Genomic DNA, 57,671 nt, shown 5'->3' with positions numbered 1-57,671 from the left:
GCAGCGACCACAATTCCGTACATTTTTCTGTTCAAATCCGTACAGACAGACTAACTAAGCTGATCTATGACATTGATTTATAGATAGTTAAAATGGTTGGCATAATGATTGGCTTTTACAAGAGAGTAAAACTCTGATTACCTGTAACCTGCTTGCCATGCTCAAAAACTTCCTCATTATCGCTTTTCGCAACTTGCTCAAAAACAAAGTCTATGTGGCCATCAATATAGTTGGGCTGGGACTGGCACTTGCGTGTTGTATCGTGGCTTATCTCAATACCAAGTACAATATTGACTTTGATAAAAACCATGCACAGATAGATCACATCTATAAAATCCATAGCATCCGCGAAAATCAGGGCGACCTCCATGAATACGGACGTATACCCATGCCTATGGCGCCGGCTATACGCAATGACCTATCGGGTGCCTCACGGGTGTTTCGATTTGAAAGTCATGTGTTTTCTGCACGTGATGTCAACATGGACAAAATCTTCAATACAAGCGTATGCTATGCGGAGCCAGGCTTTATGGAGTCCTTTACATTTCCAGCTGTATCCGGTGATCCTTTGGCTTATCAACAACTGGAAAATGCGGTAGTTACCAAAGAATATGCCAATAAGTTTTATGGTGATGAAGACCCGATAGGGAAGGTATTGACGGTATTTGATGATACTGGGATGAGCTTCAATTTCACCATAGGTGGAGTAGTGGAGAAAGCACCACAAAACTCTTCTGTGCACTTTGAGGTACTGGTCAGCTTCGAAAATCGCTTTAGGATGTACGATGACAATGTAAAAGGGAACTGGGAAGCATTCGCTCAAAACACCTTTTTGTACTTTGATCAGCCTGAGCAAGCGGATGCTTTTGAAGGTTTATTGGATAAGTATATCCCAATTCAAAATGCAGCACGACAGGATTTTATTGTCAGTTCTTTTGTGCTTTCTCCAATGAACAATCACGCCCACATTTCGAATGACATTCGGTGGGACAACTTGCGTGACGCCATGCCTACAGCAGCAGTGCTTACCCCTCAGGTAATGGCACTACTCATACTGCTGGTAGCGTGCTTCAATTTTACCAATACCGCCATTGCCAATAGCAACAGAAGACTCAAAGAAATTGGGATACGAAAGGTGCTGGGCGGCAGCAGAAGACAGCTGATTCAGCAGTTTATGACCGAAAATCTGGCCGTGTGTTTTCTTGCCCTGATCACTTCTATAGGCATTGCACTTTACCTGGTACCTATGTACAGTGCTATGTGGGAAGGCATGGAGCTTCAGTTGGAGTTGATGGAAGACTTTACTTTTTACATGTTTTTGGCAGGCTTGCTCATCTTTACTACGATGCTGGCCGGTCTATATCCATCACTGTATATCAGTAAATACCGGCCTGTCAACATTCTTAGGGGAAGTATGAGTATTGGCGGAGCAGGTAAACTCACCCGGTTTTTATTAGCCACTCAGTACACCTTTACGGTGATTGCATTGTTTGCTAGTGTGGCTTTTATACAAAATGCGCGGTATCAGGACACGCTGGATCTGGGCTATGAACGGAATCAGGTCATCGGTGTGAGTTTGCTCAATGATACACAGTATCAAAAGATTCTTGCTGCCATGGAGGCCAACCCGGCTATTGAGTCAGTGGCCAGTGCCAAAAATCACATCGGCCGAGGTAATTATGGTGGCCTGCTCAAAAATGGTGATCAGGAGGTGAACGTTGATATGCTGGATGTAGGGATCAACTATATAGAAACTATGGGGCTGGAAGTGGTGCAGGGCAGACCCTTTCAAAAGGAATTGGAAGCTTCGGACAGTCGAAACTCCATAGTGGTCAATGAAAAGTTGGTGGAGGCGTTTGACTGGGTAGACCCTATTGGCCAACGACTGGTCGTGGATGACAGCACTACGCTCACGGTAGTAGGAGTGGTTAAAAATTTCTATATGTATGGATTTTGGGCACCGTTGGAGCCAGTAGGCATCCGCCTAAAAAGCCTGAAATTCGAGGATGATGGCACTTATAGCTTTATGGTAGCCCGCACCAATATTTCGAATGTAAAAGAAGTCTACAGCTACCTGGAGGAGTCCTGGAATGCTAAAATTCCCACCAAAACCTTTGCTGGCTTTTATCAGGACGATTTACTGCGCAATGCTCGGGAAGTGAACAACAACATTCTAACTATTTTCGGCTTCCTGGGCATCGTAGCATTTATCCTGTCCAGTTTAGGGCTGTTTACTTTGGTGTCCATCAACCTCATACGCAGAACTAAAGAAATAGGTGTTCGAAAAGTGCTGGGAGGTGGTTTGGGTCACATTGTATTTCTCATCAGCAGAGGGTATGCCATATTACTCGTCATAGCTTCTGTAGTGGGCGTCACCATGGGATATTACCTCATCGACGGGTTAATTGCTTCCATTTTTAGAAACTACAAAGACATGGATGTATTTACATTCCTTATTCCAGCCATTGTGATTATATCTATCTCACTGACTATAGCTGGGCTACGGACATTAAAAGCAGCCATGGTCAACCCGGTACAGTCACTACGGTATGAATAACAGTTAGTTTTCTGCTGATTTAGATCTGCTCAGGCGTATTTGTTCACTGTCCCATTGCTGGTCACTGTCCACTATACCTCTGCGCAGATCTTCTTCGAGCAGCTTTTCCTGCTGCTCGATTTCCTGGCGGACCTTGAAAATAAAATCCTCTCCAGTTCGTGGCGAATCAGCCAGCCGGCGTAAACTATCTTCATCGTATTTAATGAAATTTTGCGCCTGTCGATAGACGGTGTATTTTCTAAAACCCATATGATGCAGCACATCAGATGCCATGCGTACGGAGGTTTCCAAGGTTTCGCGGTAGACATTTGTAATGCCCAGGTTTAACAGTTCGGATGCATCTATTCTGTTTTTAGCACGCATCATGAGTTTCAAGTGGGGGTATTTGTCTTTGAGCACCCTGGCGAGCTCTACAGATACGTCTGGGTTGTCTATGGCACAAATGACCACTTCAGCCTCTTCGATCCCCGCAGATTCCAAAAGTTCCAGTCTGGTAGCATCGCCATAGTACACTTCAAACCCCATTTTTCGGAGTAAGTCCACTCGGTTGGAGTCCTGATCCAAAATGGTGGCTTCTATACCGTAGGATCGCAAAAACCTACCTACCGAACCCCCAAAATGGCCAAAACCGATCAATATGACCCGATGAGTTTTAGCGATGTGATCAGCAGTACGCTCAGCAGAGCGTTTTGTGCCTATACGGGGTATGATAAACCGCTCGTTGATGATGCCAAGAATAGGTGCCAGCGTCATGCTCAGAGCGGTTACTACCAGCATCATGTCCAGATATGTTCGGTCTAAAATGCTGAGTTGGAATGCAAAGGAAAGTAAGACAAAGGCAAATTCACCTACTTGAGCCAGACTCACGCTGAGAAGAATTTTTTGGTCTAGCTTCATTTTAAACAAGCTGCCGACAATAAACAGTACGATTGCTTTGAGCACGATTACACCCAGTACCAATCCGGTAATCATTAGTGGGTTGTCGCCGATCACGATAAAGTTGATAGAAGCTCCTACAGCCATAAAAAACAATCCCAGCAATAGTCCTTTAAATGGCTCCAGGTTGCTTTCGAGCTCGTGTTTAAATTCGCTGGTAGCGAGGACGACTCCTCCTAGAAATGCGCCAAGTGCTGGACTGAGCCCTACCAGCTCCATGACCAAAGACAACCCCAGCACTATCAGAAGGGCCGACGCGGAAAGTAGCTCCCGTAGACGTGTTTTGGCTACCAATCTCAACATCGGTACAAACAAATAACGACCTGCGAGTATGACGAGTACCACCGAAAGGATTACTGCCAGCGTTTGCACACCCAGAGGCAGATCTTCTAGCAAATAAACGTGCAGCTCATCACCATGTCCTGAATCCACGTGAGTATTTCCAGAAGATAGCAAGGGTATAATGGCCAACATGGGAATCACTATGATATCTTGAAAAAGCAGAATGGAAAACGAGGAATTGCCAAACGAGGTATCCATCAGCCCTTTTTCTTTCAATGTTTGGAGTACAATGGCCGTAGACGACAAAACCACGGACATGCCTATAACGAGCGAGACCTTGGAGTCAAAGCCGAGTGTAATAAACAGCAGGTATGCTAAACTTAATGTAAGTGCCAGCTGTGCACCACCCATTCCAGCTATGGCTTTGCGCATTTTCCAAAAACTTCTTGGCTCTATCTCCAATCCAATCAGAAACAGCATAATCACCACCCCGAACTCTGCAAAATGAAGAATATCCTCACCTTCTTCACCCACAAAACCCAATACATATGGACCAATCACAATTCCGGCGATCAGATATCCTAGCACCGAGCTCAACCCAAAGCGCTTGGCGATAGGCACGCAGATAATGGCACCCGCTAAAAATATAATGGCTTGAAACAGGATACTTCCACTCATGATGATGTAGTGTTTTTAAGAGCTGGTAAATCGTTCATAAAACGGGATGAGTTAGACAAGTCTACCTCGCCGTTTTTTAACAGGGTCAGTATTTTATTGAATTTTTCTGCATAAGTATCCAGGTCTACTTCTGATAGCTGGTAGGTGCCCATTACCGCAAATGGAGGTAGATAGTCCATTCCACATAGCCTGGCAGTTTGTTCGAACGGGCGCAAAAACTCATTCACTGAGTAGTTGTTGTTTCCCTGGGCACAATAAACCTCAGGTGTTCCTCCGGTGGTAATTACACTCAGTACCTGTTTGCCCTGTAGTGCATTCCCTTTTGGACCATAAGCCCAGTTGTATTCCAATACCACGTCTATCCACTGTTTCATCAATGGAGGGCAACTGTACCAGTAAAAGGGGTGATGCCAAATGATGACATCATGGTTAGTCAGTAGGTTTTTTTCCAGTACCACATCGATGTTAAAGTCCGGATATTGCTGATACAAGTCATGAAAAGTGACCTCTTCATGGTGTTTGATTTGCTCCACAAGTCTGCGATTGACTCTGGATCGTTCATATTTCGGATGTGCAAAAAGCACCAGTACTTTAGCCATAGGAATCTTTGTATGCTCGCTAAAATACGATGCAATCACTATTTGGTTAAGTAAATCTGCTGATTGCTGCTTAAAATGTCGTGCATACCAATGCACAACGTCGGATGCTTTTAGGACAAAATAAATCTGCTATCAACAGGACACTTTTGTACACGGTTTACGTAGATGAGCAAAACACTATTTCTAATCTATGGAAGCTCTACATCTGGCCTTTAAAGCCCACCACATCGCAGACAAGCTGGATGTGGCCAAATACAAACAGACGTACCCTGATTGTCTGATTGCTACGGGTACTCGCGAGCTCTATTATCAGTTTGAAATGAACCGATATGCATACATCGTGAGCTACGGCGCTGTGGTACTAGCGGGATTTGATGACGAAGAGGAATTTCTCAAAAAGCTCAAACCCTTTGCTACAGAGCTGCATCAGCATCCGTCAAAAGATGATCTCGAAGTAATTTACGCAAGCGAAGATCAATCTTTGAGCCTCAGCTTCGATACACTTTCGTTAGGGAGGCTGGACGTACCCACGAATAAGCTGGTGATGATGCACCTGGCCCAAACGGTGGCTTTGGCGCATTACAATACGCAAAGTCAGGCGCTCTTGAGCGAATTAAAGACTTACACGCTTTATATGCAGAAGTATGGTAAAGTAAAACTCGGTCATAAAAAGGCACTCCAATTCATCGGCAAAAGTCTAACAGCCAAAAACAACATAGCGGAAAATCTCTACATACTGGATAGCCCTAAGGTAGCCTGGGAAGATGAATACCTCGACAAGTTACACGCCACGCTAGCGCATCATTTTGAGTTGGTGCCCCGATACCGGGAAATAGACAATACGTTGAAAATCATCGAGGACAACCTGGCTATTTACATTTCTTATAACCATCACCGGGAAAGTAGTCGACTGGAGTGGATCATTATCATCCTGATAGTCATCGAAGTGATAGACACCTTTTGGAGCAAGCTTTAAAGTCTGACAGAAAGCCTAGTTTTGTCGGATATGGACATGCTCAAGCGAAGTTTGGATCATTTATATCACGACGAACTACTTCCATTGATACAAGATGCATTTGAAGAATGTAGCTACGATCATGGCAGGCATTTGATCAATTTATCCAATGAAAATGGAAGTGAAATAGGCTATGTGAGATTGCCTCTTCACCTGCAGGTAACTGACGACCTGCAGGTGGTAGACCATGAAGCCATGTCCTTGTATCTCGCCGTTGAATCGGGGAATGCCGCTATCTGCCTAATGGATGGCACAGAGCTAGAATATCACACTACCTTTTCGGCCTACATGACCCGCAAAAAGCAGGGCTTTAGCCAAATCAAATACCTCAACAAAAAAGGGAAATCCCGTGCTGGATCAAGGGTGCGCCTGGCTGAAACCGTCACCTTTTTTGAGAATATCAACACCACCATGGTAGAGCTTATGGAAGACTATGCCATCGATCGGTTGGGGCTGTCTTGCAGCACTTCGTTGATCCCTTATCTGTTTCAATCCAAAGTCCCTTTTCCAGTAGATAAAAAGGACTCCATGCTTTACAAAATCCCCCTTCACATCCCGCAATCCAATTTCACTAATCTCAAAGCAGCTATCGACGAGCTATCGGTGCCTACAGTTTTTTACAAAGCGGAGAATGAGTCTTCGGTACAGGAAGCTTTTTCTTTTTGAGCACGCCATTTAAAGTGTTCGCTTATTTGCTCAGCTTGTTCACTGCCAATAGAAGAGGACAGGAAGGAGGTCTTTGCCCTCCCTTGCGGAAGGAGTTGAGCACTTTAACGGACTGTTGTGCCAGCTGTCTGCGCACTTTTCTCCGCTCACCTTTCACTCTGGCTATTTTTAGGTTGTCGTAGTTGGTGGTATGATGCCTCATCCAGGCAATGACCGCTTTGCCGGCTCGGTCTTCTATTGGTATTTGACTGGTGCGGGCCACGGTACCACTTCCTATCGGTATGGCATGTTCGGTGACCAACTCAGCCAGCGTTTTCTGCAAGCCTTCATAGCAGGTAGGGAAGTTTAGGTAATTCGTTACCGCTTCTGTAAATTCCTGTCGGTAAGCCTCTTGCTTTCGCGCACGAGATTTTGCAGCGGAGGCCTGTTTTTTGGCATAGTCTGGAGCTGACCGCATGGCGTCCACAGCTTCTTTGGCCTGAGTGATGTGATGGGTAGGTGCCCAAATGCCTTTAGACATGGTGCGTCTGCCTTTTTTGATCTGTACCCGCCAGCATTCGCCCATAGCTGTTACTTTTCTGGTCACAGCGGCATCACCCGCCGGCAAAAAGCTCCATCCAGCAGGAGGCTTTTCATGAATGCCGTATTCGTTGGTGATGTATCCGGCAGGCCCCTGGCTGACTACTCGAATGTTGCTCATAGACTGAAATCTGAAACGGTCCGCAATTTGTAAAGATCTTACCAAAATAGCAGTAGGAAATGGCAAGACGTGTGCATTCCTTGCAAAAAGATGTCCATCTTTGAACTCTACTTTTGAAAGACACAGAAGCTTATGTTTGACGGTGCCGATTTTCCTAAATCCCTCGATGAAGACGTTTTTGATGCCTGGCTCGAAGAAGGACGATCCAAAAAGATCAGTTACAACTTTATGCTGGTCGTTTGGAATGAGTTTGACGGTAAGTACTTACCAGTATACGCTGAAGATCGCTCCGCCTTCACTGAGTATGAGCAATATGGAGCTTCTAATAGCCATGAATCTCTCGTGGCAGTTTATGATTTGTTTTCTGAGTCTAGAGTGCATGTCTAAGACACTGCGTTGGTAGGTGGACACCTTACTGGCTGTAGATGACTTTAATTATTTGATTAATTATCAGTAACTTATAGGAAGTGAATTTTCTTTCTGAACCATAGTCAGAACGTGCTCCATGGTACAACCTAAATACATTTGGCAATTTCACTATACCATGTTTAGGGTAACATGTGTAGTATGAAAGGCGAAAGGTGTCCTATGGTGTCACAAAGAAAATTCAGATAATTATGACGAACAGATCATACCGCCATGAAAACTTTCACTACCATCCTATTGGCTAGTCTGCTTGCTTACAGTGTAAAGGCACAGACTACAGTTACGCTCAACCCCGCTAAAGACAACACGCTTTTTGCCGAAAGTGGCAGCAAATCCAATGGGCAAGGTTATTTATTCGCTGGTATTACCAACACTGCCAAGTCTGGAAACATCCGTCGGGCCTTGTTACAATTTGATTTGTCCTCGATTCCTACCGATGCTACCATTACCAGTGCATCCTTGACGCTAAATGTCAATAAAGCAAGCAAAGCCTCCGCGGGCCAAACCTTTTCGCTACACCGCCTTACTAAAGATTGGGGAGAGGGTACCTCCGATGCCACTGGTGCAGAAGGTGGAGGAGCCACAGCCATTGCACCAGATGCAACATGGACAGATGCGATGCTTGGTACTTCGAGTTGGACAAATGCCGGTGGAGACTATGAAAGCACTGCGTCAGCCTCCTTGGCTATGTCTTCAGGCACGGGCAATCAGACTTTTAGTTCCAGTTCTGGTTTGATTGCTGATATTCAGGCCTGGCTAGATGGAAGTAGCTCGAACTTTGGGTGGATACTTATAGGCGAGGAGTCTGCCACCAGTGCAAGAAGGTTTGGGAGCAAGGAGCAGGGTACTGCGCCAGTATTGTCTATAACCTATGAGGCGCCACTTACTTGGACGGGTAGTAGTTCCACCGATTGGAATACAGCGTCTAATTGGTCATCGGGTACAGTGCCTGGTGAGACCGATGATGTGATTATTCCTGATGTCTCGGGTGCCTCTGGAAATTTCCCCGTGGTAACAGGTGATTTTTCCATCCACGATCTTGAAATAGCTGCTAGTGCCAGTCTTACGGTGAGTTCTGGGGTGTCATTCGCTATCATGGGCGCTGTAAGCGGCACTGGTATGGGTATTGTAGAGCAAGCCATGATGGGAGGGAACGGGACCAAAAACTCTGGTGGCTACAATATCCTGAGTAGTCCTTTTTCGAATGCGACAATTGGTTCTTTAGGGAGTCCCAATCTGGTGTATACGTTTGATGGTGCCAACTATGTAAACATCACTTCAAGTACCTCAACGCCACTGACACCAGGTGCCGGCTATTTTGTAGCTTATGATAAGACAAGTCCTACACTTTCGCTCCAAGGTAAATTCAATCATGGGAGTGTTTCCTATTCCCTTTCAGGAAGTTCTGAGTTTCATTTGGTGGGCAATCCCTATGCGGCGGCTATTAGTCGCACGGATTTTTTGGCGGCCAATTCTACAGATCATATCGATGGTGCACTCTACTTTTGGGATGATGGTGGTAGTAACAATGGCGCTGTACGTGCCGGAGTGTACGTTTCAGTAGATGCTGCTGGCAACACCACCAATGGTTCCTTCGACGGAAACATTCGGTCTATGCAGGGCTTTTATGTCTTCACAGGGACCAATAATAACCCGACGGTGCAATTTACCCCCGCCATGCAGCAAGCAACTGCCGGAGTAAATAGTGATGGCGGCTATTACCGCCAAAGCAGTCAACAGGTGCGGATAGCCGTAACTGATGGCAAAATAGTGGATGAACTTCTGCTGAACTTTTCAACGGAAGCAAGCTTCGAAAATGAAGCGGGCCTGGATGTTCACAAGCTCCTAAACCCTCAGTTGTCTTTCTACAGCATATTCAACGAAGAAAAGTGGGCCATTCAGGCCTTGCCACTTGAACCTATGGTTTTAGATCTGGGGATTGAGGCAGAACCAGCTGCTAGTCTGTCGATTAAAATGAAAACCAATACCACAGGTTTTCCTATTTACCTGGTAGATCAAGTAACCCAGACTTATCACTTGTTGGCCGATCATTCTTTTGAATTACCCTCCGGTCAGCACAATGAACGATTTGCTCTTAGTATTGGTAGTTCACCTTTACAGGCTGAAAGTGATAGACCAATCACTGTGCATGCACATAGCAATCAGCTAAAAATCATGGCTGATTATCAGGGGTCTGTCGGTGCTGCTGTTTACAGCCTTGACGGAAAAGAGGTGGTTAAGAAAAACATATGGTTTGTTGATAGCCAGGCGCTTATGGACGTACGCTTATCTAAAAATCAGCTTTATATCTTGAAAATAGCAGGGCAAACCATCAAGTTTTTGATGCTGTAGGCTAGGACAGCACCTCCTTGATTTGCTCAAAATGGATTTCTTTAAAATTCTTAATCACTTTATCTGCCTGACTGTAGTCTTGATTTTTTGAATGCACGCTATCAAAAGCCACACAGTAAATGCCTGCACCTTTGGCTGCAGCTATGCCATTGGTAGCATCCTCTATCACAATACACTCTTCCGTTCCAAATCCGGTAGCTTCAGCAGCTTTGATGAAAATTTCCGGGTGTGGCTTAGAAGCTTCAAGGTCCGCTCCACTGAGCTTAGCTTTGAAATACTTGTTTAGGTCGAAGCGTTTGAAGATACGCTCGATGCTCGCCATAGTGGCAGAAGACCCCAACACCAGCGTAAGCCCATTTTGATAGTAGTCTTCGATGAGTTCACGTACTCCGGCAATCAGATCAAAATCCTTATCATTATCAAAAATTACATCGTAATGCCTTCGCTTGATGGCCGCCAGTTCTTCGGGTGAGTGTGAGAGGCTAAAGGTTTCTTTTAGCTGTTTGCAGACGTTGATCGTAGATTTGCCAGTGAGAGAGTCGTACAGTTCCTCAGAAACATCAACCCCCACTTCATCAAACATCTGGTAATAGGCACGGTAGTGTAGCGGTTCGCTATCGATGATCACACCGTCCATATCAAATATCACAGCTTTTAGCATTTGTCTTTTTTATTGCGAATATAGCATTCCATTTTTTGATCCATTGCTGACAAGGTGGCCTAAACAAAGATTTACTGAGTTTTTCAAAATTTGTGGTGCATCACATAATAATAAGCCAATCCGAGGGTTGTCCCTTTATAGTCATGTCAACACCCAACTCGAATTAAACGCCAATAACCATGAGACAAGCAATTCTAAACCAAAATGAAACAGCTTATCATCCTGTTTTTACTTTTAACCATCACAACGGCTAGCTACACACAAAGCGGAAACGCAGCTTTAAAAAACACCACACCGGTAAGCCGCGAAATGGGAGCCGTAGACGGCTACCTGTTGCATTTACCACCTGGCTATCATCAAAACCCTCAAAAACGATATCCCCTTATTGTTTACCTGCACGGTACTGGAGAGCGTGGCAATGGATCTTCAGACTTGTACAAGATTGCGAAAGTAGGATGTCCTTCCCGACGAGCTGAAGAGCAGGGGAGTCTCTGCTTTACGGTGGATGGAAAGGAGCATTGCTTTATAGTCATCAGTCCGCAACTGCGCCCGCAGAACAACTGGACAGCCAACAATCAGGAGCGTTTTTGGCAACATATACTGGAAGAAGCTGATTATCGCATTGACTACAGCCGGGTATACCTGACCGGACACTCGCTAGGAGGCAATGGCACCTGGGAAGCCGCCTATGCTGATCAAAACGAGCCCAATCGCTTTGCCGCCATTGCGCCTCTTTCTTATTGGACCAACAAATCAAGGCTGTGTAGAGTCGCCGACCGTGAAATCCCGGTTTGGGCATTTTGCGGCACCCAAGACGGCAGATTCATTGGCCATAGCCGCAGCGCTATCAAAACCCTCCGAGAATGCCCACGCAACCCCAATGTGGAAATCAAGTTTACAGAGGTGAAGGGGGCCGGACATAGCATTACCGGGCCTACCTACCGTACGAATCACTCCATGTACAATCCTAATTTGTACGAATGGCTGCTGACCAAGGTCAAAGGATCCAATTCGACGCATGCTTCTGCTCCAGCACCACCCAATCAACTGTCAGCTAATGCTAAAGGACCCAACACCATCGCTTTGACCTGGACAGATCGGTCTGCTGATGAAGAGGGATTCAAGGTATTTCGATCTACAGTTTCTGGAAATGACTTTGAGCACATTATGACCTTAAGCACCAACAAGTCAAGCTTTCAAGATCAGGATCTCAAGGCATCTACGAAGTACTATTACAAATTACAGGCATTCAATACTGAGGGTACCTCGCCGTATACGCAGCAGGTTTCAGCTACCACAGAAGGCACGACTCAGATGGAAAATTCCATTTCCTGGACGGAAATTATTGGAGCAGATTTAAAGTATGGTCAGCTACTCAAAACCGCCGCTTATGGATGGGGAAATAGCGGGGCAGTTTCAGAAGAAACGATTCCATACGGATCAGATGGCTGGGTTTCGATGCGTATCGAAGATCCTGATAAGGCTGACCTTGCCTTTGGACTTTCTTCAGAAAATATAAACAACAATCCAACAAGTATTGATTTTGGCTTTGAGCTGTCTCGACACAATCGTGCCTTCTGGATCCGTGAAAAAGGGGATCGGCGCTATATGGGTTCCTTTTCCATGGGCGATGTATTCAAAATAGAGCGTAAGGCCTCAGTGATCTATTACTACCAATCCGGACAATTGATTGCTACGAGTAATCAGCAGTCGAAATCTGCGCTCATGGCGGATGTGGCACTGCTACACACTGGCGTCACGCTTTTCGATGGCAAAATGGGTGCAGACTCTAAAGGCAATCCGGCCCAATATGTGAATTGGGTGGAAGTAAAGGGTGCGAAAGTGGAGAGCACTCGGCTGGTTAAAACTGCAAAATACGGATGGGGAAATGCCGGTGCAGCCACAGCCAGCAATATCCCAGCACATGCCGATGGTTGGCTGCAAATGACCATTGGTGATGCCAGCAAAGCCAATCTGGCCATAGGCCTGTCGCCATATAACCCAGACGATCACCCCGAAACGGTGGCGTATGGCTTTGAGCTTTCTCAGTATAACAATGCTTATTGGAAAAGGGAGGGCAGCCAGCGAACTTACCTGGGCAGTTTTGACACAGGCGATGTGCTACGCGTGGAGCGCAAAGGCCATGAAATGCGCTATTTGCGAAATGGAAACATCATAGCTCGGTCTTCCATCTCTAATGCCCCGGAGCTCGTAGGAGATGTAAGTCTTTTGCACACAGGTGCATGTGCTGAGGCGGTAAAATTGTACACAGATTCGGAGAATACTCAAGCACGCCAGGAGGCAACAAAACCTGCTGCTGTGGACCGTACGATTAATTTATACCCCAATCCAATCGGTGCAGCTGGTAGTCTTCATATAGTAATAGAAGGCTATGAGTCGGAAGGTAAGCTGATGGTCTATGACATGAGCGGAAAGCTAGTTGTACAACAGGCTCTTACTGGCGGTCAAAATCGTTTGGATTTCAGTCACTTGCAGCAGTCGATGTATGCATACCGACTAATGATCAATGGGCAATCAGTGAAAAATGGGGTGCTAAGGAGGTGATGATAGTTGAAAAAGACCTCTCAATCTTTATTGAAGAGGTCTTTTACCATTTCCTTTGAGATCCCCATGCGTAACCCAATTTTAAATCCGCTCCAGTCAATTTTTCTTTCTGGGATGTCTCCAAAATCACCGTTTTTGTCTTCTTTTCTTTTAATATCTGAGCCGAGCATGGAGAAATCAAATTGAGCAATCATAGATATTCTCGGCTTCCGCACTAATTCGTATTCGATTCCCCCAATAAGAGTTCCGTTATAGGCATCATAGTAATCCCGATAAGTACCTGATAACTCTTCAAAAATCAACAAACGTTGTTCTATTAAAAAAGACGAATAAGTAACCCCAAGGCTGTAAATAAAATAAGTTCTTTTCATGGTAAGGTCAACTTGGCCTGAAAGGCCGAAAGTGTATCCCTGGAGTAACATATCCGTAGTAAAGTAACCTGTTCTATCCTCGTAGTAACTTCGTCCGCCTGTAGACTGATACATAAACCAGGGGCCAATCATTCCTCTCCGAGATTTTAAACGAATAGAAGCATCAAATGCCAAATAAGGAGGGAATGATTCGGTCTTTTCAGATCCCACGAAAATTCCATTAAAATCCTCTTGAAGATTACGAATGTCCTTTAAGTGGAAATTAGCGCCATAAACACCCAAATTGAAATCAATATCTTGTCCAAGTAGGGTTAATGATAAAGCCATCAATATAGTAATGAACACAGGTTTCATGTTTATTCTTATTAAAGGTTGAATTTGATGGCTTTGCCTTTCCGGTCAAATAAATGGTTTTGCAGATATCTAACTTTTGAGGAATCCCACACCTTAAATGTCTGTACTGTGTCTCCTTCAAAGTTCATTACAAATGAAAGCTCATTCCGGCTATGGTAACCTTTAATTAAGATAATCCTTCGTTCGTTCGAGGGTATGTCATAGCCAAGTGGTATTAATCCATATTTACTGATTGATTCCCCATAATGGTTTAATTTAAATAAAGGAGAAATTTCCTGAGTGTTTAAATCATAATGATTTATGGTCGTATCTGTAAAATGAAGAAGCTCAGAGTTGTTGATAAAATGACCACTAGCGAAATGGTTACTGAGTGTCAAATAGTCTTCAAAATAGCCACCGTTATTTTTATACATTTTACCTTCACGAAATAGGTGTTCACCATTAGGAGACATGTGCACGGCTTGCCCGTATAATCCCGTTTGCCAGTTTTCCATTATTAATTTTTCGTTATTGATATCGTAAATGATACTTTCTCTACTGCCGAGCAATACCATGCCATTATTTGAGAAAACACTATGATGTCGATGATGTAGAGGTTTATAATATCCAAATGCAGACAAGTCTATCTGATTTTTAATAGAGAGGTCAGAAACAGCTATGTCGTATAGCATCCCAGAGGCTGCATCCACTGAGATGAGACGATCACCAGTGGATGTAATTGCATATTGACCATAATCACTGGTGTTATTTGGAACCGGATATTGCAAAGTGTCCAATACCTCCATGCTGTTTTCATCAACCTTATAAAGATAATGTGTTCGATCGTTCAGCTTTCTTAGGATAAAGCTTCGTGAGGCTTCAGAGTAGACTACTTCATCGAATTCTGGAATGGATCTGCCTAAAGAATTTTCGTTGAAGAAAAGAAAAGAATGATCTGAAGTATTCACTTTTATCATCGAACTGACAGTTTTTCCAAAAATTGGTTCATCTGTCAGATGAATGTGCTGGTATGCTGTGTCCAGTTTACTGTAGGTCTTATCTTCAATATTAGTGATAATATTATAACTGGTGATGAACTTGTATAATTGTGGTTGACGCATCTTGACAGCTATGGTGCTATCACTATTTGGGTAGATGATAAATGGATCATCCAATCTGAAGTCCATTGAGGAACCTTTTGTTTTCAACCGTTCATAAGTGAAAGTACTTAAACTGAAGGAAATTTCACCGTTAAGAAAGTAGGGGTAAGACACTTGAGTTTCACTCGGCTCTATCCTCATTGACGGGTAGTTAATATTCGGATTACTAGGGTCGATTGCCCGCAACAAGAAATAGTCAAAATTTAATAATTCTGGCCTTTCCCAACTCACGATTAATTCACCGTCCTTAACAGCTACTGAAGAGATATTAACCGTGTCTGGTGTAGTATCCACAAAAAGCTCCCATTGTAAGCTATAGGTATTAGTCACTCCGGCTCTTCCAGCCAGTTCATTTCCATAGAATTCTATCTTAGGATTGATTTCAAGCGTGTGAGGTCCTTCTTCAAGCGAAAACGGGTCAATTTCAAATCTGATCTTTTTACTGAAATGTTCTGGATTTACAGTAGCTATCTCTTCACCATCAACTGAAACGGTGGCATCATTATATCGGAGATTGTAGTCAGATTTATTATGGAAGTTGAAAGTAAAAACTGTTGTCTTATAAATGGTGTACTCTCGTGAATCCGAGGATAATTCTACCTCAAAATCTCTATCTGTTGGGGGCTCAGTCTCTGGTCCTTTGATTTCATCAAAATCAAAAGTGCAAGAAGTTAGGGAGATAATAAGTAGAATGGTCAGGTGTTGAACTGCAAACCAGTTCTTCTTAAGGAGGTTCTTCATTAATCTTAGTTGGGCAATAAAATATTAATCAAAAGTAACGCATTTTGATCAACCCAATGCTGTCAGGGCTTTGTTCATAGCTAAAAATCCCTCAGATTTGGCTTTCATGTCAGATTTCAAGCAAAGGATACTTCAGCTGTGTGGAGCTACTGCAGTGCAGGATAATGAGCAAGTGCAAGAGCTCTGGAGTGGGTATGGCCAGATTGTGCGGTATCACCTCCAGGGAGGAACCACTGCTTCTGTAATTGCCAAGCACATTCAGTTTCCCAATACCGTAAACCATCCCAGAGGGTGGCATACCTCCATTTCGCATGAGCGGAAACTCCAATCGTATCGCGTGGAAAGTCACTGGTATCAGCACTATGCTAAACACGTTGCTACAAACTGTAAAGTGCCTAACCTGTTGCATGTTGAAGATACCTCGGACGGTTTGTTGCTGGTGCTGGAAGACCTCAATGCCTCTGGATTTACGTTGCGTCATACACCGCCGACCGTCAAACTAGATACCGCAAAATCCTGCCTTAGCTGGTTGGCATGTTTTCATGCACAGCATCTCCACAAGGCACCTGAGGGCTTGTGGCCCAAGGGCACCTACTGGCACCTGGAAACGCGTCCTGATGAATGGAATGCCATGACGAATGAATCGCTAAAAGCTGCTGCTAAGGCCATCGATGAGCGTCTGAGTGCGAGTAGGTTTCAGACCATCGTGCACGGTGATGCCAAGTTGGCCAATTTTTGTTTTTCCCCCACGGGAGCAGTAGCCGCAGTAGATTTTCAATACGTAGGAGGTGGCTGCGGTATGAAAGATGTGGCGTACTTCATCAGCAGCTGCTATTCAGGGGTGGAGTGTGAAAAACTGGCTCCCAGGCTCTTAAACCATTACTTTGAGCAGCTGGAAGTAGCAGTGGATAATACCATTGATTTTAAGCTGCTTAAAAAAGAATGGTTAGCGCTGTATCCGTTTGCCTGGGCAGATTTTTGCCGATTTTTAGACGGCTGGAGTCCTGGGCATTGGAAAGTACATGCCTACAGCAAACGCATGACACAAACTGCACTTAAAGCATTGACACAATGACACTTACTGAACCAGAGCTACAGCACCTATGCCAGGTTGCCATATCTGCAGCAGAAAAGGCCGGGAACTATATCCAGTCGCAGTTTGACCAACACTACGAAAAGCAACGCAAAACCGGAGGTGATTCACTGGCATCACAGGTAGTCACAGCGGTAGATATTGAGGCTCAGGATATTACACTGGATCACCTCAATCCAACCAGAGATACCTACGACCTTGGGCTGCTCACCGAGGAGCTAGCTGATGACCATTCGAGATTGACAAAGGAGTATTTCTGGTGCATCGATCCCATGGATGGCACTTTGCCATTTACCGAAAGGCGCACAGGCTATGCCGTCTCTATAGCCCTGATTAGCAAAGCAGGCGACCCGGTGGTGGGTGTAGTAATGGTGCCGGATCTGGGGCTCTGTTACCATGCCATCAAAGGATCTGGTGTCTTTTGTAATGGTGATGAACTTGATAAGCCTCAATCAGATGACAAAACGCTTCATTTTTTCATGGACCAAAGCTTTTTGGCAGAACCGTACTTTAAAGATGTACAGGAAAAGGTAAGTGCATCCGCACAAAAGCTTGGTCTACAAGGGGTGAAGTATATTCATGATTTCGGTGGTGTGCGCAATGCCCTGGGTGTGCTGCAGTCCAAACATGGGTGCTATGTAAAGTATCCTAAAAAGCGCAAGGGTTGTGGCAGTATCTGGGACTATGCAGCCACTCGGCTAATGGGAGAGGAGTTGGGCTGTGTAGTGAGTAATGCACAAGGTGAGCGCCTACACCTCAATAATGAGAACACCACCTTTATGAACACTACCGGAATACTCTATGCCACAGACCCGGCATTGGCCAGGGAGCTACTGCAGATCGGTAGAATCGTGGTTGGATAAGTGTAAGACAGCTTTCGAACGCACGAAACAGGCCAAATGACAGAAAATATTGAAATTATTTAGTGAAAACTATAAAATAACGTTGCCTATCTAAAGAATGTAGTACATTTGCGGTAGCTCGTAAAAGTTAATGAGCGCTTCAGTAGTTCCTCAGACGTGCTGTATTCACGGTAAGTCTACAATTCGTTTCTAATAGTTTCTTTCCAAAGAATTCCATTTTTAAACGTATGAGTTAGGCCGGTCCAACGAAAGTTGGTACTGCTTATTGGTTGATTATTGAAGATGTTAAGCAATGGTCCGCTTTGGCGAAACATTGTCTCACTGCTTTAGACAGCAATGATTATTAAGAATATCAATTAAATAAGTAGTACAATGCAAGAAGGAACTGTAAAGTTTTTCAACAAAGAAAAAGGGTACGGATTTATCACCCCAAGTGATTCAGGAAAAGATGTTTTCGTTCACATGAGCGGCTTGATCCACGAGATCATGGAAAATGACAAGGTGTCATTTGAAGTAGAAGAAGGAAAGAAGGGCTTGAATGCCGTAAACGTAGAGCGCATCGACTAAGATCGCATAATACAATCTATAATTATAATACAATGCAAGAAGGAAAAGTTAAATTTTTCAACACCGAAAAAGGATACGGATTCATTACTCCATCCAATTCGAGTCAAGACATATTTGTACATGCCAATGGACTGATCGATGAGATCAGAGAAAATGACATGGTACAATTTGATACTGAAGAAGGCAGAAAAGGTCTTAACGCTATCAACGTAGAGTTGATCAACGACTAATTCTCGTCAAAGGCCAGTTCGCTGGCACTTACAAAAGGGTGATTTTGCGCAAGCAAGGTCACCCTTTTTTTATGCAACAGACATGAGACTTAAGACTTAAGACATAAGACAATAGACAAGTATGAATAGGCAATAGGCAAATGGGGAAGCAGTCATCGTGCCCGCCTGCCACGCCGATAGGTGGGCCTGCCGGAGTTTACGTAGGCATGGAGCCCGTCGAAGGATAAGACACTTTTGTGATGGGTCTTGGCGAATAGGGAGGGTGGGAAGTGCACGACCCGTATGCGATTAATTTGGCGTCATTCCTGTATTTTTATACGATCTGCCACCTGGTCGATTGAATATTTAAACTGTACTAGCCATTGTATTTGAATCTGATGAAATTAATCTATTGTCAATTATGAGTCAACGAATTCAATTGGGAGTCACATCGCTGGCGATCTTACTCACCCTCACGGCATGCGAAAGTCCAAAAACGAAGAAATTAGAGCAAGAGCTCACCAATGCACAAGTGACAATCGATAGCCTTACAATCGAACTTGACAAGGCCAAGAAACAAATTCAGGAATGGAAGTCATTGGCCGAATTTCAGAATGCATTAAGACTTAAGTCCAAAGATTCAGTTGCAGACAGAAGACGATAGAAAATGGGCAGAATTCAATAGGCAATAAACAATGTACAATAGGCAATGCTAAGTAGACAAAAGACATGAGACAGAAGAAAATAGAAAATAGACAAAAGATACATCAAAAGGGTCATCGTGCCCGTCTGCCGGAGTTTACGTAGGCATGGAGCCTGCCCGCCTGCCGGAGTGAACGCACGCACGATCGAAGTTTAAGATGAAATCTTCCAGAATCAAAGCGAGAAATCAGAATTCAATAGGCAGTAGGCAACGAGCAATAGCGGGTGCACTTGCAGCGTGACATACTTGCTAACCAAGGGTTATTGAACTCCATTAAATTCTCTGTAGTTTTAACGAAAAACTAAACAAGTTCATCAAGCTCATCATTTCTAAAAATACACTATTCCATGGCTTTAGATGTAATCCAGGCAGCAGATACGATCAATGAGTTAGAAAACTTTTTGGACCGCAAACGGCCAGCTGAGCACATACGGGATCAGCTGGATATAGCTTACAAAATCGACAATCAAAGCATCATCATACATGAGGTGAGGCCTGCTTTTGAAGACCCAGATCGAACCATTGAACCACCAATAGCGAAGGCTACCTGGGTGCATACCCGCAACGAATGGAAAGTCTTTTGGATGCGAGGCAATCTCAAATGGAGTAGCTACCAAGCAAAACCCACTGTAAAATCAATTAAAGATTTTATAAAGCTTGTAGAAGAGGATAGTCATTATTGCTTCTGGGGTTAGGAGCTATCAATAGACAGCCTCATTAGGCAAACTCCAATAGGAAATGCTTAATAGACTGTAGAAGACATTAATCAAAGAGCAATAGGCAAAGATGAGATTAAAAGGGTCATCGTGCTTGCCTGCCACGCCGATAGACGAGTCCGCCTCCGGCGTGACAGGCCTACCGGAGTGTACATAGGCACGATCAAAGTTTTAGACAAAATGATCACACATCTCTTTTGAGTAGGCAGTAGCAAATCCATCGAGCATAAAAGGGCAATAAATACATTAGGCTTCCATGTTGGTCTTGGGACCAACATGCTTGCTTTTTATAATTTAATATTGGTAATTACCCCAAAATTTTGATTGCCTGGGATTCGGTAAGTGCCTTGTAGACCAAAAATATAGGCTTCTAGCAACTATCATTCACCACATATACCCCAATTGGGGTATGCGTGAGACTTGGGTTTTCTCTACCTTTCGTATTCTAATTACTAACCTAATACGAACAAGCTATGAGAAAATCACTCATCACCTACTGGGGTGTGGGCATATGTATGCTAGCAGCCTGTAAGACCACTACCAAACAAGCTCCTCAAGAGGAGTTGGAAACTGCCTCACCTTCTGAGCTATCGATCAGCTACAAGGTGCCTGGAGACCTTGCATCACCTGATGCTACTATTGAAGAGTTGGCCACCTTTGCGTGGAACGAGTTTTTTGCCCTGAATTGGCGAGCAGAATGGGCTGCGCAGGCAAGTTCACCTGCCAGCAGTCGCTCACGAGGATTGCCAGATACCAGTTGGGATTTTGCTACAAGTGGAGCGGCCCCCGATCTGGCCGTTTGGGAAACGTACATCCACCGCACGGAGCTCCGACCTGCAGACAGTAACCGCTATAAGGTCAACCTCAATACAGGAAAACCGGACTACACCTTTATAGATCCTATCAATACCAATGGAATCGAACTCTCAGACTACTGGGTAAACCTGGATGAAGACAATGAGATTGGTTCGTGCTATCTGTATGCCTACAGCGAAAACCAAGTGCTCTACATGGCCAAGTCTAACCTGACAGAGTACAACTACGTGCGTGATAAGTTTCCAGATGATGCATTGCTTTTTAAAGCAGTAAATAATGGTCAGGACCTGGAATACCTGAAAAAAGTCTCTCAGGGACAATCTTGCAATAGCGATACAGCCAGTAATGTGGTGTGCCTGCCATGTGGCGAATACGGAGGGCAAGAAGGTGCCATAGAAATCAAAACCGCCTGGAGGAAACTCACCGCGGCAGATGATCCCACTCGCTTCTTTACTCGCAAGGCAGTGTACTACACCTATATGGATAAAGACGGTGAGGCTACAGCCCAGACAGATGAGTTTGGCCTCATAGGGCTACACATCATTCACAAAACGAAAAACTACCCGGCCTTTGTCTTTGCTTCGTGGGAGCAGGTAGATGTGCGTCAGGCGCAAATGCAAACCATCGGGCAAGATGTGCCTCAAAAGATCATTAATGGAGATACGATCAACGACCCCAATGTGGATCCGCACCGCCCAGAGCCGGTAATAGACCGGGAGATCCCTTCCGAAATTCAAACAGTAAATGCTGCGGCCAAAGCGCTGATCACCAGTCAAAACGCAGCTTCTGTGTGGCAATATTACCAACTCATTGGTGTGCAGGGCAAACCGATTAACTATGAGGATCGGGCGACAGATCCCAATTATTTCATGGCCAATTATGTGATCGAATCGGATAGTACGCTCACCTTTTTTCACGGCTCATTTGGAATACCTTTCGACGAGTCCATCCAAAATGTAGTCTACAATGGCGCTACCTATAATATGGGCGGATGCCAGGGGTGTCATGGCCAGGCCCAATTGAAAGGTTCGGATTTTAGCTTCCTGCTGGACTTTGGAGCCGGAAAGCCCGTAGACCGACCAGATCCTTACCTGGCATTTGATGTGGCGCTGGATAGCGTAGGGTATGAACCTACACAGCTTATACAGATGATCAAAGCATACAGCAAGCGTAACTAATTGTTTTGCGACTATTGTTTAGGTTAGGACAGGGGTACCGGTCCGTAGTGAGTGTATTGGCACTGGTACTCCTTCCTAAATGCTCTTTGTGTGTATTCGCTATTGGTTCGGCCATATCTGTGTGTGGCCTGGACCGTGCTACTACTCCCACATGGGAATATGCCCTAATACTGGCGCTATGCCTGTTGCCTCTATGGCAACTGCGGCGTGACTGTGCAGGCAAAATTCACCTCATGGCTATAGCACTATGTGTGCTCGGCACGGGAGTTATACTGCTGAGTTTTAGTGGCAACACCTTTAGTGCCACGGGCTATTATGTAGGCATAAGCCTGCTGTCTGGTGGTCAGCTGGTGGCCGGTTCTATGTGGCGAATACCTCGCAAAGCACAACCCCATTGTAAGTCGCTCTTCAGGAACTAAAACCAATCCTTTAATGGCTAAGAAAAAACAACGGAGCAGGTATGAGCAGGTAAGGCTCATACTGGAAAAAGCTCAGGGCAAAGACTGCCCAGACTATGACGGCTATCACCGCTTTTGGGACCGTCCTTATGAGGAGTTTATCTCCATGAAACTCTATGGTATACCCATGTTTGTATTGGGTGAAAACCCAAATGAGCAGCCACCGTCTCACAGCTGCTGCCACAGCAGTGCTCAGCCGGTAGCAAAGTCCACAACAGCCGCTACTACTACCGGAGATCCGGAAGCTTCAGGACTGATACGAGGACTCAAAGGTAAATTTCCTTTTGATGGCACTCAGTTTCCCAAACTGCTATGGTCTGCGGAGCGAGAGGTGTCGGCACCAGACATACAGCTCATCGCCGACTGGATCGCAGATGGCTGCCCACAGGAAGACACTACCGATTCGCTCGACCAGGTAGAGCGCCAGCAGCTAGCTACTGGCAAAGCCACGTTTGGCGTATGCACTGCCACTACGAACCAGAAGCGACGCTCTAACGGACACCTGGCGCAGCGAAAAAACGTGGAAGAGCTCAGTGAATCAGAGCTAAACTGCTACCGTGATGCACTCAGGATTGTAAAATCAAGACCAGAGCAGGACCGCAGATCGTTTGCATACTGGGGCCGGGTGCATGGCAATTCTTGCCAGCATGGCTGGGAGAAGTTTCTGCCCTGGCATAGGTGCCAGATGTATGAGATGGAGCAGCTACTCATGGACGAAGACGAAAGCGTGGCGCTGCACTACTGGCAGTGGTCCAATAAACACTATCTGGATCCCGATACGGGCGACTACTTCATCCCCGAGGCATATCAGCTATGGATTACAGAAGAGGCTATCAGCAAGCTGGAGGCGCGTGATTTTCCCTCCGACTTGGCAGACGTGCTACGCAAGCACACAGACAAACCCTTCCAGACACTGGATGACCTCTGTTATGCGGCTTTTTATCCATCTAAAAAGCTCGACTACTACGCGGTAATCAAACCATGGAAGCAGCAGTTTTACGACCTCCTGGAGGACATCAACCCGCTCTGGTATCCCTACCGGTACCCGATGAAAACTAACTATGACCCAAAGCGTTACCCTACGCCACTTCGCACACTTCGGGACTTTCATCACCATTATCCTACCAGAACAGATATCGAGCAGATACTCGCCACCAGGTCTTTTCAGCAATTTGGTGGTGGTGATGCGTACAATGAATCCTTTGGTGTGCTGGACATGGATCCGCACAATACCATCCATATCTGGTCAGGAGGATACAACCCCAACTACGACCCCAATGACCCTCTGGAGCCTAAATACGGAGATATGCTCAATAACCTGACGGCTGGTTTTGACCCGATCTTCTACGCGCACCATGCCAATGTGGACCGAATGTGGTACAAGTGGCAGGTGAAGCATCCCGGGCTTACTCCAGACGGTGGAAACAGCGTGTTGGTACCTTTCAACTATTTGGTGGGAGAGACCTACAACATCCATCGGTTTGGCTACGAATATGTTCGCTCTGGTCATTACATGCAGGGTAATAAGGAGCTAGGCATCAGGAAGTTAAAGACTGACAAAGTGAATGTCTCTCATACTGCACTGGAGCATCACGAAAAGGCCGAGGTAAAGCTCATCAATGTTACACAGCCTAACCAATCATTGTTTGTAAAAGTCTTTTTGAACCTGGACAGTCCAGAGCCTGGAGACCGTGACAAGCACCCGGATCACTATGTGGGCAGCTTCGTTTTATTCGGGCATGGGCAGTGTATAGGCAGTAGCGGGCATTGCGACCCTCCGGGCCGCCGCAGGGTAGGTGATGTACGTGAGCGTCATCACAACACACCGTGGAATTACCGGCTGGATGCCACGCAGTGTGTCTCCAAACTTATAGAGCAAGGTGAAAAAGACTTTCATGTGAACCTACTGGTGCAAGACACGGATGGTGAAGCGCTCACCGACCTGCTCCGTATGGAAGCACTTTCTCTTGATTTTATCGACTAAATCCGTTCCTCATGGCAAAAAAGACACAAAAGAAAGGAAAGCGTATAGGTATCGTGCTTTACCCGACGTTTGATTCACTCGATGTTATTGGAGCACATCAGGTGTTTCACTACGCATGCCGGTACCATTCCGACTCAGAAGTATTGCTTTTGGGCCCAGACCCTAAAGACCTCCAACACGACAAACTGAAACCCTATCTGGCGGCTGCCAAAAAGGGGGAGGTGGTAAGTGGAGAGCAGGTGAAAATAGCTCAGGACATCACCTATCAGGATTACTTAAATGATAAGAAAGGCCGCTACCAACTGGACCTGATCTATGTGCCCGGCGCTATGGATACGAGCTGTCCGCTGTATTATAGTCAAAAGATGGCTGATAATCCATTTTTCAAGGTTTTGGAAAAGGCCCGCCAGGAAGCGGAAATTATTGCTTCGGTATGCACGGGGGCACTACTGCTCGGTACGGCAGGTCTACTGGCCGGCCGAAAAGCCACTACTCACTGGATGACTGCCACACTACTGGCCCAGTTTCCACAGGTGACCCTGGCGGCCGGCTATCCGCGCTACGTCGTGGATCAGAACATCTTTACCGGTGGCGGTATCTCGTCTACTATAGACGAAGCACTGGCGATCGTCACCGCCCTGTTTGACCAGCAGACCGCCGAGAAGGTGCAGCTGATGATGCAGTACCACCCAGATCCGCCTGTGAAAGGGGGTGATCCGGCACATGCCAAACCAGAAATTATCTATGAAGTAAGTCGTCACGAGACGCCTTATACTCCCGGGTTTTCCGCCGCGGGAGATGTATTTCTTTATTACCTAAAACACCACGAAATCCCATCATGAACACTACATATAAAATACATCCTGCCATAGGCATAGCCCGGGTAGGCAATAGCCCTGACGAATTTTATTTATCACCAGAAGCGCTCGCTGAACTACCCATAGCCTGCACAGCCAATGGCACTCCGCTTCGAAAGGGCAAAGACAAAAGTTATGAGCGAGTTACTGCTTTTAAGGACGCGCAGCAGCGCATCAAAAAACAGGCCGCCCGATTTACCATCTACGTGTATGATGAGCAAAATCCAAAAGGCCGCCCTATCCAACCCGGAGATGAAGTGATAGGGGTAGGCAGCAAAGGCAAACTCGTGGATATAGAATGGACGGTATGGCTGGCCAACAAGAAAGCCTCCTGGTATCAGTTTGATCAGCTGGAGGGCGAGCACGGCTACCAACCAGACCATCCGCTGCGCAATGCCCACATTACCGACCCGGATGAGCGCACCAAATTACTGATCATCGATCCGGGGCCACAGTCCATCAACTGCACCCAAAAGCGTGAAGCGGAATTTGCCAAAGGAAAAAACCCAAACTACGCGCAGACTTTTCCGCCACCATTACAGCCTCAGAGCATCGATACGCTGGGCAAGATCATGACCAATGATCAAAATGAGCTCATCGTAATCGGCGGCAATGGCCACTCGGGCAGCTACCTCTCTGGCCCGGGAGAACCCAAAATAGAAGCCTATGCCAATAATGACGGGTGGTTTGATGACACCAGCGATGGTCCTGTGTATGCGAAGCTAATCTTTGCTGACGAGCGCGACAACCAATATCGGTATGCAGCGGTGGAAGACCCCAGCTGGGTAGTGGTGGGCTATCCTCGCTATGTGCCTCAGATTGCGGATATGATCACACTGGAAGACCTGCTCACTGACGTAAACATCCAGCACTTTGGTACCAACCAGTACCTGTACGGCGAGGCGCCCTTCGATGGCTCGAAAACCGTGGATACGGCCAAAAACCTGGAAGACTGGCGCATCAACCCTCGGAAGCAGTGGAACGATGACTATTACCCATATTTCTACCGGGATGTGTGGCCCATCTTGCAGCGCCCCAATCAGATGCAATGGGTGAGCAACATAGTGATGGCCTCTAACTTACCACACTACGCCGGGCCGAGGGGCACTTTTGACGAAAGTATCCTGAGTGTGCCTCCCAAAACTGAAGCGGACCCTGAGCTTCGTAAACGCAATGATATGTACCGCAAGCGCATCTACAACATGCTGCGGCAGCGAGAGGAGCGCAACATTTTTCGCAATACGAAAAACCCCAAAAGCCAAAACTACAACTACTTACTCATGCCACTGCTGGCAGGGGACAATCCCATATCCAACACCATACCTTCCAAGTTTTTGGTGCTTACCGAAACGCAACTCTTTATCCTCAAACAGTGGGCCGAGGGTAAGTTTATCAATGAAAAGCTGGAGCACATCACGCCGGAGCCCAAACCTGAAAGCGAGCAGCTGGATGGGGGTGTGATCAGCAATATCATTGGTGGGGCTTTTTGTCCGGGAGGTGAAGTGTCGTGGATCATGCGCAATCCCGCCATTTACAGTAAGCCGTTCCGGATCAAGGCCGATCCTCGTTTTATCCCCGGTATGGACAATAGCACCGCGGGCACCACGCCAGGAGTGGAGGCGTATTACCACCCCGACAGCCTAAGCCTGGGAGCGGACTATGCCGAGGGGTTGCAGCCGGGAGACATCACACGAATGAGTGCCTTGCCCTGGCAGGCTGACTTCAATGAGTGTAGCTCGCAGGATGTCAATGTGACCTTTCAGGAGTGGAATAAAATCAACCCTGATGATCCTAAAGACCCTTTTCTGCAAAAGTACCAGGAAACCTTTACGGTATTGTGGTGGCCTTCGCACCGGCCCATGCAGGTCTTTAAAGTAGTGAAAGACCAAAACGGCAATCCGCTAATGAATGGCTCCAACCCGGTGGTGAACCAGGTAAACTGGGCGAGAGGCATACCTCAAACTTATGAGGGTGACTTAAAAATGGTTTCCTACTGGAGTGAGTTGGGCTTTGTGCTCCAGCAGGGGGCTAGCTACCTGGAGCAGGAGCGAAATTTTGATGACACCATTTCCGACCAGTACGCTGGTCCCGTTTCTAACACTAAAAAAGTAAAAAAATGAATGAGCTATTACTAGGCAACTGGTCATACCGGAGCCTTCTCAACAATCCCGACCTGTCGGTAGCCTTTAACGACCTACAGTTTGGTAAGGGAACCATTCGCATCGACGAATCCCCAGTCAATGAATTCAAAGGCCTGATTTATGGCCCTGGTTGGTCGCTGGACCTCAAAGGCTCGGTAAACTACGGCAGCCCGTTTGAGCTGCGCTTTCAGGGCAAAGGCGTAGTAGGAGGCGAAGAGTGGATCTACAACTATGTAGGGTACATGGTGCAGCCGTGGGTAGATGGCAACAATCAGCCGCCAACTATCGTGGGGTCTATAGTGCGGGTGATTCCACACTCCGGAGGTAGTGGGCAAACCATCCATCCGGCAGGTGTAGTAGCCTCGTGGTATGCGGTAAAGCAAGAAGAATGAAAACGGTACTCATCGTAGGGGCTGGTCCGGCGGGGCTGGCCACCGCGCTAGCCATTCGAAAGCAGCTGCCAGACCTCTCCATCACCGTGGTAGAGCGAACGCAGCAGCGGGGCTTTAGACCGGGCGAAACGGTGCCTGGCCGAATTTTGCGTCTTTTTGAGGCACTGCACTTAAAGGATTCCTTTCTTGCCCAAGACCACTGGCCAGCATATGGCCGACGCATACTTTGGGAGGGTAATACCGATGTGCCTGCGCTCCTGCAGACGGAAGGTACAGGATGGCACCTAAACAGACCATTGTTTGACGAATGGCTGGAGGAGCACTGCCAGGCGCGTGGTATCCGGGTAGTGCGTGGTTTTGGCAAGGCACATGCCGTGCAAAAAGGTGATCACTGGATAGTCACAGGGCAGTCGCTGGCTATCAAGGCGGACTTTCTCATCAATGCTACAGGAAGCGCTGCGATCCTGGCGGACCATCGCAAAAGCTGTGAGGTAAAGGACCAGCTGGTGGCCACCTATTTTTTTGGTGAAAAGATCGGGGAGGAGACCTATACTACGATAGCTGCCGCTCAAAATGGCTGGTGGTACCACTGCAACCTGGCCGATCGGTCGGTATTTACGCTAGTGACGGATCCCGAACACGTAAAAACGCATGCATTTAAAACTGCAGGCGATCTGCACCATGAGCTTCCGGATGATGAAGCCTTTCGGTCGGCATTTGCTACGGTGCCGCATCATCAGGAGGGACAATGGTTTACCGTCCGCGTGCACCAAAGTGCTGCATACGGTGAGGGCTGGCTAGCGGTAGGCGATGCGCTGATGAAGTTTGACCCGCTTTCTGGGCAGGGCATCTACAAGGCCTTTGAAACGGCGCTATGGTGTAGCTACGCACTCAAGGACTATCGAAACAAGAAGCCCATGGCGATGCGGAAGTATCAGGCTATAGCCCGGACCATGTTTGAGGCGTATGAGCAGCAAAGTGCCCGGTATTATGGTGTGATGCCTGAAAGCCGCGGAGGATTTTGGGAAAGAAGAAGACAAAACTCAATAGGTAGAATTCAATTGGCAGTAAGCAAAAAACAATAGGCAATGCTCTGTAGACAAAAGACATGAGACAATAGACAATAGGCAAAAAACAATAGGCAAAGAATAGACCAAAAGGGTCATCCTGAGCTTGCCTGCCTGCCGTAGGCACGGTCGAAGGATAAGACACTTTTGTCAAATCAACAGGTAATGCTCAGTAGACAAAAGACATGAGACAGAAGACACTAGAAGGAATAATATCAATTGATTTTGTCAAGCTGAGCTTGTCGAAGTTTAAGACAAAATCTTCCAGAATCAATAGCGAGTAGGTAGAATTCAATAGGCAGTAGGCAAGAATTTAGACACTAGACTGTAGACAACCGCAAAGGACAAAAGGCAAATTTTCCGTCCCTGTTGGTCTTGTGACCAACAGGATGTAATTTCTGGTAGTTTCCCAATAGTCAATAGGCAATGCTCAGTAGACAAAAGACATAAGACATAAGACCAAAGACAATAGACCAAAGACAATAGACAAGTTTCAATAGGCAATGGATTCAATTTGCAATAGGCAGAATACAATAGGCAATAGGCAAAATTCAATAGGCAATGTATCGATTGAGGTAGGTCTGTAAGTTTTGGTCTACTGCTCGTTGCCTACTGTCAATTACCATTCTACTAACACTCAAGACCAGCCACGCATGGCAAGTAGCAAAACCTCACAATCCTGCCAGGGAAATCCTGCAATCCGACACAAGTTTAGCCCTGGTGAAAATCGCACACCTAAGCTGATTAGTAGGGCTGAAAAACTAAACAACCCGTAATAAGGTCCATACAGGCGGATTATTACTGGCATTTTTCATGCTGTCATACGCATAAACCTGACAACATCCCCCTTAAGTACTCCAAAATCAGGTAGTTATGACTTTGGCAGGATTGTGAGGTTTTTGGCAGGTCTCTAAATAGTTGCCTGTACATCTTTGACTTGAGAAATCCGGACAACACCGGGTAGTAGCACCGTTTCACTTAAGAACTCCAAGTCATATGAAAAAGAAACCTCACATCTTAAACTTTTGGAAGATTCTCCTGCTATTGCTAGTAGGGCTTTTTCTTACAAAGTTCACCTGCCAAGGCCAGACACATGAGCTAATAGGCCTGGGTACTCTGTCTATCTTTTCTGTATCAGCAGATGGCTCGAAGGCCAATGTATTGAAAGGGTTGGATGAAGGGATACACCCTACTTCACGGCGCCTCACTTTGGCTCAGGATAAGCTATGGGGCCTCACCACTGACGATGGCTTTTCCGATGCAGGAACAATCTTTTCTATCCGCACCGATGGTACAGGCTATCTTGATGTCCATCATTTTCCTTTAGACATCAACTCCAACTGTCAGCTGGTATGGTTTCAGAGTAAGCTCTGGGGAACGACCAACAATGGAGGTACTGAAGGTTTAGGTACCATTTTTAGTTTTGATCCAACGACACTGGAATACACCCGGCACTTTGATTTTCTAGATCTGGGCACCCAAAAGCATGGTAGGCAACCGGGCTCCCTTGTAGCAGTAGGCGAAGAACTGTGGGGTGTTTGCCACTCTGGTGGTGAAAACATGAAGGGCACCTTGTTTAAATACAATGTAAGTGCCGCACAATTTGAAAAGATTCATGATTTTGAAACTGGCGATGGCCCACATGCTGACCTGACCATGGCCGGCACTTTTCTTTGGGGTACCACCCAGCAGGGTGGTGATAATGATCTGGGTGTGATTTATACTATAGACACTGAAAACAATACCATTTCTATTGTTTATCATCTAACTGCCGCAGATGGGGAAAACCCCAGTGCGGCCCTCACCGCATACGATGGCAATATGTATGGAGTAACTACTGAAGGTGGAGCCAACAACCTGGGAACCATTTACAAGATCAACGAAGCTGAGGGGTTTACCAAACTGATGGATTTCTCGGCAGCTACTGGAGGCACCCCCGTACAAAGCATGGTGTGGGTGGATTCGGTGTTTGTAGGGCTTACTTCATCTGACCTCACTGAAGACCTGGGAGGCTTCTATGCGTTCAACCCAGAATCAGAGACTCTCCGGGTACTGCGGGAGTTTGACGAGCTGGACGAATACCGCTCAGGAATGATACTGGTAGGCGAAGAGCTCTGGGGCACCACTTACAATAGTGGAGCACATGCCAAAGGCAGTATTTTTTCTTACCAGCTCAATACAGAGCAGTATAAAACGGCTTTTGATTTTGGCAATCACCCGGGCAATGCATCTGCCTTAAGTGAACTGCTCCACGCAAATGGCCGGTACTGGGGGACTACACAGCTTGGAGGCACGCATAATAGTGGTGTGCTGTTTTCCATTGATGAAGATGGGAGCGATTTCACCATGAACCATCATTTCACGCTAATTGATGGCAATCCGCTGGGCAGTCTTCAGGCTATAGACGATGATCGATTTTGGGGAGTGCTGATCGGTGCAGGGCAACATGGAGCCATCTATGAATACAATCACACGCTGCAGCAGTTTAGCATCATTCACTATTTTGATCAGCAGGATGGCAATGTGCCCTATTCGGGGCTGACCAAAATAGACGATCAGCTGTGGGGAGTCACTGAACTGGGCGGAGCCAACAATATGGGGGTGATCTACAAGGTAGACCTCAATAACTCCAATGACGTAACAGTAGTGCATGAGTTTGATGGCACGGATGGGCAATTGCCTCATGGTGATTTAACCCTGTTTAATGGTAGGATGTACGGGACTACCACGGCTGGCGGCAATGCACAAGTGGGTACTCTGTTTAGTGTAGATGTCAATTCGCTTGAATTTGCCGTAGAGCATTATTTCACAGCTCAGGAAAGCGTCACTGCCACTGGTGGACTTACCGCATTTTACTCCAGGCTCTGGGGAATTTCTCAGAATGGAGGGCAGGGCGCAGGTACCATATTTGCGTATGATCCGAAAAATCAAGAACTGGAGGTGGTACATGAGTTTTCGGGAGAGGATGGTGCTGTGCCTTCTGGCAGCCTAACACTACTGGACAACAACCTGTACGGTACCACCTTTGCGGATGGGGAGTATTATGATGGCGTCTTGTTTGTGATTACTGATGAAACTACGCAGTTTTTGAAACTGAGGGATTTTGACAAGTCCACGGGAGGCAAGGTGTTGTTTGGGCGCCTGCTCTCTACAGGTGCATCAGACCCCGACGCTCTGGTATGGGACGGCAACCAGTGGCAGGGAGGTGTAAGCCCTCAAATCAACGATGATGTGCGATTAGCAGGCGATTACACCTGTAGTATAGATGGAAACCTAAGTGTCAATAACCTGTACATTGATGAATTTGAACTTGTGACTGTAGACGCGGGCCACACACTAGAAGTACATGGCCACCTGATCTCCCATGGGGTGCTCCTCATAGAGTCTGGCGGAACGTTGATCACTTATGAAGGAAATATGCACGGCGGACTCCACGCTTTTGTGGAGCGCAACACGCGGTTTGACAATGGCAGATATAGCTTTGTAGGCACTCCGATGAAAGCTTCTAGCTTAATCACGGGAGAGACCATGGGTATGCATGTGTACTCCTATGATGAATCGCGCGCTGAAAGTGAACTGGACCTAAGCAGATGGGTGGATGCAGCCTCTGACACACTGAAGCCCGGCAAAGGCTATACTCAGACGAACATGCAATTTTTAACCTTTGGAGGAATTCCCAATGATGGCACCATCACTTACACGGGCACCTATGAAAACGACGGATGGCATCTGGTGAGCAATCCATACCCGGCAGCCATAGAGCTGGACGCTTTTTTGGATGCCAATACAAACACTACGGGGGCCATATACCTGTGGGATGATAATGGCTCTGACCAGGGAAGAGGGACTAACAACGACTATGTGGTGGTAAACAAAGTAGGGGCTGTAGACCTGGGCGGTGAAAACAATGAGCACCGATGGAATGGCTACATAGGATCTTCTCAGGGCTTTTTTATACAACTAGATGGGGCTGCGGGCACTGTGGTATTTACCGAAGACATGCGCGTGGCTGGCCATAATCTAAGCGACAATTTCTACAGAACAGCTCTTGAAACTGTGCCCTATGTGCGTCTGGATCTGGCTACACAAGCTGGCACACATCTAAGCCAGTGCATGGTGGCCTGGAAATCTGATGTGCCGGGTAATTTACCGCTCAAGGGGTACGATGCCCCTGTGTTTAATGCACATCAGTCGGATTTGCTCTTTGTGCCGCAGTATGGCAAAAAACTATCCATACACACCACTAATCTTGAAAATATGCAGGTGCCGATCGGTTTTCATACAGCCACGAACGATTCATTTACACTGACCATCACTGAAGATCGGGCTGGTGACCTGTATTACCTGCGTGACCTGCATGCCGGCACGCTTACGGCTATGCCAGTGGGTAAGCCTTATACTTTTCACTCCAAAGCAGGGGAGTTTAATGATCGGTTTGAACTGGTAGCTGCGAAAAAACTGCTGGCTAACCAACCACAAGATTCACCGCGACTATTTGTGTATGATAAGCAAGTGAGGATACATGGCGAGCTCAACGCAAAGGAGCTGCGGATAGTTGATCTGGCCGGACAGCTGGTAGGAGTGTACCCTGACGTAAGCAATGGCACGGTAGATCTAACGGCCATCCGAGATGGTGTCTATCTGCTGATCTATGGAGACGCTGTGCAGAAAGTATTGCTCAAATAACCTATCAATTTACATGACCATGAACGCATCAAAGAAACACATCTTCAGGATACTCTGCTGTGTAGCAATTACCCCCGTTTTTGCTCAGGGGCCTCCACCAGCCACACCTATAGATGGCGGCATATCTGTACTGCTCGCAGCAGCAGGGGTGTATGTCTTACGTATGTTATGCAAAAACGAAAAACCACGGTAAGTTGGCGTGGTTCATTAGGGCAGCCAACCACAGATTAGGGCGCGGTGGTTTGGCTTGCCCTTTTTTTGACTTCTTTCTACAGAAAACTGATGCCTGCTTTGGCTTTAGCCCAAAGCTCTCCTGTGCGGTCCAATCTGTGCGCTGGGAAGGTATCATGGGTTTTGTTGCTGAAAGTTTCGGATTAGTTGTGCTGGTGAGAGGTGTGGCCTGCCCACTAGCGTTTCAAAATCTGAAGGTACGTCATTGGCACCTTTTCTGATGCCTTCATAAATGCCAGCAATGATTGTACCCATAAACTCACCCAGCTCGGCTATTCGATCTTCTTTGTAAGCACGTACTGATAACTCTTTGTATTTCAGATTGGTATGATACACACTATTGATTGCTTCTGCCAATTCGCTCTGAGTAATGGGCTGGCCTGCCAGGCGGTATGTTTTGCCTGAGGTGTGGTCATCTAGCAGCATTTTGGCGTATGCCACAGCCAGCTCCGCTCTGCTGGTATAAGTACACCTGCCATCACCGGCGCAGTTGTGTATCTCACCGGCTTGGAGGTAGGTGTCCAGGTACTCCAGATCCGGCTCTATGTAGATGCCATTGCGGCCTATGGACCAGTCCATACCAGAGGCACGTACGTCGGCTTCCGTTTGTCGGTTGCTCTGTACGATAGGGCTAAACGCGGTGCCTTCCTCAAGGCCGATGATGCTGGTGTAGACCACTTTCTCCACGCCGTTGGATTTGGCTGCCTGTATCACATTGCGGTGTTGGCCGATCCGTTTGTCCGGAGCATCCATTCCTGAAACCAGCAACAACCGGGATACGCCCTTGAGTGCTTCGTCAAATTGTTCGCGACTGTTGTAGTCTCCCTTTCTGACTTCTACACCGAGGTGGGCCGCATTTTGAGGAGTACGTGCTATAGCTACCACGCTTTCTTTTCCTATTTTGGAGATCAGTTGCTTTACAATGGTAGCGCCGAGCTTTCCACTGGCTGAGGTGATGGCTATTTTCATCTTTTATGAATTGTGGTTTGGATTGTTTGGTAATTTTAGGACGGGTCCCGTGCATTGAGGTTTTACACTCATGCATTAAGGTATTACACTCATGCATTGAGGTTTTACACCCATGCATTGAGGTTTTACACTCATGCATTAAGGTATTACACCCGTGCATTAAGGTATTACACCCGTGCATTAAGGTTTTACACTCGTGCATTGAGGTATTACACTCGTGCATTGAGGTTTTACACTCGTGCATTGAGGTATTACACCCGTGCATTGAGGTATTACACTCGTGCATTGAGGTTTTACACCCGTGCATTAAGGTATTACAGTCATGCATTGAGGTATTACACCCGTGCATTGAGGTTTTACACTCATGCATTAAGGTATTACACCCGTGCATTGAGGTTTTACACTCAAGCATTAAGGTATTACACCCGAGCATTGGTAATAGGCATTATTATACCTGATGTTGTGCCTGCGAACGGGCAGCGGCCCCAGCATAAAGGCAACTATTTCAAAAAGCCCTGGTGAGCCAGACGGTATTCTTGTTTTCTACATACATGGACCTGACGTCTTCAAATTCGGTGTTGTAATAGTAATGGTTGGTATTGTGTCTTTGGAGCTTGTACTGCGTGTAGAGCAACTCCAGCGTGGGCCGAATGGACTCGCGAGGAAGTACCTGATCTTCCAGCACCCGCTTGTAGGAGACCACCGGGTATTCGGCGCTATGCCTGGCGATATGGTCTAGCAGGGTGCGGGCATCATCGGACAGGTTATGGGTGGAAAACAGGACAGCCAGGTGGTGGCAATGGTTGCAGGCTTTTTTGAGAGCGGCCTGGATGTATTTTGGGAACGCTTCCAGGTCTATTTCGGCGGGAGACTGATACAGCTTTTCGCCACGAGAAGTGCTGCGGTAGTCGATGAGGCGTACCTGGAGCATGCCATCGATGAGCACCACGTCTACGATCGCTGTACCGGTAATGAGTTTGTTTGTAATGGGGTATACCGTAGTTTCCATATAAAAAAATAAGTGTGATATGAGGAATGACTGTAAAACTAAGGTTTCATGAAGAGATGTAGGTAACATTGGTTAAAATAATCATATTATAATTTCCATTTGAGCACGTCCATGCCTAATAAATTGAGTTTGCGCAGGTAATAAAAGCGCGCGGTTACCTTGTTTTGAGGAGTAATTGCTTAACCAAAGATTGGAAATTTTTGAAACATATCGTTATCTTCGATAGGTGTTGTAAGGTTGATGTGGACCCGGCATAGCATCCTAACTTTCCGGGGTGTACACAACGGAAGTATGGAAGAATTTCTAGATGTCTTCAGATCTGAAATGGCACCGTCACGAATCTTAGCTTCATGTAAAAGCGATGGATCATTTCTAAAATATCATATTGGCTGATGCGTATGGATGTATTTGAGTAAAAAATCAGAAAGATGACTTTAAAAGATTTAATCAATAATCACGACTTTCTCAGCGTGAAATCGGAGTTGGCGCGATTATACACAGATGAGCAAGAGCAACTAGATGCCTATGGGGATGTTTTTAGTCAACTTCGTGTAATGCCAGAAGCACTTTCGGATATCACAATCCGGCTCACAGAAATAATAGATGAAGATGAAAGCTATATAAATGTGGATGGCTATTATACGGATGGGACGGTCGATGAGCTAAGCGGCAATGATGCACTAGCTTTGGACTTTACACCATGGAGTCAATGGCTAGGCATGAAAATCGATACATGCGCCTTAAGGGACTTTACGGAATTGGAAATCATTGCTCATTGTCTCTATGAGATGACATTTATCTCCTTTGACCAGGAGGAAATTCAGTCTAAGTGGGACGAGTTGAAAAGGACTGTTGATGAGTATGAAAAGATGTTGCCGGAAGAGCGTCAGGCAAATACCATATCCCTGGAAGATTTTCTAAAGGAGATAGATGATGAACATGAAGAAGATGAGAACTGACTTCAAGCTAAAATTCCAAACTACTGAAATCGATTATTTTGCCTCAAAGTACTCATATCGTATTTCTGATCAGGAGGTGATTGGAAACGCTAAACATATCAAGAATAGGGGCTACCTCACAAAAAATGAACTCCAAATCATCGGTGAATGGAAAACACCACGGTCCAAATCCAGGATAGCTTCTAATTCAGAGGATTTCATCAAAGAAGTTACGCAAATAGCATTCTCCACAACTAGCGAGCAATTAAGAATTGAAATTCTCAATTTACTGACTGGGGTAAGTTGGCCAACAGCTTCAGTGCTGTTGCATTTCTATCATACAGACCGCTATCCAATTCTCGACTTCAGAGCGCTGTTTTCCTTGAGTTGCGAGCATATCAAGTCAAATGATTACAGGTTTGCTTTTTGGGAGAAGTATACAGCTTTCACCAGGAGTTTAGCAGATAAAGCCAATGTAGACATGAGAACATTGGATAAGGCCCTTTGGCAGTATTCTAATGAACAGCAAAACTCTTGATGCTAGGTTAAGTATCATAAAGCAGCAATTTTCACTACCCATTTTGTTAGCAGTTACTCTTTCAGCCTACCCGTGCCAGCGTTTACGCTTTAGACCGTGCCACTCTTTGGCGATAGCGCCACTCAATTTACCCTACTTCTGATACTCGATCTTCAGGATTTTCCAGACAAAGTCTCCCAATTTGGTAGTGACCACAACTTCGTCACCTACAGTTTTACCAAGAAGCGCTTTCGCCATGGGGGAGTCCATAGAGATGTAACTTTTGTTACTTTTTAACTCTTCGTACCCGACAATCCGAAAACGATTTTGGAGGCCTTTTGCTTCGTTTTTGATTTCTACCCAGGCACCAAAGTTGACTTTTCCTTCCTGGTTGGGGTGGTAGCTAATGACCTTGAAGTCATCTATGCACTTGCGCAAGTAGCGCAGGCGGCTATCAATCTCCCTTAGCCGTTTTTTGTTGTAGTGGTAATCGGCATTTTCTGAGCGATCTCCCAGGCTGGCGGCCCATGACACCTTGGCGGTAACGTCTGGGCGTTCCACTCGCCACAAGTGATCATGTTCTTCCCGTAGTTTTTCCATGCCTTCGGGAGTAATCATCTGCGAGCGATTGAGTTTGGGTAGCGTAGATTCTGGGATTTTTCGTCTCATATGATCTGGTTTAGCAATCGTGCTGCAAAATAAGTAAATGAATAGGAGAGTGGGGGGAAGAACAAAGCTTTTTGAGGGTCGTATCGAGAGAGTAAATGGGTTGGCTGTGTTGACTTTTTAGAAATTGAAGAAGATATTTTTTTGAGACTGTTTAGTGAAGACTAATACCCGATACTAATCTCATTTAAATCAGCAAAGCTGACCGCAAATCACTAAGTATGTTATATAATATTCTGCGTTATCAATATGTGTGTCTGTTAATGTAGCTTTGTTCTTAGGCGGGACTAATAGATTAGGATTTGACCTACATTATCCATCAAAAGCAAACAGGCTATTTTTTGGTAAAAAGCATTCATTCAATTTTTAAGGGTAGGATGCAGGGAAGCAAAAGGTAAATGTGTGCGGTGGATCTGAATAGATTACACTTATTTTTTTTGACTTGAAAAGAAAGCAACTAAATAACGCCACAAAAGAAGAGTTACTGACCGGTGCCAAATATTGTATTGAAAATGCCCAATCTCTCTTTGAAAGCGGAAAATCAATTGGTGAGATATCAAATTATGGTCACGGATGCTCAATGCTTGTACTATCTATAGAAGAGGCTGTGAAATGCCTTGTTCTAATCGCCAAATTTTTTGAGATCGAAGTTCCTGAAAGTGCTGTAAAAGTCTTTTATGACCATAAATATAAGCATGGTCAAGGAAAAGAAATTCAGCCGTTACTGAGTACCATTCAATGGATTTCAGATAATATAAATGCTCTTAAAAGCAAATCAAAGAACTTAGTGATTGAGCTTGGTATTTTATTTCTTCTTCCGAATATACTAGATAGAATTTTTAAAGTAAATGACACCCAAAGAGACTGGTGGTTATCTGCCAATGACCTAAAAAATAATGGTTTATACGTTAGTTTTGTCGATGATGCTTGGAAGACACCAAAGGCTATTGATTCCTCTACTTTTAATAGCACACTGGAAATAGCAAGATCCTTTGTAGAAATACTCGCTGTTATTGAAAAGCTACAACCAGAAGATCACAGAGTAATTACTGGTGGTCAATTTAATGAGGACCTACGAAGTACAAATGATAAACTCTAAAAGTTCTTTTTCACAAATAGCTGACCTTTAGAAGGTCACATGTGTCAAAAATTAGCTCGTGAGTATCAAGCTTAATTAAGTAGGCATACTAGTCTTTTCCAATCTACGTGGATTTAATCATAATGTCCTGCGTTATGCCTACGTGGCCCGGTTAATGTAGCTTAGGGATTGAGAGAAGGGACTAATCATTTTTCATTTAAGAGGGGAGAAAAGAGTTTTTCATTTATTGGGTTGGGTAAGACACACTCTTTTGACTTCTTTGGTTGTTTGAGGATTTTGAGTGGATGACAAATGTGTGTGGCTATTGTTCCGTGAACATTTTGAATTGCCAATAAATTTAGTATTTTTGACAAATAATGTCCTGAATTATTCTTCAATGCACAAAAAGGAAACATTTGGTGAGGTGGTGAGAAAACTTAGAGAAGAACGTAAACTACCTATTAGGAAAGTAGCCGCTATTCTTGATTTAGACCCATCTACCTTGAGTAAAATTGAAAGAAACGATAGATCAGCAAATAAGGATCTCATCCCAATATTCGCAAGAATTTTTGAGGTCGAAGAAAAAGAACTGCTAATCCATTTTTTAAGTGATAAGGTAACTTATGATTTAATTGATGAAGATTATACAAAGGAGGTATTGATGGTGGCTGAGGAAAAAATAAATTATCAAAGATCAAAAAAGGCTCAACAAGGAAAGCTTAAACTATAAAATCTTAACAATGAATTTCGAAAGAGGTACTACGAATAGAGCTAGAGAAATATCACTTAAGTGGATATCTGAAAATTTGACAGATAGTAAAGAGGTGATTTCCCTAGGTTTACCAGAGTATGATGATAGGTTTGATGCTTGGAGAGTACCACTTCATCACCAAAACGGCAAAAAAGTTCATCTTGGTGAAATTAAATTAAATAATCAGGCTGAATCCATAGTAGGTTTTACTGAAGTTTCTCTGATTAAGGAGAGAATTAAGAAAATTAAAGATCATAAACCTGAAAAAGCTCAAAAAAGACGTAAAACACTTTTCCAGCCAGCCGCAATTCCAAATCAGGTAATTCTTGGAAACAGTTTAAATGTACTATCCGACTTTCCTCCAGATACTGCTCAGTTAGTATTTACATCACCTCCATATTTTAATGCCAAACCAGAATATTCAGAATATGTCGATTATCAAGATTATCTTGATTTCATGGGTGAGATTATTAAGAAATGTCATGAAATACTGTCGGAAGGAAGATTTTTCATAATTAATACTTCTCCGGTTCTAATTCGTAGAACTTCCAGAAACACATCTAGTAGAAGATTGGCCATTCCATTTGATTTACATGTGATAATTGAAAAAATGGGATTTGAGTTTATTGACGATATAATTTGGGCTAAGCCGGAGGGCGCAGGGTGGAACTTAGGAAGAGGGAGAAGATTTAAAGCTGACAGAAACGCACTTCAATACAAGCCAGTTCCAGTAACTGAACATGTAATGGTTTATCGAAAGAAAACAGACAAGTTAATAGACTGGAACTTGAGAAATCATCACGATCCTCAATTAGTTGAAGATTCAAAAATTCTTGGTGATTATGATGTTACTGATATTTGGAAAATTCATCCCGGACATTCAAAAATACATCCGGCCGTTTTTCCTGACGAGTTAGCTAAAAGAGTGATTCAATATTACTCATTTAAAAAAGATTTAGTACTTGACCCATTTGGTGGTACTGGCACTACGGGAAGAGTAGCTCAAAAGATGGATAGACGATTCTTATTAATTGACAATGAAATTAGATACTTTCACCATATGAAAAATTACTTTGAACAATTGGAAATTGGCGGCAGAGTAGATTTTGATATACACGAAAGTTTTCAAATAAAATAAATGGCTATAGATTACAATTTAGACCCTTATAGGAATTGGTTAGAAGAAAATACATCATTAACAGACCCGTTTTCACCACAAGCCCTTCGAGATATGGTATACCATATTCTTATGGGTAGGAATTATCGACTTCTTACTGAGCCTAATACTAAAGGCAGATTATTTGCTACATTTTTTTGGTTATCTAAAGTTCAAGAAAGTGCCATTGACAATTACGGAGATGACTGGATTGAGAGATTAACAGAGGATTTAGTTTCTACTGATAAGAAACCAGAAGAGCTTAAAAATCTATTGTTATGGATTTTAGGACTAACGAATAAAACATCCGTTAATCTTGGTCTTGACAAAAATGATTATGTGGAAATAGTTAGGGAGACTATTGGACATTTTAATGAACTTTTTGACAGAATTGATATTGACTTTAAAAATGATGCATGGTTACTGTTAATGGCAGGCTCTGCGACTCTCAGTATTCGAGGATCTCAAAAATCTAAAGTTGGTAAGCAAGTCGAAAGGATATTCTTAAAAGCCATTCTCACCATTTTGGGATTTGAATTAGATAATAATTTTTGGATGAATGTTGAAAGGGATTTGGAGGTTGAAAGAGAAGCAGATGCAGAAGTCCAGTCACGTAGAGGAAGAATAAGGATTGAAGTTGGTTTAATTGCTCAAGGAAATCAAGAGGTCGTAGAAGATAAGATCGCTAGAGTAGGAAGACATGGAATCATCTTATTTGATAAGCTTGGAAATAAATCAAGAGTATATCAAACAGCTGACAGAGCTCAGGTTAAATTAATTCAAATTCGTAATGGGAATCCATTATTGGAAGTTTATCGACATCTCCAACCACTTGTAGATTTCGAGTTAAATGAAGTTCATGAAGAAGATTCAGATGAGATAAGAGATCTGGTTAATGATTTACCTGATGAATTATTTCGAATCTGAGGAGAGCGTTGGCCTGCCAAAATACCGAGGGTGTGGTGGACTGTGTGTTGGGAGTGATTATTTTGTCTCGGCGGGAAATCGCTAGATTTTTTATTTACTTTTTCACCGAAACGTTGGCCCGGCAATGAAAAAAGGCTAGGCGCCCCGGTAAATGCCCAAATGTCACGATCAATATTCAAACTCACGGAATTTCAAATAAACTCTACTGGGGTTGATGGAGGACATTTCTATGTAATTGCAGAAGTGGAATATCAAGCAAGAAGTAGAAAGCTTGTGGTATACTTTAAGGATAAGTCGGATGAAAGAAAACTTCATGGTTTGGATGAGATGATTGTAGAGGGAAACCTGATTGATGATAGCAATCAATACTCACTGAACCTACTTAATTCAATCCTTATAGATTAGCGTGTAGTAAGGAGATTGTTGCCACATCATCAATCAGCTAACGGGTAGAAAGTTTCTCACACAATATTGTACTGACATCCAAGAATTGATCTTATCATGTATCGAAAAAGCTCCTCGTTTTCAATCTCAAATAGTATTAATATAATTTACATTATGTTAAGTTATGTTCTGGAAATAACTCCCTATTCGCAGAATAACCTTTAGATAACCCTCTGATATTTAGCAGACTAAAGTAACCCGCTTGTACTGCTAAGTGAGTTAAACTAAATGTGAGCTGTTGGTCTACACCATGCAAAGATGGTCGAGTCTTATTCTTCGACAGGCTCAGAATGACTCGACAATTATTCCAGCCGAGTCTTATTCTTCAACCTTGTCTACGGCAGGCACGCAAGCTCCATGCCTACGTACACTCCGGCAGGCTTGTCACGCCGGAGGCGGATCCGCCTATCGGCGTGGCAAGCAGGCAGGCTCCATTCCTGCGGAAGGCAGGCAGAATGACTCGACAATTATTACAGCCGAATCTTATTCTTCAACCTTGTCTACGAACATTAGGCAAACTCAGAATGACAAGATCAAATGAGTTACTTTTTACTTTACTGTCTTCCGTCTATTGTCTTCAAAGCGTTTGCCTACTGTTTTTTGCATATTGTCTATTGAATTTTGGCTGTTTCTTAGCGAAAAAGTGTCTTATCCTTCGACCGTGCCTACGTATACTCCGGCAGGCTCGCCTATCGGCGTAGCAAGCAGGCAGGCTCCATGCCTACGTACACTCCGGCAGGCCCGCCTATCGGCGTGGCAAGCGGGCACGATGACTGCTTCCCCATTTGCATATTGCCTATTGAAACTTGTCTATTGTCTTTGGTCTATTGTCTTCTGTCTATTGTCTTCGATCTAATGTCTTTTGTCTCCAAAGCATTTGCCTACTGCTTTTTGCATTATTGCCTATTGAATTTAAAGTTTTCACTCACAAGTCTCACATACTTCTGATTCACTGCCAATTAGCTAAAAACAGGTCAAGTATTGCGTGAATTTTGACGTGATTTTTAAGGGAATTTGGTGAAAAATGGTCATCGTGTAAATCTCATCATTCACCGAACTGACGGTGTTACTTTTCAGTTACATTACCATCTTACAGTAGGTATTTTAAACAAAAACAGGTACCATAGAATTATAATATTATGCAAGAAGGACAGTCTCTCCCAACCTGCATTTAATCACAGCTTACTATGTAACACTTAAACCACTTGCCACCATGTATTACACGCCCTTCAGAACAATGAGCCAGCTCCAGTCTGAGCTGAGTCGCTTACAGTCAGAAATGCTCGAAAAGCATCGCGAACGCAAGCATGAAGAAGTTGAGAACATTGCTTACCGGATCGATCGGATCCATACCGAGCTGGTAACGCTCCGCTCTCAGCAGCGTGCAGAGTCCTAGGACATCTTTTACATATAAACATTAGCATTCCAGGCGTACGGCCTGATATAGAAAAGGCACCCTTTTGGGTGCCTTTGTTGTTTCCTAAATACTCAAAAATGAGTTGAAAACATTCACTTCATCAGGTAAAATGAATAGCCGACCTGGGCCTGATGAAAGCTGGTATTCCAAAACCTGTTTTGCCAAAAGAAACGATACCTGAAAAACAGTTTACCTCCACTATCCTCTTGATTTGGAGGATTCCATTGAGCATTAAACTCTGTACGAAAAAAGAATTTATGATTTCTTTCTTCTTGTGAAGTGGCCAATGGGTCCTGCTGTAAAAACAGGGCTTCGTCCCCTACCTGATATATGTCCTGATGCCGGAGGTCGAGGTAGTTTACAGACCAATTAAAGTCAAACTGAAAGTCCTCTACCGTCTGCAGTCTCCAGGTTAACAGGACGGGTCGAATTCTCCAGGTATTTGCTCCAATTTCTAACGCTTGCCCCGTATACCTGATGCTGTCACCTTCGTATCTCCTGGTGCTATCTACAAGCGCCACTCTCCCGTAAAACATACCGGAACTTAAACAGAATGTTGATTTTAATGAAGGCACATCGAGTAGCCCCCATGTTATGTCAAATCCTGTGTTGAAATTTTCATAGCTGCGTAAGTGAAGTGATTCAACATACCTTGCTGGCCGGTATTGCAGATTAATTACGTCATTACGATAGCTGATGGGAAGGTGTTTATTGGTTTCTTCAAGTTTTGAGATGGTCACACTAGGTGTAATTTCTGGAATTATCCCCCAGTTGATTACATCTCCAAAAATCAACCTTGGAAAGCGCTTCGTTACAATGTTTAGCTGTTTGCTAATCGATGTTTGGATCAACCCGTTTTCTTTCGATTCATCAAGTCCAATAAAATCACTGAATACATGTGCCTCAAATAGCTTTTTCCTCATTTTTTTGACCAGACGAATCGATTCATTAGGCTCATCTGTAAACACGATACTTTTGACCTGATCCTTTGGGCTAAAGTCTCTCCTGCCCACGGCGTGATTTTGCAGGTAGTTTTGTATGATGGCTCGTGTTGGTAGGTAGAAGGCGTCCTCTTTCTTTTTAGAAGTTTTCCCTGTGGAGCTATAGCCAATAAGTCTTGGATATTCACCTGAAATCAAATATTGATAATCGCGCTTTCTGGAAAACCCTATGGGGTATTGATTGTCAAATTTAATTTGGTCTTCCTGTTTGGGTCTGAGTGAGTCCGGTAGTTTTTTACTTAAAGCTTCATTTCCATATTGGAGGTTACCGACCACCAACATATTTTCTATGTATCCACTCTTAAATTCTATTTGAATAGAATCTATTTTATAAGGAAGAACATAGAGTTGTTTGTTAAGCTTATTTAGTTTTATTATTCCTTTTGCAATTTTCGCCTTACTATCCAGGATGCTTTTCCATTTAATTTTCACTGTTGAGTCTTTTTTAGCAATTATTACACTATTAGGATATCGCAACTCAGTGTGCTTTATTTTTTCCTGTACATCTTTCTCCTTTTCTCTAAATTTCAAAAGTAGGAGGTTTTTTAACTGGAGGTCTAAACTATCCTGCAATGCACGGAGAGAATTTTCGATGTTGAATTTCTTGATTCTCATTTTTTGATTGAGGATTTCATATGTTCCTTCTCCATAGCTCCCATTTGGGGCAACTTCTCCGGTTTCTTGTTGAATACGCTTTATCAGTGCAGTAGTCATAGTCAGGTAGTTACCAGTAATCGGAATATTATAGTTTAGCCAGACTAGACATTCTTGAAGTTGTTTAATACGATCTTTCGAATTGACAGAATTAGAATCAAGTACTGGATCCGCCTTGGGCAATTGAATTTCAAGTGAATCTTTTAGTTTTTCAATATTAGAATTAATCTCGGCTGTATCTGCTTGCAATTTTGGGATATCACTTGTTTCTAAATTTGAGTTATTAGGGTTTTCAAGGTTTTTAATTGATTCTAGAAATGAAATTTGCTCCAATTTCAAAGAATCTTTCAATCTTTTCAATTCGTTAAACTTTCTTAAGTCTACTTGATATTCTTGATTCTGTATTTTATAATCTATTTCGAGCTTTTGAAGGTTGTTCAGTTCACCTAGTAAATTATGAAGTGTCTGACCGTATTGATGTTCCGAAATAGCCGTCAGTGAATCCTTCGAGTGCTTAATAAATAGTTCTTTAAGTGACCTTTTAGAATGCCATCCAGAAATTGTCGAATCAAATGGCATGGAAGCAAAGTGTTTCCGTCGCTGAAACAATTTCACTTTGGTGGCATCAGACCACAATTGATTGGCTTCATCAATAGCCTTTGATCGTTCATATTTTCCTAAAGCCCTGGACACTTCCACTTGCCGATTCAAAATCAAATCTCCAGCAACTGGTTCTTTGTTGAGCGCTAAAGCCTTGGAGGATGCGATGTAGTTATAAAACAACTGCCTGGCAGTTGTTCTAAGTCGAGCCTCTTCTTCGGCACTCTTATGCTGGCTAGACAGTTTTTGAACTTTACTTATAAATGAAGCTACAAATAAAGATTCGGTGGTCGTTTCCAAAGTAAAACTTTCCGTTTGCTCATTTACTGAGATATCAAATCGGTATTTCAATTCTTCGTCGAGTTTATATCCTGTGATTTTATAAGATGCACTATCCAAAAATTGTAGCGTAGGTAGCTTTTGACCTGATTGCGAAAAGGCGCCGAATCCTAAAAACATAAGAACGGCGATTATCCATAGTTTTTTCATCGTTTCATTAGGTTTAGGTGAATGGTATCATTGCTGGAATTGGCCAATACAAAAGGCTCCTGAGTGAAGTTGGCAGGCAAAGCACCATACCAGTTAGAATGGGTAGTATCGGCTATAGCTAAGCTGAAATAGGCACTGTCAGACATATCGATCGTACCTGAAAGCGCCCCCTGTAGTGTCCCGAATACTCCATTGAGATGAAACCTCCACTGGTTTTTGTAATCCACTATTCCTGAGATGTTGCCTACATGTGAACCAGTATCAGTAAGTAATACGTACTGCCCTTTGTACAAACCTCCCTTCCCATCCACATCAGTGTTTAGTACAAATAGCTTAATATGATCTACCTGAGATCGCTGGGGGTTGTGAAAGTGAACCTGATTTGTGAAAGATGCGCCATGGACGAGGGCATTTTCAGAAAGAACTTGCTGAAAGATTATTTCAGCGTTTTGGCTCTTTATCTGCATGAGCATTTCCAACTGGTCTATTGTAAATCCAGATTGATTGGTAAACGTGGTAACAATTTGTGTGTCTTTTGCTACTCGAAATTTTACGGTAACCTGCCCGAGTTCTGATGCCGTTCTGGTCAACTGATATTCCTTCGGTACAGGTGTCGGGTGTTCATCCGCCCAGAAATCGCAAGCCATTCCCAGGGCTAGAATTAGAAGTATAGTGAGTCTATGCATGGTTAGTTAATTGGTGAAATATGAAATTACCAATTAGACCATTAGCTATCAATCACTAAAAAGGGGTATTTAACAGTAAACGGTAAGAATAATTAGAGAATAAATTGTATCCTTCGAAGCTTTGCTTCTAAAGCTTCTCAACAAAATACTATTTGACCTACACCTCCCGATACATCACCAGCGCATCTACCAGCCCCAGGTCGGCATGGTCAAAGGCTTTGGGAAGCCGGCCAACGATCTCAAAGCCATATTTCTGCCACAGATGAATCGCAGCGGTATTGGTGCTGACCACCAGGTTAAACTGAATCGCTTTAAAGCCTAGTCGCTCAGCCTCTTGCAGCGAATGCGCACATAGTTTCTTGCCAATGCCCTGGCCGTGTGCTTTGGGATGCACCATGTACGAACCATTGGCCACATGACTCCCCCTACCCAACTGATTGGGTTTCAAAATGTAAGTCCCTAGCACCTCGCCTGCTGCTTCATATACATAGGTGTGCATATAGTCTGCAAACCAATGCTTCTCCAGATCGGCTTTAGGAGTTTGAGGATCAAAAACATAGGTATCACCAGACTGAATCACCTGATGGAATATTTCCCATACAGCATCATAGTCTGCCCGTGTAGCTTTTCGGATCACGGCTTTAGCGTATAGATTTCAAAACCATAGGGACCTAGTTGCAGGGTGTCTTGCTGTTCCAGGGAAATAGAAGCCCGGCTATTGAAGCTTTTATACCTTCCTGAAGGAAAGCTGTCGAGTAGTTTAAAATCCACGGACTTGTCCGTAAAATTGAAGACCCCCAGCACGTGATTGTTACCTGACGAATGTAAGTAAGCGATCACCTGATCGTCAGCAGATGTACGCATGAGGGTAACTGATTTTTCGGCGGTAAGCCATAATGCAGGGTGGTCTTTGCGCAGCTTATGGAGGCGGTCATAGAAGCTATTGAAGGGATGGTCTCCCCAGGCGATGGTGTCCTTTTCTGACTCACTCAGGGACACCTTTAGGCCTACCTCCTGTCCGGAATAGACCATGGGCATACCGGGCTTCAGTTGAGTATATGCAGCCCATAATTTGGCCGAAGCCCCCAGTCGTTCAAACACCGTGCCCTGGCGTGCGTTGATCAGCATGCTAGAGGTATAGTTGAGCGAATAAGGTACAGTGCTGGCTGCCTGAAACTGCTGTGCAAGGGTCTTTCGCAGTAGTTTGCCTTCCAGGGCATTTCTGGCCGTTACCAAGACCTGGTTTTCATCTGCCACATGCAAAAAGGAGCGGTTGGCATCAGTGAGCACATCCGCTATGGTCAGTAGCGGCTTCATTTTCGCCACACCGTCACGGTAGGCTGTCCAGAAGTCTGGCGGCAGCTGCCCGGCATGCTGAAAGTAAAAACCGTCTACCTCGAAGGACTGCACCCAATGCTGCATGCGCTGCACCTGAAACTGAATGACTTCAGGTACTGAAAGATCGAACAGTGCGAGTCCTTTGGCCTGAAGGGAGTCTTCACCTAAAAACCACTCCGGGTGCTCCACCACTAGTGGGTGCTCACTGCTGGCACACTGTGCTTCCCAGGTGAGCATCACACGCATACCTTTGCCTTGTGCCGCACGCACTAGCGCACGAAAGTCTTCATCCGTACCGTAAGCCGGGTTTACTCCGTCATGGCTGGTCATCAGGCTTTGTGGGCCATAAAAATTGGCGCGTGGGTTATCTCCTACCGGAAAAACAGGACTCAGCCATAGCATTTCTACTCCCAGGTTTTGGAGGCGAGGCAGGTGCAGCTCTAATGCCTTAAAAGTGCCTTCGGGAGTGAAATCCTGGACGTTTACCTGATACACTACGGCATCCTTTGCCCATTCGGGAAAAGCTCCTACTGGCGTCTGTTGTCTGGAAGTACAAGCTGTAAAAAACAGGGCTGTCAGCAGCCCGAGCATCCCTATTGCTCTATTCGCTCCGATCATTCAAAGTATGTTTGTAAGGTCCATGGCTTTTCAGCCCTAAAATCTTTCTGTATCCGCCAGTTGGCCGGATATAAGTTGTTGAAGCGGTTGCCGAGGTGATTGATCCACCCCAGGGTTTGTCCCGCATACTGCACGGTCTGAAATCCCCTATCGGCTTGCATGTCAAAGGGGGCCTTCATCAGGTAGCTCAGTGCCTGCTCATAGGTGAGCTCCACAGCAGGATAGCTATCAGATTCTAATAAGTCGCTTAGCGCAAACTCATGGGCCGGAACTACCTTGTTTTTTTTCTGCTCTCCTAGCAGTACTCCAGACTTTTCCACGCGAACATGTTTTCGTAGGGCGTCCAGCTCTTGAGGAAATGGCGTAGCTACGAGTAGTTGGTCTTGCGCTATTACTTTCAGGCCATCAACCGACCGGAGGCCTTTGACCTCTATCTCCTTTGCCACGCGTTTTCCGCGCTGCTTGCGTGCTTTGCGCCGCGAAAGTCCTTCTGCTTCCCACCTGTCGGCACCGTTCTTTTTGCGAAGCACAAAAAAGCAATAGCCTTCGCCCTGCACCAGTCCGGGGATCATTTTATGACCTGCTGCCGAGTCAGTAAAAGAACGTGCGCCCCACTCCTGCTGCAAGTTGATGGCGATGAGTTCTGCTTCAAAGTTTTGTAGCAGCCAGTCAAGCATTTGTTCGTTTTCGTCGGTATTGAAGGTGCAGGTAGAGTAGATCAGCACTCCATCGTAAGTCAGGGTATCCCATACATCTGCCAAAATTCGTCGCTGGCGGTCGGCACACAGCTGCACGTGCTCGGGTGACCATTCGGCTATAGCGGCAGGGTCCTTTCGAAACATCCCTTCTCCAGAGCATGGGGCGTCTACCACTACCAGGTCAAAAAATCCTTCCAGCTGCCCAAAGGAAGCTGGGTCATCGCAGGTGACTACTGCATTAGCGCTTCCCCATTTAGCAAGGTTTTCGTGGAGAATGCGTGCTCGTGCCTGTATCACTTCATTGGCTACCAGCCAATCATTTGCGTGTAGCATGGACAGCAGATGAGTGCTTTTGCCGCCAGGCGCTGCACAGAGGTCTAAAACGCGGATGGGATGCTCGGGCCGCGACTGAGCTACGGCTTGCTCCAGCATCATAGAGCTGGCTTCCTGCACATAGTAAGCTCCGGCATGCAGCCACGGATCTTTGGTAAATACAGGCCGCTCAGGCAGGTAAAACCCATTTGGTGCCCACGGCACCTCAGCCAGGTCTGGCGTGGTAGTGAGTTTCTGGCCATTGAGCCGAATACTCACTGGAGGCTCATGGGCCTGGATGGTGGCTAGCACTTTGGGTGCTTCAGTTCCCAGCAGGGTTTTGGTTTGGTTTACAAATGCTTCAGGCAGACTCACTGCTCAGTGTTTTTTTTGATGTTTGGCAATGATAAAAACTATCTGTCAATCGGCCCTACTCATTGTGGTAGATCGATGTGAAGCTTTTTGTAAAGAGCTTTGCGACTGATCTGGGTGAGCTCACCCGGCTGTAGGGGAAAGAGTGACAGGTCTTCGATACCCACACGAACCAGGCGCAAGGTGGGATGCCCTACTTTGGCGGTCATTTTGCGTACCTGTCGGTTTTTACCTTCGATCAGCTTGATTTCTAACCACGTGCGTACGGGGTGTTTTTGATAATTGACTGGAGGGTTGCGCTCGGCCAGATCTGGTGCATCTATGACCTGCACTTCACAAGGGCGTGTGGCGTACGGTCCTTTTACGTTGATGGTCACCCCATCGCGAAGTTGCTGCAAGGCTTGCTGGCTGGGCTCGCCATCCACCTCTACCCAGTACGTGCGCTGATGTTCATTTTTCGGATTCAATAGTGCGCCGTTGAGGTATTTATCGTTGGTCAGAAGCAGCAGGCCTTCACTGTCCAGGTCCAGGCGCCCGACGGGATATACGTCTTTGGGCACATCAAAAACGCTGCCCAAACCGGCATTGCCGTCTTCATCGGTAAACTGACTCAGTACTTTGAAGGGCTTATAAATGATGAAATACTTTTTGCTTCGTGCCATAGTGTTTTATCTTTCGCTTCATGACTGTAGCAGACCATATTCTTCGCTTTTACCAAACGCTCACGCCACCAGACGGCCTGCCCGCAGATGTGGGCGTCATGAATCCCTACAAAGATGAGGAAGCCTGGCGTGTCACCACGGCCTTTTATCAGAAATATTACAGCGACACCAATGAACGGATCATCCTATTTGGCATCAACCCGGGTAGGTTTGGAGGTGGTATTACGGGTGTGCCGTTTACGGACCCCATCAAAATGGAGGAAGACTGCAGCATACCCAATGCGTTTGACAAGCGTGCGGAGCTCAGCAGCCGTTTCGTTTACGAGATGATTGATGCTTATGGAGGGCCCAAAGCTTTTTACAGCAAGTTTTACATCTCTGCCTTATCTCCTTTGGGCTTTGTGAGAGATGGCAAAAACCTCAATTATTACGATATCGAAGGGTGGAAGCCACTGTTTGAGCACTATGCGCTGGACCGTATACGTGAGCAGCTGCCTTTTCCCTGTAGCCGGCAGATCGCTTTTAGCATTGGGCAGGGCCAAAACTTAAAGTTTTTGCAGGAGCTCAATAAGAAGCACGGACTTTTTGATGCCATAGAAACCGTGCCGCACCCACGATGGGTGATGCAGTACCGCACCAAACGCAAGGAGGAGTTTATACAGCAGTACGTGGAGCGACTTGGGCAGGCATAGTTTACCTGGTCGTTAGTCGCAGGGTTTTGTCTCCAGATTCAGAGTTGGCGATTAGGCTATCGGCAGTGTAGCTCACTACGTGCCACTCATCATTGATCAGCTCCTGATTTTCAAACTCCGTATCCAGATCGATGGCCAGAATAAGCTCCTGCTCTATTTCCAGCTCCCATTCCCCTACTAAGTTTTCCTCCTGGTAAGTAGCATCGATGGTAAAATCCTGATTAAAGGTGAATTCAAGGCTTTCAAAATATTGAGTTTGGAGCTCTCCCTCTACGCTCAGTTCAGCTACGTCCCATACGGCACCCGTCAGGTACTGAAACAACTCATGGTCCTCTACCCGCTCCTCATCTTCAAAGTCAAGTTCGGGCACCACATCCCCTTCATCACAGCTAGAGGCATAGTGCTCCAGGTCGGCCTGAAGCTCGCTGTGAGCTTGTACAGTCAGTTGTTCACCTGAACGCGTTATGAGCCCAATAGGCCAATCAAAACTTATGACGTTGCTCTCCATGGAAGTAAAAAAAGCGTACGCCTGCTCATCATTGGTGAGCACTACCGAATTACTCACTTCCGTGATAGTATCAAAAGCCAACAGCTGCACGGGATAGTCAAAATCTATACACTCTATATCTGGGTCACCACCACCCTCCACACAGTTTTCCTGCAGATCTTCCAGTTGGTCATCATCTGTAAGTGTTATCATGCTGTAGTCTGCCAGCTGCAGGGTAACTGGAAACTCCAACTCAAACTCGATGCTGTCTAGCAACAGTTGAGCTAAATCCTCTGGACCAGTTAAAGTCTCCAGCTGATCACTTCGCTCTACGGTAATAGGATAAACCACAGCAGCACAACTCATCCCGTCGAGCGCATTGTCTGCAGAGCCATCGAGCATCACCATGCGTGTAGCAAGATCTACTGCGGAGTGATTGGCATCCAGTGCGTCCCGCTGATCAGCAGGCAGCGTGTCTACATAGGCCTCCTGACAGCCTGCGGCCAGGACCAGCAATATCGCTATGATGGTACCGAATTTGATGATGATCGATAATTTGATTCCTATTCTCACAAATTAAAAACAGAATAAGTTGGATTTCTCCTACCAGCCATGCTATTTATTTTATGCTGTTGGTTTCTATGCCCATTTTGACTTAATCTTACGTTCCAATCTGACAAGCTATGGAGAAAGATGTATGTAGCGAAAAAGTATTTAGCGAGCTTTTCAAAAACTACTCGGAAGAGCTCTACAAATTTTTGTATTATAAATACGGTGCTCAGTATAACCCACGAGACCTGGTACAGGATGCTTTCAGCAAGCTGTGGGACAACTGCAAAAAAGTACTTCCTGAGAAAGCCAGAGGATTTTTGTTTACGGTAGCCAACAATCTTACGTTAAATGTAATTTCACGTCAAAAAACAGCCTGGAGCTATGAGCAACTTCCACATTCGGGAAATACCAACGAGTCGCCTGAGTATGTGATGGAAGAGGCAGAATACATGGATCAGCTGCAAGAAGCACTTGACAGCCTTACAGAAGAGCAACGCGTGACCTTTATGCTCAATCGTGTGGAAGGCAAAAAGCATCAGGAGATCGCCGATATGTTGGGCATTTCGCGCAAAGCTGTAGAAAAACGGATCTATAAAGCGCTGGCCATCCTGCGTGAAAAAGTGGAAGGGCTGTGAGATTTATGCTACGGCCGGTAGGAAAACCGATAATTGACCTGTTGTATTAATAAGGCATGAAAGAATCAAACAACATATTGATAGAAAAGTGGCTCCAGGGCACGCTCACTGATGAGGAGCGTTCGCAGCTCCAGGCTTCCGGCGAACTCCAAAAGCTTGAACGCCTGGATCGTGCCATACAGGCTTTCAAAGCGCCTGCCTATGACGTGGAGCAAGAGCTGGAGCGTGCGTTGGCTGAAGATTCTACACCTGTGGTTTCCATGTATCGCCATGTTTGGAAGGCAGCCGCAGTTTTTGTGCTGATCACAGCGGCTGTAGTGCTGTATTTCTTCCAGGCCCCACAGGCTACCACGGTGATGGCTGAAGCCCAAAACACAGAACTGCATTACCTCCCTGACTCGAGTAAGGTATGGCTCAATGCTGGCGCCAGGTTGACATACAACAAGGAGCAATGGAATGAAAACCGTGAAGTAGCGCTTACAGGCGAAGCTTTTTTTGAAGTGCGCAAGGGTGAGAGATTTACAGTGACAAGCGAGCCTGGCACAGTAGAAGTGCTGGGCACGCAATTTAACGTGCGGTCATATAATGAGTACTATGAAGTGGCCTGCTATGAAGGAAGCGTACGGGTTGCCAACATTGAAAATAAAATAATACTGAAACCTAATCAGCTGGCTCGCAGCCTTGACCTGGCGCCTTTGGAGCTAAGGAATATTTCTGCGATGAATCGCCCGGCCTGGATAGCGGAAGGACTTTCGCAGTTTGAGCGGGTGCCATTTAAAGTAGTAGTAAAGGCGCTTGAAACCCAATATGGAATTACAATATCACCTGTTGATAGTAATGAAATGTTTACTGGATCTTTTCCGAATAATAACCTCAATGTTGCCTTGGATGCAGTCATGATTCCTGTAGGATATGCTTACGAAATTGCTGGTGATGAGGTAATATTGAAGCGTGAATAGATGGATTTCTCTAATCGTTTTAACGCTTTCCCTCTTATTTCCTGGCTATCAACCACTTATTGCTCAGGAAAAAGACATTTCTCTTGAGGCATATTTTGAGCTATTAGAGGCCCAGTACGATGTGCATTTCAATTATGTGGGGAGTCAGGTTGGACACCTGAAACTTGCTCCACCGCCCGATAGTCTGACTTTAATGGAGGCAATCACCTTCGTTGGCGCCAATTTCAACCTGAAAGTGGAAGGCATCGAGAATGATTATTTTCTAATACATCCGAACATTACGCGAGCTTGTGGGAAGGTAGTGAACCCCCAGGGCTCTCCCATAGAAGGAGTGTCCGTACGTACAGAAGGCACCTTTAGCCGAACTGATTCCTCGGGATATTTTGAGTTAGATCTAAGCTCGGCGGATTCCTTGATTACCTTCCAGCATGTAGCCTACAAGCCCAGGCAGGTGCGTATAACTCGCCAGCCATCCCCCTGTTTGCCCATAGTCTTGCATGAGTCGATTACAGAACTCGAGGCAGTCACTGTGCAGCACTATGTAGCTCCAGGTATTAGCAAAAACTCAAATGGAGCTATTGCACTGAACCTTTCGGAAATTGGCGTACTTGCCGGCATGACGGAAGCAGATGTATTGCACTCCCTGCAAGTGCTGCCCGGCATACAGAGTTTTAATGAAACCGTCTCTCATCTCAATATTCGCGGTGCCAGCAACGACCAGCACAACCTGAGCTGGGAAGGTATTCGGTTGTATCAGCCAGGGCATTTTTTTGGGTTGATTACTGCAGTAAACCCTCGCATTACAAATCGGGTGAGAGTAATAAAAAACGGAACTCCTGCACGCTATGGTGGAGGCACCTCTGGTCATATTCTCATGCAGGCAGCCGATCAGCAAAACACGAGCCTGGTGGCAGAAGCCGGTGCTAACATGCTGTACGGAGACGTGCTGTTGAAAGCTCCGCTAGCCAATGACTCAGGGCTGCAGTTGGCAGCCAGAATTGGTCCCGGAAATTTGATCGCTACCCCAACTTATCAGCGTTACTACAACCGGGCATTTAATGACACGGAAGTGCGGGCACAAGTCAGAAATCCGGACATCATTCAAACCAAAGAGCAATTTACATTTCAGGATTTCACAGCTCAACTATTTCGGAAGATAAACAATCATAACCACCTATCCTTTAATAGTTTATATATCCAAAACGAATTAAGCTACCAGCAGCGACAATCATCGAATGCTCAAGATGAAAACCGGGAGAGCTCCTTAGCTCAGGGTAGTTTGCTACTAGGCCTTTCGCATACCTACAGCCGAAAAAAGTGGTCGCTATTGTCATCGTTTCATTACTCCGAATACCTGCTCTCGGCCACCAATAATGACGTGACGAATAGCCAGCGGCTAGACCAGGAAAATGAAGTGCTGGATGTGGGGCTGCGTGAAGAGTGGACCTACTCCCCTAATCAAAACTGGCGATGGGTTATCGGAGGAAGCTTTCAGGAGCTTGGGGTTCGCAATTACCGCACCATCAACCGACCAGAGTTTCGCTCGGATATCAAGGAAGTCATGCGTGTATTGGCTCCTTATGGCAGTGTAGATTGGACCAGCCCCACTCTGCGCACACGAGTATATGGAGGGCTACGGTCATCGATTTTTCTTCCATTGAACAAGGTGGTAGTCGAACCTCGTTTATCAATCACACATGCACTTAGTAGTAAAATGTATGTGGAAGCCAAAGCGGAGCGGAAGAGCCAGCACCTCACACAGATCATTGATTTTCAGGATGACTTTCTGGGAGTGGAAAAGCGTAAATGGGTGCTTGCCAATGAAGAGAACATTCCGCTTTTGGTTAGCCACCAGGTATCTGTAGGGCCTTCTGTAGAAACCAAAAACTGGCTGCTTAGCGTAGAGGGTTTTTACAGACATATCAACGGTGTAGCTTCGGCTAGTCAGGGATTTCAAAACCAATATGAACGTTCGCGTGTAGATGGTGAAACCTCCAGCTACGGCATGGAAGCCCTGATCAACCCGCAGTTTGAAACCTTTTCCGGCTGGCTAAACTACACCTGGACCTATAACCACTATTTCTTTGGAGATCTGGTTCCACCGGAGTTTAGAAGCAATTTCGATATTCGCCATTTGATCTCGTCGGGAATCCGCATAGAAATCGACCAGTTCACCTTGTCTACAGCAGCCAATTGGCATACTGGCCGGCCATACACTCCGCTGGACGATGCTGCCAGTCAGGAAGCTAATGCCCTGGTGTTTGCGGTGCCCAATAGCGCAAACCTGCCCCACTATTTTCGTTGGGATCTCTCCGCAGGATATCAGCGGCAGTGGTCTGAACATCTGGTAGGAACCGTCGGGATTTCGCTTTGGAACCTCACCAACCGAACCAATGTGGTAAACTCCTACTATATCTATGAAGACAGTCCTGAACGCATAGACAACCAGGCGCTTGGCTTTACGCCTAATTTGCAGCTCCGTATTGCTTTTCAGTAAATGCAAAATGGAGTGACATAGGGTTGTCACTCGCCCTTCTTTCTTTGAGTCATTATTTCACTAAACATCAAATCGAAATGACAACTCAAGAGATTGCAGAAAAGCTAGTTAACCTATGTAGAGCAGGAAAATACGAGCAGGTATACCTGGAACTCTACGCTCCTGAAATAGTGAGCAAAGAACCTGAAGAAGGTGGCTGGAAGACCACACATGGTATGGATGAGCTCCAGGCCAAAGGAGATCAATGGCGTGACATGGTGGAAGAAGTATTGGAAAGTGAGATTTCAGATCCACTTGCTGCGGATGATTATTTTACCTGCCGCATGCGCATGAAAGTAAAACTCAAGGGCTTTGATGAACCTTCTGAATGGGATGAGCTATGCCTCTATCAGGTAAAAGATGGCAAGGTCGTGCTTGAGCAGTTTTTCTATACGCCCACCACTGAAATGATCGAGTAGAGCAAAGTAAAGGAGACTTTTAGACCTTCGGAAACCCGGAAAGGATTTCTTCTTTACTTCAGCCCTCTCACACCACCGTACGTACG

The 57,671-nt window shown here is 45.3% G+C and carries 50 protein-coding genes; 34 read left to right on the top strand and 16 right to left on the bottom strand.

Annotated features, from left to right (window positions below):
* The first annotated feature begins 157 nt into the window (after window positions 1-157).
* Window positions 158-2,557: an ABC transporter permease gene (locus tag C7460_RS12445; RefSeq protein WP_115868438.1), complete on the top strand. Its 2,400-nt coding sequence runs from the start codon at window positions 158-160 to the stop codon at window positions 2,555-2,557.
* A 3-nt stretch (window positions 2,558-2,560) separates the two neighbouring features.
* On the opposite strand, the gene C7460_RS12440 is transcribed toward C7460_RS12445, so the two are convergent.
* Together C7460_RS12440 and kefF are read right to left on the bottom strand one after the other, a co-directional pair.
* Window positions 2,561-4,453: a monovalent cation:proton antiporter-2 (CPA2) family protein gene (locus tag C7460_RS12440; protein WP_115868437.1), complete on the bottom strand. Its 1,893-nt coding sequence runs from the start codon at window positions 4,451-4,453 to the stop codon at window positions 2,561-2,563.
* Entirely contained in the window at window positions 4,450-5,052 is a 603-nt protein-coding gene (gene kefF / locus C7460_RS12435) for a glutathione-regulated potassium-efflux system oxidoreductase KefF (RefSeq protein WP_115868436.1), read from the bottom strand. The genes C7460_RS12440 and kefF overlap by 4 nt, the downstream gene beginning before the upstream one ends.
* Before the next feature lie 190 nt (window positions 5,053-5,242).
* Here kefF and C7460_RS12430 point away from each other — a divergent pair, with 190 nt between their 5' ends.
* Complete coding sequence (locus C7460_RS12430; protein ID WP_115868435.1) at window positions 5,243-6,028, top strand: RMD1 family protein; 786 nt, start codon at window positions 5,243-5,245, stop codon at window positions 6,026-6,028.
* Window positions 6,029-6,058: 30 nt separating this feature from the next.
* On the top strand, window positions 6,059-6,733 hold the full coding sequence (locus C7460_RS12425; RefSeq protein WP_115868434.1) for a hypothetical protein: 675 nt from the start codon (window positions 6,059-6,061) through the stop codon (window positions 6,731-6,733).
* Between the two features lie 22 nt (window positions 6,734-6,755).
* Here C7460_RS12425 and C7460_RS12420 read toward each other — a convergent pair whose 3' ends face one another.
* The gene (locus tag C7460_RS12420) at window positions 6,756-7,433 is read right to left on the bottom strand and encodes a DUF2293 domain-containing protein (protein ID WP_115868433.1); all 678 of its coding nucleotides are present in this window, start codon (window positions 7,431-7,433) and stop codon (window positions 6,756-6,758) included.
* Between the two features lie 132 nt (window positions 7,434-7,565).
* On the opposite strand from C7460_RS12420, the gene C7460_RS12415 reads away from it, so the two are divergent.
* Window positions 7,566-7,820: a hypothetical protein gene (locus C7460_RS12415; protein WP_115868432.1), complete on the top strand. Its 255-nt coding sequence runs from the start codon at window positions 7,566-7,568 to the stop codon at window positions 7,818-7,820.
* Window positions 7,821-8,072: 252 nt separating this feature from the next.
* Window positions 8,073-10,211 carry a DNRLRE domain-containing protein gene (locus C7460_RS12410; RefSeq protein ID WP_115868431.1) on the top strand — a complete coding sequence of 713 codons (2,139 nt, stop codon included), beginning with the start codon at window positions 8,073-8,075 and terminating at the stop codon, window positions 10,209-10,211.
* Between the two features lies 1 nt (window position 10,212).
* On the opposite strand, the gene C7460_RS12405 is transcribed toward C7460_RS12410, so the two are convergent.
* Window positions 10,213-10,872, bottom strand: coding sequence for an HAD family hydrolase (locus C7460_RS12405; RefSeq protein WP_115868430.1), 660 nt, complete (start codon window positions 10,870-10,872; stop codon window positions 10,213-10,215).
* 204 nt (window positions 10,873-11,076) lie between these two features.
* On the opposite strand from C7460_RS12405, the gene C7460_RS12400 reads away from it, so the two are divergent.
* The gene (locus C7460_RS12400) at window positions 11,077-13,437 is read left to right on the top strand and encodes a fibronectin type III domain-containing protein (protein WP_115868429.1); all 2,361 of its coding nucleotides are present in this window, start codon (window positions 11,077-11,079) and stop codon (window positions 13,435-13,437) included.
* Window positions 13,438-13,457: 20 nt separating this feature from the next.
* On the opposite strand, the gene C7460_RS12395 is transcribed toward C7460_RS12400, so the two are convergent.
* Both C7460_RS12395 and C7460_RS12390 read right to left on the bottom strand, forming a co-directional pair.
* Window positions 13,458-14,162: a hypothetical protein gene (locus C7460_RS12395; protein ID WP_115868428.1), complete on the bottom strand. Its 705-nt coding sequence runs from the start codon at window positions 14,160-14,162 to the stop codon at window positions 13,458-13,460.
* 11 nt (window positions 14,163-14,173) lie between these two features.
* A complete protein-coding gene (locus C7460_RS12390; protein ID WP_115868427.1) occupies window positions 14,174-16,042 on the bottom strand; it encodes a hypothetical protein in 1,869 nt (622 codons plus the stop codon).
* A gap of 106 nt (window positions 16,043-16,148) precedes the next feature.
* Between C7460_RS12390 and C7460_RS12385 the strand changes: the two genes are divergently transcribed.
* From C7460_RS12385 to C7460_RS23775, 15 genes are all read left to right on the top strand, one after another.
* Window positions 16,149-17,117 (top strand): phosphotransferase, encoded by a 969-nt coding sequence (locus tag C7460_RS12385; protein ID WP_115868545.1) that lies wholly within the window; start codon window positions 16,149-16,151, stop codon window positions 17,115-17,117.
* A complete protein-coding gene (locus C7460_RS12380) occupies window positions 17,114-17,998 on the top strand; it encodes an inositol monophosphatase family protein (RefSeq protein ID WP_115868426.1) in 885 nt (294 codons plus the stop codon). The genes C7460_RS12385 and C7460_RS12380 overlap by 4 nt, the downstream gene beginning before the upstream one ends.
* A gap of 372 nt (window positions 17,999-18,370) precedes the next feature.
* Window positions 18,371-18,565: a cold-shock protein gene (locus C7460_RS12375; protein WP_115868425.1), complete on the top strand. Its 195-nt coding sequence runs from the start codon at window positions 18,371-18,373 to the stop codon at window positions 18,563-18,565.
* 32 nt (window positions 18,566-18,597) lie between these two features.
* The gene (locus C7460_RS12370) at window positions 18,598-18,795 is read left to right on the top strand and encodes a cold-shock protein (RefSeq protein ID WP_115868424.1); all 198 of its coding nucleotides are present in this window, start codon (window positions 18,598-18,600) and stop codon (window positions 18,793-18,795) included.
* 400 nt (window positions 18,796-19,195) lie between these two features.
* Window positions 19,196-19,438 carry a hypothetical protein gene (locus tag C7460_RS23510; RefSeq protein WP_147302938.1) on the top strand — a complete coding sequence of 81 codons (243 nt, stop codon included), beginning with the start codon at window positions 19,196-19,198 and terminating at the stop codon, window positions 19,436-19,438.
* Window positions 19,439-19,824: 386 nt separating this feature from the next.
* Window positions 19,825-20,172, top strand: a complete 348-nt coding sequence (locus C7460_RS12365) for a DUF3024 domain-containing protein (RefSeq protein ID WP_115868423.1) — start codon at window positions 19,825-19,827, stop codon at window positions 20,170-20,172.
* Window positions 20,173-20,666: 494 nt separating this feature from the next.
* Window positions 20,667-22,187, top strand: coding sequence for a hypothetical protein (locus C7460_RS12360; protein WP_115868422.1), 1,521 nt, complete (start codon window positions 20,667-20,669; stop codon window positions 22,185-22,187).
* Window positions 22,188-22,201: 14 nt separating this feature from the next.
* Complete coding sequence (locus C7460_RS12355) at window positions 22,202-22,606, top strand: hypothetical protein (RefSeq protein WP_147302937.1); 405 nt, start codon at window positions 22,202-22,204, stop codon at window positions 22,604-22,606.
* 13 nt (window positions 22,607-22,619) lie between these two features.
* Complete coding sequence (locus C7460_RS12350) at window positions 22,620-24,629, top strand: tyrosinase family protein (protein ID WP_115868420.1); 2,010 nt, start codon at window positions 22,620-22,622, stop codon at window positions 24,627-24,629.
* Between the two features lie 11 nt (window positions 24,630-24,640).
* Window positions 24,641-25,471, top strand: a complete 831-nt coding sequence (locus C7460_RS12345; RefSeq protein ID WP_115868419.1) for a DJ-1/PfpI family protein — start codon at window positions 24,641-24,643, stop codon at window positions 25,469-25,471.
* The gene (locus tag C7460_RS12340) at window positions 25,468-27,606 is read left to right on the top strand and encodes a LodA/GoxA family CTQ-dependent oxidase (RefSeq protein ID WP_115868418.1); all 2,139 of its coding nucleotides are present in this window, start codon (window positions 25,468-25,470) and stop codon (window positions 27,604-27,606) included. Before C7460_RS12345 ends, C7460_RS12340 begins: the two co-directional genes overlap by 4 nt.
* Window positions 27,603-28,019: a hypothetical protein gene (locus tag C7460_RS12335; RefSeq protein ID WP_115868417.1), complete on the top strand. Its 417-nt coding sequence runs from the start codon at window positions 27,603-27,605 to the stop codon at window positions 28,017-28,019. The genes C7460_RS12340 and C7460_RS12335 overlap by 4 nt, the downstream gene beginning before the upstream one ends.
* Complete coding sequence (locus C7460_RS12330; protein WP_115868416.1) at window positions 28,016-29,104, top strand: NAD(P)/FAD-dependent oxidoreductase; 1,089 nt, start codon at window positions 28,016-28,018, stop codon at window positions 29,102-29,104. Before C7460_RS12335 ends, C7460_RS12330 begins: the two co-directional genes overlap by 4 nt.
* 978 nt (window positions 29,105-30,082) lie before the next feature.
* Window positions 30,083-33,772 (top strand): choice-of-anchor tandem repeat GloVer-containing protein, encoded by a 3,690-nt coding sequence (locus C7460_RS12325; RefSeq protein ID WP_115868415.1) that lies wholly within the window; start codon window positions 30,083-30,085, stop codon window positions 33,770-33,772.
* Window positions 33,773-33,791: 19 nt separating this feature from the next.
* Window positions 33,792-33,965 carry a PID-CTERM protein-sorting domain-containing protein gene (locus tag C7460_RS23775; RefSeq protein WP_170147995.1) on the top strand — a complete coding sequence of 58 codons (174 nt, stop codon included), beginning with the start codon at window positions 33,792-33,794 and terminating at the stop codon, window positions 33,963-33,965.
* Window positions 33,966-34,117: 152 nt separating this feature from the next.
* Here the strand turns inward: C7460_RS23775 and C7460_RS12315 are convergent, their stop codons facing one another.
* Window positions 34,118-34,972 carry an SDR family oxidoreductase gene (locus tag C7460_RS12315; protein WP_115868413.1) on the bottom strand — a complete coding sequence of 285 codons (855 nt, stop codon included), beginning with the start codon at window positions 34,970-34,972 and terminating at the stop codon, window positions 34,118-34,120.
* Window positions 34,973-35,068: 96 nt separating this feature from the next.
* Here C7460_RS12315 and C7460_RS24070 point away from each other — a divergent pair, with 96 nt between their 5' ends.
* The gene (locus C7460_RS24070) at window positions 35,069-35,494 is read left to right on the top strand and encodes a hypothetical protein (RefSeq protein WP_221409514.1); all 426 of its coding nucleotides are present in this window, start codon (window positions 35,069-35,071) and stop codon (window positions 35,492-35,494) included.
* On the opposite strand, the gene C7460_RS12310 is transcribed toward C7460_RS24070, so the two are convergent.
* Window positions 35,478-35,981 carry a hypothetical protein gene (locus C7460_RS12310; RefSeq protein WP_115868412.1) on the bottom strand — a complete coding sequence of 168 codons (504 nt, stop codon included), beginning with the start codon at window positions 35,979-35,981 and terminating at the stop codon, window positions 35,478-35,480. The two genes, C7460_RS24070 and C7460_RS12310, sit on opposite strands and share 17 nt — an antisense overlap.
* Window positions 35,982-36,409: 428 nt before the next feature.
* Here C7460_RS12310 and C7460_RS12305 point away from each other — a divergent pair, with 428 nt between their 5' ends.
* Together C7460_RS12305 and C7460_RS12300 are read left to right on the top strand one after the other, a co-directional pair.
* Window positions 36,410-36,940: a DUF6557 family protein gene (locus C7460_RS12305; protein ID WP_115868411.1), complete on the top strand. Its 531-nt coding sequence runs from the start codon at window positions 36,410-36,412 to the stop codon at window positions 36,938-36,940.
* On the top strand, window positions 36,921-37,457 hold the full coding sequence (locus C7460_RS12300; protein WP_115868410.1) for a hypothetical protein: 537 nt from the start codon (window positions 36,921-36,923) through the stop codon (window positions 37,455-37,457). Before C7460_RS12305 ends, C7460_RS12300 begins: the two co-directional genes overlap by 20 nt.
* Before the next feature lie 132 nt (window positions 37,458-37,589).
* Here the strand turns inward: C7460_RS12300 and greB are convergent, their stop codons facing one another.
* Window positions 37,590-38,105 carry a transcription elongation factor GreB gene (gene greB / locus C7460_RS12295; RefSeq protein WP_115868409.1) on the bottom strand — a complete coding sequence of 172 codons (516 nt, stop codon included), beginning with the start codon at window positions 38,103-38,105 and terminating at the stop codon, window positions 37,590-37,592.
* A 439-nt stretch (window positions 38,106-38,544) separates the two neighbouring features.
* Here greB and C7460_RS12290 point away from each other — a divergent pair, with 439 nt between their 5' ends.
* From C7460_RS12290 to C7460_RS23505, 5 genes are all read left to right on the top strand, one after another.
* Window positions 38,545-39,201 (top strand): AbiV family abortive infection protein, encoded by a 657-nt coding sequence (locus C7460_RS12290; protein WP_170147994.1) that lies wholly within the window; start codon window positions 38,545-38,547, stop codon window positions 39,199-39,201.
* A 376-nt stretch (window positions 39,202-39,577) separates the two neighbouring features.
* Window positions 39,578-39,910: a helix-turn-helix domain-containing protein gene (locus tag C7460_RS12285; protein WP_115868407.1), complete on the top strand. Its 333-nt coding sequence runs from the start codon at window positions 39,578-39,580 to the stop codon at window positions 39,908-39,910.
* A 10-nt stretch (window positions 39,911-39,920) separates the two neighbouring features.
* Entirely contained in the window at window positions 39,921-41,069 is a 1,149-nt protein-coding gene (locus tag C7460_RS12280; protein ID WP_115868406.1) for a DNA-methyltransferase, read from the top strand.
* Window positions 41,070-42,014 carry a CfrBI family restriction endonuclease gene (locus C7460_RS12275; protein WP_115868405.1) on the top strand — a complete coding sequence of 315 codons (945 nt, stop codon included), beginning with the start codon at window positions 41,070-41,072 and terminating at the stop codon, window positions 42,012-42,014.
* 1,681 nt (window positions 42,015-43,695) lie between these two features.
* On the top strand, window positions 43,696-43,854 hold the full coding sequence (locus C7460_RS23505) for a hypothetical protein (protein ID WP_221409513.1): 159 nt from the start codon (window positions 43,696-43,698) through the stop codon (window positions 43,852-43,854).
* A gap of 113 nt (window positions 43,855-43,967) precedes the next feature.
* On the opposite strand, the gene C7460_RS12265 is transcribed toward C7460_RS23505, so the two are convergent.
* The 6 genes from C7460_RS12265 to C7460_RS12240 all read right to left on the bottom strand — a co-directional run bounded on the left by C7460_RS12265 (window position 43,968) and on the right by C7460_RS12240 (window position 51,305).
* Window positions 43,968-46,619 carry a hypothetical protein gene (locus C7460_RS12265; RefSeq protein WP_115868403.1) on the bottom strand — a complete coding sequence of 884 codons (2,652 nt, stop codon included), beginning with the start codon at window positions 46,617-46,619 and terminating at the stop codon, window positions 43,968-43,970.
* On the bottom strand, window positions 46,616-47,305 hold the full coding sequence (locus C7460_RS12260) for a hypothetical protein (RefSeq protein ID WP_115868402.1): 690 nt from the start codon (window positions 47,303-47,305) through the stop codon (window positions 46,616-46,618). Before C7460_RS12260 ends, C7460_RS12265 begins: the two co-directional genes overlap by 4 nt.
* A 157-nt stretch (window positions 47,306-47,462) precedes the next feature.
* Window positions 47,463-47,942, bottom strand: a complete 480-nt coding sequence (locus C7460_RS12255; protein ID WP_115868401.1) for a GNAT family N-acetyltransferase — start codon at window positions 47,940-47,942, stop codon at window positions 47,463-47,465.
* Window positions 47,939-49,261 carry an alpha-amylase family glycosyl hydrolase gene (locus tag C7460_RS12250; RefSeq protein ID WP_115868400.1) on the bottom strand — a complete coding sequence of 441 codons (1,323 nt, stop codon included), beginning with the start codon at window positions 49,259-49,261 and terminating at the stop codon, window positions 47,939-47,941. The genes C7460_RS12255 and C7460_RS12250 overlap by 4 nt, the downstream gene beginning before the upstream one ends.
* Window positions 49,258-50,646: an RsmF rRNA methyltransferase first C-terminal domain-containing protein gene (locus C7460_RS12245; RefSeq protein ID WP_115868399.1), complete on the bottom strand. Its 1,389-nt coding sequence runs from the start codon at window positions 50,644-50,646 to the stop codon at window positions 49,258-49,260. Before C7460_RS12245 ends, C7460_RS12250 begins: the two co-directional genes overlap by 4 nt.
* A gap of 59 nt (window positions 50,647-50,705) precedes the next feature.
* Window positions 50,706-51,305, bottom strand: coding sequence for a pseudouridine synthase (locus C7460_RS12240; RefSeq protein WP_115868398.1), 600 nt, complete (start codon window positions 51,303-51,305; stop codon window positions 50,706-50,708).
* A 20-nt stretch (window positions 51,306-51,325) separates the two neighbouring features.
* On the opposite strand from C7460_RS12240, the gene C7460_RS12235 reads away from it, so the two are divergent.
* The gene (locus tag C7460_RS12235; RefSeq protein ID WP_115868397.1) at window positions 51,326-51,997 is read left to right on the top strand and encodes a uracil-DNA glycosylase family protein; all 672 of its coding nucleotides are present in this window, start codon (window positions 51,326-51,328) and stop codon (window positions 51,995-51,997) included.
* A gap of 1 nt (window position 51,998) precedes the next feature.
* Here the strand turns inward: C7460_RS12235 and C7460_RS12230 are convergent, their stop codons facing one another.
* On the bottom strand, window positions 51,999-53,057 hold the full coding sequence (locus C7460_RS12230) for a hypothetical protein (RefSeq protein ID WP_115868396.1): 1,059 nt from the start codon (window positions 53,055-53,057) through the stop codon (window positions 51,999-52,001).
* Between the two features lie 110 nt (window positions 53,058-53,167).
* On the opposite strand from C7460_RS12230, the gene C7460_RS12225 reads away from it, so the two are divergent.
* The 4 genes from C7460_RS12225 (at window position 53,168) to C7460_RS12210 (ending at window position 57,585) form a co-directional block, all read left to right on the top strand.
* Window positions 53,168-53,671 carry an RNA polymerase sigma factor gene (locus tag C7460_RS12225; protein WP_115868395.1) on the top strand — a complete coding sequence of 168 codons (504 nt, stop codon included), beginning with the start codon at window positions 53,168-53,170 and terminating at the stop codon, window positions 53,669-53,671.
* Window positions 53,672-53,727: 56 nt separating this feature from the next.
* On the top strand, window positions 53,728-54,630 hold the full coding sequence (locus C7460_RS12220) for a FecR family protein (RefSeq protein ID WP_115868394.1): 903 nt from the start codon (window positions 53,728-53,730) through the stop codon (window positions 54,628-54,630).
* The gene (locus C7460_RS12215) at window positions 54,623-57,127 is read left to right on the top strand and encodes a TonB-dependent receptor (RefSeq protein WP_115868393.1); all 2,505 of its coding nucleotides are present in this window, start codon (window positions 54,623-54,625) and stop codon (window positions 57,125-57,127) included. The genes C7460_RS12220 and C7460_RS12215 overlap by 8 nt, the downstream gene beginning before the upstream one ends.
* A 77-nt stretch (window positions 57,128-57,204) precedes the next feature.
* Entirely contained in the window at window positions 57,205-57,585 is a 381-nt protein-coding gene (locus C7460_RS12210; RefSeq protein ID WP_115868392.1) for a nuclear transport factor 2 family protein, read from the top strand.
* Window positions 57,586-57,671 lie beyond the last annotated feature (86 nt).

Origin of the sequence: Marinoscillum furvescens DSM 4134 (assembly GCF_003386095.1) — a bacterium.
Classification (GTDB): domain Bacteria; phylum Bacteroidota; class Bacteroidia; order Cytophagales; family Cyclobacteriaceae; genus Marinoscillum; species Marinoscillum furvescens.
This window is presented reverse-complemented; position numbering and strand designations above follow the sequence as displayed.

Excerpts from the sequence above, each read along its gene's own strand:
- C7460_RS12445 (WP_115868438.1), top strand. The coding sequence starts at position 158 with ATGCTCAAAAACTTCCTCATTATCGCTTTTCGCAACTTGCTCAAAAAC.
- C7460_RS12440 (WP_115868437.1), bottom strand. The coding sequence starts at position 4,453 with ATGAGTGGAAGTATCCTGTTTCAAGCCATTATATTTTTAGCGGGTGCC.
- kefF (WP_115868436.1), bottom strand. The coding sequence starts at position 5,052 with ATGGCTAAAGTACTGGTGCTTTTTGCACATCCGAAATATGAACGATCC.
- C7460_RS12430 (WP_115868435.1), top strand. The coding sequence starts at position 5,243 with ATGGAAGCTCTACATCTGGCCTTTAAAGCCCACCACATCGCAGACAAG.
- C7460_RS12425 (WP_115868434.1), top strand. The coding sequence starts at position 6,059 with ATGGACATGCTCAAGCGAAGTTTGGATCATTTATATCACGACGAACTA.
- C7460_RS12420 (WP_115868433.1), bottom strand. The coding sequence starts at position 7,433 with ATGAGCAACATTCGAGTAGTCAGCCAGGGGCCTGCCGGATACATCACC.
- C7460_RS12415 (WP_115868432.1), top strand. The coding sequence starts at position 7,566 with ATGTTTGACGGTGCCGATTTTCCTAAATCCCTCGATGAAGACGTTTTT.
- C7460_RS12410 (WP_115868431.1), top strand. The coding sequence starts at position 8,073 with ATGAAAACTTTCACTACCATCCTATTGGCTAGTCTGCTTGCTTACAGT.
- C7460_RS12405 (WP_115868430.1), bottom strand. The coding sequence starts at position 10,872 with ATGCTAAAAGCTGTGATATTTGATATGGACGGTGTGATCATCGATAGC.
- C7460_RS12400 (WP_115868429.1), top strand. The coding sequence starts at position 11,077 with ATGAAACAGCTTATCATCCTGTTTTTACTTTTAACCATCACAACGGCT.
- C7460_RS12395 (WP_115868428.1), bottom strand. The coding sequence starts at position 14,162 with ATGAAACCTGTGTTCATTACTATATTGATGGCTTTATCATTAACCCTA.
- C7460_RS12390 (WP_115868427.1), bottom strand. The coding sequence starts at position 16,042 with ATGAAGAACCTCCTTAAGAAGAACTGGTTTGCAGTTCAACACCTGACC.
- C7460_RS12385 (WP_115868545.1), top strand. The coding sequence starts at position 16,149 with ATGTCAGATTTCAAGCAAAGGATACTTCAGCTGTGTGGAGCTACTGCA.
- C7460_RS12380 (WP_115868426.1), top strand. The coding sequence starts at position 17,114 with ATGACACTTACTGAACCAGAGCTACAGCACCTATGCCAGGTTGCCATA.
- C7460_RS12375 (WP_115868425.1), top strand. The coding sequence starts at position 18,371 with ATGCAAGAAGGAACTGTAAAGTTTTTCAACAAAGAAAAAGGGTACGGA.
- C7460_RS12370 (WP_115868424.1), top strand. The coding sequence starts at position 18,598 with ATGCAAGAAGGAAAAGTTAAATTTTTCAACACCGAAAAAGGATACGGA.
- C7460_RS23510 (WP_147302938.1), top strand. The coding sequence starts at position 19,196 with ATGAGTCAACGAATTCAATTGGGAGTCACATCGCTGGCGATCTTACTC.
- C7460_RS12365 (WP_115868423.1), top strand. The coding sequence starts at position 19,825 with ATGGCTTTAGATGTAATCCAGGCAGCAGATACGATCAATGAGTTAGAA.
- C7460_RS12360 (WP_115868422.1), top strand. The coding sequence starts at position 20,667 with ATGAGAAAATCACTCATCACCTACTGGGGTGTGGGCATATGTATGCTA.
- C7460_RS12350 (WP_115868420.1), top strand. The coding sequence starts at position 22,620 with ATGGCTAAGAAAAAACAACGGAGCAGGTATGAGCAGGTAAGGCTCATA.
- C7460_RS12345 (WP_115868419.1), top strand. The coding sequence starts at position 24,641 with ATGGCAAAAAAGACACAAAAGAAAGGAAAGCGTATAGGTATCGTGCTT.
- C7460_RS12340 (WP_115868418.1), top strand. The coding sequence starts at position 25,468 with ATGAACACTACATATAAAATACATCCTGCCATAGGCATAGCCCGGGTA.
- C7460_RS12335 (WP_115868417.1), top strand. The coding sequence starts at position 27,603 with ATGAATGAGCTATTACTAGGCAACTGGTCATACCGGAGCCTTCTCAAC.
- C7460_RS12330 (WP_115868416.1), top strand. The coding sequence starts at position 28,016 with ATGAAAACGGTACTCATCGTAGGGGCTGGTCCGGCGGGGCTGGCCACC.
- C7460_RS12325 (WP_115868415.1), top strand. The coding sequence starts at position 30,083 with ATGAAAAAGAAACCTCACATCTTAAACTTTTGGAAGATTCTCCTGCTA.
- C7460_RS23775 (WP_170147995.1), top strand. The coding sequence starts at position 33,792 with ATGAACGCATCAAAGAAACACATCTTCAGGATACTCTGCTGTGTAGCA.
- C7460_RS12315 (WP_115868413.1), bottom strand. The coding sequence starts at position 34,972 with ATGAAAATAGCCATCACCTCAGCCAGTGGAAAGCTCGGCGCTACCATT.
- C7460_RS12310 (WP_115868412.1), bottom strand. The coding sequence starts at position 35,981 with ATGGAAACTACGGTATACCCCATTACAAACAAACTCATTACCGGTACA.
- C7460_RS12305 (WP_115868411.1), top strand. The coding sequence starts at position 36,410 with ATGACTTTAAAAGATTTAATCAATAATCACGACTTTCTCAGCGTGAAA.
- C7460_RS12300 (WP_115868410.1), top strand. The coding sequence starts at position 36,921 with ATGAAGAAGATGAGAACTGACTTCAAGCTAAAATTCCAAACTACTGAA.
- greB (WP_115868409.1), bottom strand. The coding sequence starts at position 38,105 with ATGAGACGAAAAATCCCAGAATCTACGCTACCCAAACTCAATCGCTCG.
- C7460_RS12285 (WP_115868407.1), top strand. The coding sequence starts at position 39,578 with ATGCACAAAAAGGAAACATTTGGTGAGGTGGTGAGAAAACTTAGAGAA.
- C7460_RS12280 (WP_115868406.1), top strand. The coding sequence starts at position 39,921 with ATGAATTTCGAAAGAGGTACTACGAATAGAGCTAGAGAAATATCACTT.
- C7460_RS12275 (WP_115868405.1), top strand. The coding sequence starts at position 41,070 with ATGGCTATAGATTACAATTTAGACCCTTATAGGAATTGGTTAGAAGAA.
- C7460_RS23505 (WP_221409513.1), top strand. The coding sequence starts at position 43,696 with ATGAGCCAGCTCCAGTCTGAGCTGAGTCGCTTACAGTCAGAAATGCTC.
- C7460_RS12265 (WP_115868403.1), bottom strand. The coding sequence starts at position 46,619 with ATGAAAAAACTATGGATAATCGCCGTTCTTATGTTTTTAGGATTCGGC.
- C7460_RS12260 (WP_115868402.1), bottom strand. The coding sequence starts at position 47,305 with ATGCATAGACTCACTATACTTCTAATTCTAGCCCTGGGAATGGCTTGC.
- C7460_RS12250 (WP_115868400.1), bottom strand. The coding sequence starts at position 49,261 with ATGATCGGAGCGAATAGAGCAATAGGGATGCTCGGGCTGCTGACAGCC.
- C7460_RS12240 (WP_115868398.1), bottom strand. The coding sequence starts at position 51,305 with ATGGCACGAAGCAAAAAGTATTTCATCATTTATAAGCCCTTCAAAGTA.
- C7460_RS12235 (WP_115868397.1), top strand. The coding sequence starts at position 51,326 with ATGACTGTAGCAGACCATATTCTTCGCTTTTACCAAACGCTCACGCCA.
- C7460_RS12225 (WP_115868395.1), top strand. The coding sequence starts at position 53,168 with ATGGAGAAAGATGTATGTAGCGAAAAAGTATTTAGCGAGCTTTTCAAA.
- C7460_RS12220 (WP_115868394.1), top strand. The coding sequence starts at position 53,728 with ATGAAAGAATCAAACAACATATTGATAGAAAAGTGGCTCCAGGGCACG.
- C7460_RS12210 (WP_115868392.1), top strand. The coding sequence starts at position 57,205 with ATGACAACTCAAGAGATTGCAGAAAAGCTAGTTAACCTATGTAGAGCA.